The organism is Clostridium sp. HBUAS56010 (assembly GCF_007115105.1).
GTDB lineage: Bacteria > Bacillota > Clostridia > Lachnospirales > Lachnospiraceae > Lacrimispora.
This window is the reverse complement of sequence record NZ_SULJ01000005.1, coordinates 56,396-104,530: the sequence shown is the minus strand read 5'-3', so window position 1 is coordinate 104,530 and position 48,135 is coordinate 56,396. Positions and strand designations below refer to the sequence as shown.

The 48,135-nt window shown below is 41.6% G+C and carries 59 protein-coding genes (1 of these 59 running past the window's edge); 53 read left to right on the top strand and 6 right to left on the bottom strand.

The window, feature by feature from the left end; translation table 11 throughout:
* Positions 1–269 precede the first annotated feature (269 nt).
* The 19 genes from FAY33_RS09965 to FAY33_RS09880 all read left to right on the top strand — a co-directional run bounded on the left by FAY33_RS09965 (position 270) and on the right by FAY33_RS09880 (position 21,930).
* Positions 270–641 (top strand): recombinase family protein, encoded by a 372-nt coding sequence (locus FAY33_RS09965; protein WP_143321083.1) that lies wholly within the window; start codon positions 270–272, stop codon positions 639–641.
* 31 nt (positions 642–672) lie between these two features.
* A complete protein-coding gene (locus tag FAY33_RS09960) occupies positions 673–1,845 on the top strand; it encodes an antirestriction protein ArdA (protein WP_185967571.1) in 1,173 nt (390 codons plus the stop codon).
* Between the two features lie 35 nt (positions 1,846–1,880).
* The gene (locus FAY33_RS09955) at positions 1,881–2,243 is read left to right on the top strand and encodes a resolvase (RefSeq protein ID WP_143321081.1); all 363 of its coding nucleotides are present in this window, start codon (positions 1,881–1,883) and stop codon (positions 2,241–2,243) included.
* Between the two features lie 34 nt (positions 2,244–2,277).
* Entirely contained in the window at positions 2,278–3,084 is an 807-nt protein-coding gene (locus tag FAY33_RS09950; RefSeq protein ID WP_143321080.1) for an LPD28 domain-containing protein, read from the top strand.
* 70 nt (positions 3,085–3,154) lie between these two features.
* A complete protein-coding gene (locus tag FAY33_RS09945) occupies positions 3,155–3,808 on the top strand; it encodes a DUF4314 domain-containing protein (protein ID WP_243126678.1) in 654 nt (217 codons plus the stop codon).
* A 189-nt stretch (positions 3,809–3,997) separates the two neighbouring features.
* Complete coding sequence (locus tag FAY33_RS09940) at positions 3,998–4,270, top strand: resolvase (RefSeq protein ID WP_143321079.1); 273 nt, start codon at positions 3,998–4,000, stop codon at positions 4,268–4,270.
* Between the two features lie 145 nt (positions 4,271–4,415).
* Positions 4,416–4,577 carry an SHOCT domain-containing protein gene (locus tag FAY33_RS19415; protein ID WP_185967570.1) on the top strand — a complete coding sequence of 54 codons (162 nt, stop codon included), beginning with the start codon at positions 4,416–4,418 and terminating at the stop codon, positions 4,575–4,577.
* Between the two features lie 78 nt (positions 4,578–4,655).
* Positions 4,656–6,263 carry a recombinase family protein gene (locus tag FAY33_RS09935; RefSeq protein ID WP_143321078.1) on the top strand — a complete coding sequence of 536 codons (1,608 nt, stop codon included), beginning with the start codon at positions 4,656–4,658 and terminating at the stop codon, positions 6,261–6,263.
* Positions 6,264–6,267: 4 nt separating this feature from the next.
* Positions 6,268–7,173, top strand: coding sequence for a recombinase family protein (locus tag FAY33_RS09930; protein ID WP_143321077.1), 906 nt, complete (start codon positions 6,268–6,270; stop codon positions 7,171–7,173).
* A gap of 20 nt (positions 7,174–7,193) precedes the next feature.
* A complete protein-coding gene (locus FAY33_RS09925; RefSeq protein WP_143321076.1) occupies positions 7,194–8,837 on the top strand; it encodes a recombinase family protein in 1,644 nt (547 codons plus the stop codon).
* 166 nt (positions 8,838–9,003) lie between these two features.
* The gene (locus FAY33_RS09920) at positions 9,004–9,462 is read left to right on the top strand and encodes a helix-turn-helix transcriptional regulator (RefSeq protein ID WP_143321075.1); all 459 of its coding nucleotides are present in this window, start codon (positions 9,004–9,006) and stop codon (positions 9,460–9,462) included.
* An 86-nt stretch (positions 9,463–9,548) separates the two neighbouring features.
* Complete coding sequence (locus FAY33_RS09915; protein WP_143321074.1) at positions 9,549–10,445, top strand: hypothetical protein; 897 nt, start codon at positions 9,549–9,551, stop codon at positions 10,443–10,445.
* Positions 10,446–10,456: 11 nt separating this feature from the next.
* Positions 10,457–11,599: an ATP-binding protein gene (locus FAY33_RS09910; RefSeq protein ID WP_143321073.1), complete on the top strand. Its 1,143-nt coding sequence runs from the start codon at positions 10,457–10,459 to the stop codon at positions 11,597–11,599.
* Complete coding sequence (locus tag FAY33_RS09905) at positions 11,577–13,586, top strand: AAA family ATPase (protein WP_143321072.1); 2,010 nt, start codon at positions 11,577–11,579, stop codon at positions 13,584–13,586. Before FAY33_RS09910 ends, FAY33_RS09905 begins: the two co-directional genes overlap by 23 nt.
* Positions 13,587–13,589: 3 nt before the next feature.
* Positions 13,590–15,518: a UvrD-helicase domain-containing protein gene (locus tag FAY33_RS09900; protein WP_143321071.1), complete on the top strand. Its 1,929-nt coding sequence runs from the start codon at positions 13,590–13,592 to the stop codon at positions 15,516–15,518.
* A 91-nt stretch (positions 15,519–15,609) separates the two neighbouring features.
* Complete coding sequence (locus FAY33_RS09895) at positions 15,610–16,689, top strand: hypothetical protein (protein WP_243126676.1); 1,080 nt, start codon at positions 15,610–15,612, stop codon at positions 16,687–16,689.
* Positions 16,690–16,848: 159 nt separating this feature from the next.
* Positions 16,849–17,430 (top strand): SEC-C metal-binding domain-containing protein, encoded by a 582-nt coding sequence (locus FAY33_RS09890; RefSeq protein WP_143321070.1) that lies wholly within the window; start codon positions 16,849–16,851, stop codon positions 17,428–17,430.
* A 216-nt stretch (positions 17,431–17,646) separates the two neighbouring features.
* A complete protein-coding gene (locus FAY33_RS09885; protein WP_143321069.1) occupies positions 17,647–18,900 on the top strand; it encodes an AbiH family protein in 1,254 nt (417 codons plus the stop codon).
* 81 nt (positions 18,901–18,981) lie between these two features.
* On the top strand, positions 18,982–21,930 hold the full coding sequence (locus FAY33_RS09880) for an AAA domain-containing protein (RefSeq protein WP_143321068.1): 2,949 nt from the start codon (positions 18,982–18,984) through the stop codon (positions 21,928–21,930).
* A gap of 237 nt (positions 21,931–22,167) precedes the next feature.
* Here FAY33_RS09880 and FAY33_RS09875 read toward each other — a convergent pair whose 3' ends face one another.
* From FAY33_RS09875 to FAY33_RS09860, 4 genes are all read right to left on the bottom strand, one after another.
* The gene (locus FAY33_RS09875) at positions 22,168–23,439 is read right to left on the bottom strand and encodes a site-specific integrase (RefSeq protein WP_143321067.1); all 1,272 of its coding nucleotides are present in this window, start codon (positions 23,437–23,439) and stop codon (positions 22,168–22,170) included.
* Between the two features lie 169 nt (positions 23,440–23,608).
* A complete protein-coding gene (locus tag FAY33_RS09870) occupies positions 23,609–24,109 on the bottom strand; it encodes a hypothetical protein (RefSeq protein ID WP_143321066.1) in 501 nt (166 codons plus the stop codon).
* A 45-nt stretch (positions 24,110–24,154) separates the two neighbouring features.
* Positions 24,155–24,520 (bottom strand): ImmA/IrrE family metallo-endopeptidase, encoded by a 366-nt coding sequence (locus FAY33_RS09865; RefSeq protein WP_143321065.1) that lies wholly within the window; start codon positions 24,518–24,520, stop codon positions 24,155–24,157.
* A gap of 93 nt (positions 24,521–24,613) precedes the next feature.
* On the bottom strand, positions 24,614–25,042 hold the full coding sequence (locus tag FAY33_RS09860; protein WP_143321064.1) for a helix-turn-helix transcriptional regulator: 429 nt from the start codon (positions 25,040–25,042) through the stop codon (positions 24,614–24,616).
* Positions 25,043–25,246: 204 nt separating this feature from the next.
* On the opposite strand from FAY33_RS09860, the gene FAY33_RS09855 reads away from it, so the two are divergent.
* The 5 genes from FAY33_RS09855 to FAY33_RS19405 all read left to right on the top strand — a co-directional run bounded on the left by FAY33_RS09855 (position 25,247) and on the right by FAY33_RS19405 (position 26,356).
* Positions 25,247–25,456: a helix-turn-helix transcriptional regulator gene (locus tag FAY33_RS09855; RefSeq protein WP_143321063.1), complete on the top strand. Its 210-nt coding sequence runs from the start codon at positions 25,247–25,249 to the stop codon at positions 25,454–25,456.
* Positions 25,457–25,629: 173 nt separating this feature from the next.
* Entirely contained in the window at positions 25,630–25,854 is a 225-nt protein-coding gene (locus FAY33_RS09850; protein ID WP_143321062.1) for a helix-turn-helix domain-containing protein, read from the top strand.
* Positions 25,838–25,987 carry a hypothetical protein gene (locus tag FAY33_RS19410; protein ID WP_185967569.1) on the top strand — a complete coding sequence of 50 codons (150 nt, stop codon included), beginning with the start codon at positions 25,838–25,840 and terminating at the stop codon, positions 25,985–25,987. Before FAY33_RS09850 ends, FAY33_RS19410 begins: the two co-directional genes overlap by 17 nt.
* 17 nt (positions 25,988–26,004) lie before the next feature.
* Positions 26,005–26,220 (top strand): helix-turn-helix transcriptional regulator, encoded by a 216-nt coding sequence (locus tag FAY33_RS09845; protein ID WP_143321061.1) that lies wholly within the window; start codon positions 26,005–26,007, stop codon positions 26,218–26,220.
* Complete coding sequence (locus tag FAY33_RS19405) at positions 26,213–26,356, top strand: hypothetical protein (RefSeq protein WP_185967568.1); 144 nt, start codon at positions 26,213–26,215, stop codon at positions 26,354–26,356. The genes FAY33_RS09845 and FAY33_RS19405 overlap by 8 nt, the downstream gene beginning before the upstream one ends.
* Positions 26,357–26,384: 28 nt before the next feature.
* Here FAY33_RS19405 and FAY33_RS09840 read toward each other — a convergent pair whose 3' ends face one another.
* Positions 26,385–26,585, bottom strand: a complete 201-nt coding sequence (locus FAY33_RS09840) for a KTSC domain-containing protein (protein WP_143321060.1) — start codon at positions 26,583–26,585, stop codon at positions 26,385–26,387.
* Between the two features lie 154 nt (positions 26,586–26,739).
* On the opposite strand from FAY33_RS09840, the gene FAY33_RS19400 reads away from it, so the two are divergent.
* From FAY33_RS19400 to FAY33_RS09790, 14 genes are all read left to right on the top strand, one after another.
* A complete protein-coding gene (locus FAY33_RS19400; protein WP_185967567.1) occupies positions 26,740–26,913 on the top strand; it encodes a hypothetical protein in 174 nt (57 codons plus the stop codon).
* A gap of 53 nt (positions 26,914–26,966) precedes the next feature.
* Positions 26,967–27,242, top strand: coding sequence for a hypothetical protein (locus FAY33_RS09835; protein WP_143321059.1), 276 nt, complete (start codon positions 26,967–26,969; stop codon positions 27,240–27,242).
* Between the two features lie 12 nt (positions 27,243–27,254).
* Positions 27,255–27,398: a hypothetical protein gene (locus FAY33_RS19395; protein ID WP_185967585.1), complete on the top strand. Its 144-nt coding sequence runs from the start codon at positions 27,255–27,257 to the stop codon at positions 27,396–27,398.
* Complete coding sequence (locus FAY33_RS09830) at positions 27,388–28,041, top strand: YqaJ viral recombinase family protein (protein ID WP_143321058.1); 654 nt, start codon at positions 27,388–27,390, stop codon at positions 28,039–28,041. The genes FAY33_RS19395 and FAY33_RS09830 overlap by 11 nt, the downstream gene beginning before the upstream one ends.
* A gap of 9 nt (positions 28,042–28,050) precedes the next feature.
* A complete protein-coding gene (locus FAY33_RS09825) occupies positions 28,051–28,962 on the top strand; it encodes a DUF1351 domain-containing protein (protein ID WP_143321057.1) in 912 nt (303 codons plus the stop codon).
* Positions 28,963–28,967: 5 nt separating this feature from the next.
* On the top strand, positions 28,968–29,876 hold the full coding sequence (locus FAY33_RS09820; RefSeq protein ID WP_143321056.1) for a recombinase RecT: 909 nt from the start codon (positions 28,968–28,970) through the stop codon (positions 29,874–29,876).
* A gap of 27 nt (positions 29,877–29,903) precedes the next feature.
* Positions 29,904–30,335: a hypothetical protein gene (locus FAY33_RS09815; RefSeq protein WP_143321055.1), complete on the top strand. Its 432-nt coding sequence runs from the start codon at positions 29,904–29,906 to the stop codon at positions 30,333–30,335.
* Between the two features lie 17 nt (positions 30,336–30,352).
* The gene (locus FAY33_RS09810; RefSeq protein ID WP_143321054.1) at positions 30,353–31,096 is read left to right on the top strand and encodes a hypothetical protein; all 744 of its coding nucleotides are present in this window, start codon (positions 30,353–30,355) and stop codon (positions 31,094–31,096) included.
* A 109-nt stretch (positions 31,097–31,205) separates the two neighbouring features.
* Positions 31,206–32,099, top strand: coding sequence for a DUF4373 domain-containing protein (locus FAY33_RS09805; RefSeq protein ID WP_143321053.1), 894 nt, complete (start codon positions 31,206–31,208; stop codon positions 32,097–32,099).
* A gap of 14 nt (positions 32,100–32,113) precedes the next feature.
* Positions 32,114–33,643, top strand: a complete 1,530-nt coding sequence (locus FAY33_RS19910) for a hypothetical protein (protein ID WP_243126675.1) — start codon at positions 32,114–32,116, stop codon at positions 33,641–33,643.
* 1 nt (position 33,644) lies between these two features.
* Positions 33,645–33,800: a hypothetical protein gene (locus FAY33_RS19390; protein ID WP_185967566.1), complete on the top strand. Its 156-nt coding sequence runs from the start codon at positions 33,645–33,647 to the stop codon at positions 33,798–33,800.
* A gap of 150 nt (positions 33,801–33,950) precedes the next feature.
* Positions 33,951–34,211, top strand: a complete 261-nt coding sequence (locus tag FAY33_RS09795) for a hypothetical protein (RefSeq protein ID WP_143321052.1) — start codon at positions 33,951–33,953, stop codon at positions 34,209–34,211.
* 247 nt (positions 34,212–34,458) lie between these two features.
* On the top strand, positions 34,459–34,935 hold the full coding sequence (locus FAY33_RS19385) for a hypothetical protein (RefSeq protein WP_185967565.1): 477 nt from the start codon (positions 34,459–34,461) through the stop codon (positions 34,933–34,935).
* Positions 34,936–35,044: 109 nt separating this feature from the next.
* Positions 35,045–35,485 carry a DUF551 domain-containing protein gene (locus tag FAY33_RS09790; RefSeq protein WP_185967564.1) on the top strand — a complete coding sequence of 147 codons (441 nt, stop codon included), beginning with the start codon at positions 35,045–35,047 and terminating at the stop codon, positions 35,483–35,485.
* Positions 35,486–35,565: 80 nt separating this feature from the next.
* On the opposite strand, the gene FAY33_RS09785 is transcribed toward FAY33_RS09790, so the two are convergent.
* On the bottom strand, positions 35,566–36,063 hold the full coding sequence (locus FAY33_RS09785) for a hypothetical protein (RefSeq protein WP_143321050.1): 498 nt from the start codon (positions 36,061–36,063) through the stop codon (positions 35,566–35,568).
* Positions 36,064–36,305: 242 nt separating this feature from the next.
* Here FAY33_RS09785 and FAY33_RS09780 point away from each other — a divergent pair, with 242 nt between their 5' ends.
* The 15 genes from FAY33_RS09780 to FAY33_RS09705 all read left to right on the top strand — a co-directional run.
* Entirely contained in the window at positions 36,306–36,521 is a 216-nt protein-coding gene (locus FAY33_RS09780; protein WP_143321049.1) for a hypothetical protein, read from the top strand.
* A 24-nt stretch (positions 36,522–36,545) separates the two neighbouring features.
* A complete protein-coding gene (locus FAY33_RS09775) occupies positions 36,546–36,797 on the top strand; it encodes a hypothetical protein (RefSeq protein ID WP_143321048.1) in 252 nt (83 codons plus the stop codon).
* 326 nt (positions 36,798–37,123) lie between these two features.
* Positions 37,124–37,549, top strand: a complete 426-nt coding sequence (locus FAY33_RS09765) for a hypothetical protein (RefSeq protein ID WP_143321046.1) — start codon at positions 37,124–37,126, stop codon at positions 37,547–37,549.
* Between the two features lie 4 nt (positions 37,550–37,553).
* On the top strand, positions 37,554–38,051 hold the full coding sequence (locus FAY33_RS09760; RefSeq protein ID WP_143321045.1) for a helix-turn-helix domain-containing protein: 498 nt from the start codon (positions 37,554–37,556) through the stop codon (positions 38,049–38,051).
* A 209-nt stretch (positions 38,052–38,260) separates the two neighbouring features.
* The gene (locus FAY33_RS09755) at positions 38,261–39,127 is read left to right on the top strand and encodes a hypothetical protein (RefSeq protein WP_143321044.1); all 867 of its coding nucleotides are present in this window, start codon (positions 38,261–38,263) and stop codon (positions 39,125–39,127) included.
* 122 nt (positions 39,128–39,249) lie between these two features.
* Complete coding sequence (locus FAY33_RS09750; protein ID WP_143321043.1) at positions 39,250–39,543, top strand: hypothetical protein; 294 nt, start codon at positions 39,250–39,252, stop codon at positions 39,541–39,543.
* A gap of 86 nt (positions 39,544–39,629) precedes the next feature.
* Positions 39,630–40,340, top strand: coding sequence for a phage terminase small subunit (gene terS / locus FAY33_RS09745; RefSeq protein WP_143321042.1), 711 nt, complete (start codon positions 39,630–39,632; stop codon positions 40,338–40,340).
* 100 nt (positions 40,341–40,440) lie between these two features.
* Entirely contained in the window at positions 40,441–41,646 is a 1,206-nt protein-coding gene (locus tag FAY33_RS19905) for a PBSX family phage terminase large subunit (RefSeq protein WP_347562676.1), read from the top strand.
* Between the two features lie 143 nt (positions 41,647–41,789).
* Positions 41,790–43,223 carry a DUF1073 domain-containing protein gene (locus tag FAY33_RS09735; RefSeq protein ID WP_143321041.1) on the top strand — a complete coding sequence of 478 codons (1,434 nt, stop codon included), beginning with the start codon at positions 41,790–41,792 and terminating at the stop codon, positions 43,221–43,223.
* Positions 43,223–44,908 carry a phage minor capsid protein gene (locus FAY33_RS09730; RefSeq protein WP_143321040.1) on the top strand — a complete coding sequence of 562 codons (1,686 nt, stop codon included), beginning with the start codon at positions 43,223–43,225 and terminating at the stop codon, positions 44,906–44,908. The genes FAY33_RS09735 and FAY33_RS09730 overlap by 1 nt, the downstream gene beginning before the upstream one ends.
* Positions 44,905–45,153, top strand: a complete 249-nt coding sequence (locus FAY33_RS09725; RefSeq protein WP_143321039.1) for a hypothetical protein — start codon at positions 44,905–44,907, stop codon at positions 45,151–45,153. The genes FAY33_RS09730 and FAY33_RS09725 overlap by 4 nt, the downstream gene beginning before the upstream one ends.
* 79 nt (positions 45,154–45,232) lie before the next feature.
* Positions 45,233–46,420: a DUF2213 domain-containing protein gene (locus FAY33_RS09720; RefSeq protein WP_143321038.1), complete on the top strand. Its 1,188-nt coding sequence runs from the start codon at positions 45,233–45,235 to the stop codon at positions 46,418–46,420.
* Positions 46,420–46,929 carry a hypothetical protein gene (locus FAY33_RS09715; protein ID WP_143321037.1) on the top strand — a complete coding sequence of 170 codons (510 nt, stop codon included), beginning with the start codon at positions 46,420–46,422 and terminating at the stop codon, positions 46,927–46,929. Before FAY33_RS09720 ends, FAY33_RS09715 begins: the two co-directional genes overlap by 1 nt.
* A 15-nt stretch (positions 46,930–46,944) precedes the next feature.
* Entirely contained in the window at positions 46,945–47,985 is a 1,041-nt protein-coding gene (locus tag FAY33_RS09710) for a DUF2184 domain-containing protein (RefSeq protein WP_143321036.1), read from the top strand.
* Between the two features lie 11 nt (positions 47,986–47,996).
* On the top strand, positions 47,997–48,135 hold the 5' portion of the coding sequence (locus FAY33_RS09705; RefSeq protein ID WP_143321035.1) for a hypothetical protein. Its footprint extends 95 nt past the window's final position; only the first 139 of its 234 coding nucleotides appear in the window; the start codon lies at positions 47,997–47,999; its stop codon lies off the right edge, out of view.

Below are 48,135 nucleotides of genomic sequence, written 5' to 3'. Positions count from 1 at the left end.
TGCTAACGCTACTTCCGCCCAGCCACAGACATCGCAATGGGGGCGGCTCGCAGAGATCCTGGGAGAGGTGAAATTCCTATGAGGCTTGTGACCCACAGGCCGTTGCTGTTGCCGCCCTAGCTTCGGGAAGTCGTGTCGAATAGAAGCATCAAAACAAAATGAAGAACAAGTAAACATTTTATTTTAGAGACTATGCGGCGGGACATTTATGTTCCGCCGCATTCCTGTGAAATAAAACTCACACAAATTCAGAACAGGAGGTTTCAAGGATGGAGCAGAAAAAAAGAGCATGGCTCTATTGCCGCATTGATGCGCCGGAGGATATCCATGGTGCGTTAAAGGCGCAGCAAAAGGAGCTGTGGGATTATGCCGAACATTTAGGTTATGAGGTTGCAGGAGCCTCCGAAGATTTAGGCAGTGGGCTGGAAATGGAACGACCTGGACTCACCGCACTGCTTAGTGCCGCTTCCGAAGAACGTGTGGATACGGTGATGATAAAAGGTCTGTCCCGAATTGGGCGGAGCATGAAGCTGACATTGGATTTTTTACGGGAGCTTCATTCCATGGGAATTACCCTTTATTCCACACTAGAGGGAGAGCTGCGACCCTCACAGGATGATCAAAAGCAACAAGAACCGTAGCTTAGGTAGAATGGCAGAAGGGAGGAATTTCATGATACAAACCATGTTAACCAACCGTAAGCGGCCGGAGCTGCCGCCTGTGCCCGTCTGCTTCCCCATTGGGGACTATGCCGGCGTTTATGAAAGGCTCCAGTCTGCTGGCATCGGAGGTGTTGCTGTCCGTGACTGCTTGGTAATGGAGCTTGACGGCAGCTTTCCCCTTCTTAAGAAATTGATTGACAGCGAAATCAACGTGGAGGAGCTGGACTATCTTGCTAAAAGGCTGGAAAGCTTTGATCGGCGCGAGCTGGCTCAGTTTCAGGGACTGGCGGTCAGCCAGGAGCTATCGGACATGACCGATCTCATCAATCTGACTTTTTGCTGTCAGGAGGCAACGGTGGTACAGGACTTCACCGACCTGGCGGCCGTAGGGCGAATGTATTACATGGATCTTCACGGCGGAATCACGGAGGATGAGGTCCAAACGGTAGATTTTCACAAGCTGGCCCTTTCTCTTCTGGCGAATGAGGAAGGCAGCATCACCCCCTACGGTGTGGTTTATGAAAATAATATGAAGCTGGAGCAGTGCTATTACGGTCTGTATTTTCCCTATTATCAGTACAGCGGTGATATGCTGCTGGCCGTGGCACTCAAGGATCGCAGTCATTCACCGGATCATGCGGATATTACATGGCTGTATCTGCCAGCAGAGGACTGTCAGATTGAGAGGGCTTTGCTTCGGTCAGGCATTCCCGAAGAAAATCTGTTATTGGAATATGTCATTGCGGAGCTTCCGGAAAGACTGGTCGATCTGTTTGGGGCAGAAGAAAATATCTATGAAGTGAATAGACTGTGCAAAATCTTTCAAAAGCAGGATCAGGAAGGCCGACAGAAATGGGAGGCAGTGCTGGTATTATCTCAGCCCGCTAATATCCTACAGGCGGAGAAGCTTCTGAAGCAGATTGACCTGTTTGACTTTATTCCCGGTATTTCTACTCCGGAGGATTACGGAAAGTACATGATCATGGAGTCCGGGCGGTTTGAGTATGACAGCAATCTGGATGAATTCTATGATTTTAATAAATATGGCACACAGCGTATCGCAGAACAGCATGGTCAGTTCATCGCAAGCGGCTATATCAGCTACCATGGCTTTCTTTCTGTGGAGGAAGTGATGGCAGGCAGTGAATCCGAACGCATGGAGCTGCAGATGAGTGGATTGTAATATGGAGCAAGGCAAAAGCCGGAAAGGAGCGGTAAATGACACACGAAGAATTTGGAAATATGATGGAGGGAAATCTTGTCCGGGGGTATGTGTATCCCTATGACGGGTATCGAAGCGAATACTGGTTTGCACATTCTCCGGAGAATATCGCAAGCTTTATCATGCAGCACAGGGATGCAAGGGAGATCATTCTCACAGATGTGGCAGACAATAAAATTCTGAATACCATCGGAGAGTTTATTGATCAATGCCCGGATCAGAAGCTTTTGCAGAAGATCCTCCCCCACTTGATTCCCCAGCAGATGGGAGAAGCGGAGCCGCAGGAAATTTCCGTCGCCACAGACGCGGAGGTAGAGGAATACTACGAGATGTGTGACGAGATGAAGCTGGAGCTGTAAATCCTTTTTTAATTAGATGCTTGGAGGTGAAGCAATGGGCGTAAATGCCAAAAAGGAAGAATATGAACACGTAGAATTGTTCGGAAAGCCGGCACTTTATACGAACTCCCGGATTGACCGGGAAACGGTGCCGGAAGGCTTTCACTGTTACGATCTTCGGGGATCTGATTATGATCCTGAAAAGCCGATTGCAGTGGAGGCCCATGTTGTCGTAAATCATGCCGGTACGGTTCTGATACCTGAGCCGCTCACTATCCCTGCCAAGGGACGGCGCAGGCTGAACGGAAAGCTGAATTTTCTCGGAGAATGCCTGACACTGGAGGGCTTCTGTAAAGAGCATGGAATTTCCCTCACACCAGATACCTGTAAATTCACCCTGCGTCCTGCCATGCTGGAGCAAGCGGGGCTTTTTTATACACTTCCCAAGGAACAGGATACGATGCTGGGAACCGTTGGTCATCTGCGTATTGATTTTGGGGGCAACGGACATGAGTTTTGGCATACATGGTGGCCCCGTGACTATGAGAAATATCACGGCTCCGCCTTTGAAATGGAGCTAAAGGCAGTGGTGGATGAGCTTCGGGAAAAGGGACCTCTGGAAAGTCTTGGCGCAATGTCACAATATTGTGCGGCTCATGGCGGCAAGATTGCAGGCGGATTGCAGAAAAATTATGGATATGTGGTGGAAACAGAGCATTACCGCTACTGTCTTAGGTGCAATCCGGCGCCCGGAGATTATCAGGCGTACTTAACTGTTTTTGATCTGCGGGTACAGCAAATGAATATGACCGAAAAGGAAACGCCCGATCAGGGCATGGAGATGGGAGGAATAAAGCTATGAACAATAATCCGTCCCTTATAAAATTTATGAGGGAGAAATATCCGCCGGAACACGAATCCGGCTAGAAAGTATGAACGATCCCTTTGCGCCGGTTCCTCCGGGAACTGAGGGTATGGTTGAGCTTGTAGATGATGCCGGCAGTATACACATGAAATGGGACAACGGCCGTACCCTGGCTCTAATTCCTGGTGAGGACAGCTTCACGGTTATTTCACAGCCCATACACTTACTCAAACTATACATGCCGTTGGCAGTTAAGCTTTATAAACGCAATGAATACGGAAGCTTGGACGACGATCCCATAGAGCTTGGAGGCCGTGAGGTTCTGGAGTACGAGGATAGCATCTTTTCTGCTGTTCTTCGTGAGCGGATGCCAGACGAATCGGAGCGAGGGCTTATGCAGTACTATGGGGAAAATGACAGTCTGAACCAGAAGGTGCAGTCCTATGTGTTTACTGTGGAGAAGGTAAACGGCAGTCTCATGGGTGTGGCAGAATGCCGTATTCAAGGGGATCTGACTGATAACGAGCTTGGGATGCTAAAGGACACTGTCAGTGGGCAGGCATCGGATGGTTTTGGGGAAGGCTTTGAACAGCGCTTCATTAAGATTCCTGATGGTGAGATTTGTGTCAGCCTCTGGAGCAGTGAAAAAAGCTGGAGTATCCAGACGCAGGACGAGCTGGCAGATCAAGAACAGCAGATGGGAGGAATGACGCTTGGATAACAACAGAAAAAGCAGAATGCTGCCGCAATGATATGCAGTCCTGCCCGGCGAGGGCAGTCTGATTATAATCACCCAAGAGGAAAACGGTTTATCTTAGAAACTATGCGGCAGAATCAGATTCTCTTTTTTTCTGCTGCATCCTTGTAAGATAAAACATCAATCAAGCTGAAAAAGCAAAGGAGGTATAATATGAGGAAGAATTCTTTAGACGAATTGCTGGAGAAGGAGCTGATCGTAGGCTGTGTCTGCGGCTGCGATGGAGTAAACAAGACCTATTACTTCGAGAACACGTCTGAAAATATCGCGAGCTTTATCATGACGCATCAGGAAAACACGGATCGACTGGTTTTTACCAGTCAGTCTGACCGCCTTATTTTAAGCACTCATAGTGAATCTATCAGCCAATGCCCGAATCAGGAGCTCCGGCAGATGGTACAAAACGAACTGAATATGCTGCAGTAGGGAGAAAAAAAGCCTGTCTATATGCTGATAGCCAGCGAGAAAGAATTCAACCAGCTTTTATATGAAGAGGATCAGAGAGTAACCGCTGCGGAGCTGCGGATGCTGTAGCCGCATTTTTTTCATGCAGGAATAGGAGGAACATTCAATGGAAAAGAACAAGGAAACCAGAGAAATGCAATATAAGTTATCGGTAAAGCTACTGGAAATCATGGTGAACAGCGGCTTTTTACTGCCGGAGGAATACAAAAAAATTGATGCGCTGAACCGGGAAACATTTTCTCCGGAGCTTGCACAGGTATATGCGTAAAAACACTAGCTATCTGAGAAAAGGTGTGGTATTGTGTGTTGCTAACAGGAGAAGAAGCTTCTGGGAAAGGAGAGGCATATGGAAAAGAAGACAGTAAAAAAGGTAATAAAAATTGAGCCTGTTAGCACCATTTCAAACATGGAAAAGCCACTTTTGAAGCGAGTATGCGCCTATTGCCGAGTGAGTACCGGATCGGCAGAGCAAATCAGTTCCTTTGAGTCTCAGGTGGAATATTATGAGCGTCTCATTAAGGAAAAGGACGGCTGGGTATGTGTCGGTATTTATGCGGATCAGGCGCGAAGCGGTACGAAAACCAGTGGACGGGATCAATTCCGACAGATGATGCAGGACTGCAGATTAGGCAAAATCGATCTGATCCTTACGAAGTCCGTCACCCGCTTCGCCAGAAATACTGTAGACAGCATCAAGGCGATTCGGGAGCTGAAGCGTTTAGGTATCGAGATCTACTTCGAAAAGGAGAGGATCAGCACCCTGTCTGAGAAAAGCGAACAGCTGCTGACAATCCTAAGCTCTATAGCACAGGGTGAAGCCGAGAGTATCTCGACCAATTCCAGATGGTCCGTTCAATATCGTTTTCAGAATGGAACCTTTATCATCGGCTCCCCTGCTTATGGGTACATAAATGATGAGCATGGAGAGCTAATCATCCAGCCGGAAGAAGCGAAAATTGTCCGTGGAATTTTTGATCAGTACCTTGGTGGAAAAGGCTCCTACGCCATAGCAAGGGAACTGCGGAAGGCGGGTATTCCTACCATACGGGGATCGAAGGGCTGGCAGGACGGTGTGGTCAAGGAGATATTGCAGAACCCAGTGTATGCAGGTGACCTGCTCTTCCAAAAAACCTACACGACTGAGGGGGTACCCTTTACCAAGAAGCATAATCGCGGTGAGATGCCGCAGGTTATGATTACGGATAACCACGAACCCATTATCAGCAGAGAAGAAGAACAGGCGGTTCGAGAGCTATACGCATACCGCAGACAGAAGCAATGTGTGGAGAATGTCGAGGTCTACCAGAATCGATATGCATTCAGCAGTCGGATTATCTGCGGGGAATGCGGCTCCATATTTAGGAGGCAGAAGATATACATCGGAAAGCCTTACGAAAAAGTACAATGGTGCTGTCATCAGCATATTGAGGATATTTCGAAATGCAGTCAGAAATCAATTCGGGAAGATTGCATCCAGCAAACCTTCATAACCCTGTGGAACAAGCTGGCCAGTAACTATGAAGATATCCTTTGTCCCCTTCTGGCGATATTAAAAGCGGTGCCAGACGATCCAGAGCAGGTACAGGAATTGCTGGAGCTGGAGAATAAAATACGGGAATTAAAACAGCAGAGTCATATGTTGCAAAAAGTCCTTACGGGCGGCGACATTGGCTCTGTTGTTTTTATAGAGAAACGAGGTCTTATAGACATGGAGCTGGAAAAGGCATACCGCCGACAGCAGATTCTCAAGGAGCAAAAATTATTTGATGAGCAAATCAGCCAGACAGAGTATCTGATGGCGGTATTCAGGAACCGACCCTCTATACTAGACGATTATGACGAGGAGCTCTTCCGAATGATAATTGAAACGGTGACAGCTTACCCCGGAGGGCGGTTGGTCTTCAAACTGAAGAACGGGTTGGAGCTGGAAGAAACCTACGGAAAGGAACTGTAAGCAGATGCAACGACATACGCCTCTTGGATACCGGATCGTAGATGGTAAGGCTGATATCGTACCGGAAGCCGCTCAAATAGTAAAAGCTGTTTTTCAGGCATATTTGGGCGGAACCTCTACCTATCAGATTGCAAAAGACTTAACGAAACAAGGAGTTTTAAATGCCAGTCACAAGCCCTCTTGGAACCACGGTTCGGTAGGAAAAATATTGGAAAATAAAAAATACACTGGAGATGAGTTTTATCCCCCGCTGATTGAAAGCGAAATTTTCAAGCAGGTACAAAACCGCAGACAGGAAACAGTAAAAAGCCTTGGCAGACACGTACAACCAAACAGCTTCCGGAATCAAACACAATTCAGCGGAAAGCTGTACTGCGGTATCTGTGGACAACCTTACCGGAGATATGTGGAACACTGCAATCAACCCAGTGAGAATGTGAAATGGAAGTGCAAGCATTATATCAAGTCCAATCGGGTATCCTGCCAAAACATCTTTCTGATCGATGAACAAATCGAAAATGCTTTTATGAATGTCATCAACCAAATCATAGCGACACCAGCTATGCTGGAACAAAGGCGCCCGATAAAAACACCTGCTCCCTGCCCTGTCGGAGAAACGCTGACCCGACAAATAAAGGAGACTCTCAATGCCGGTCAGTATAAGGTAAACGAAATAAAAGAGCTTGCTTATACACGAGCTGCCGCACAATATCGGGTATCGGTTATTGATGACAGCACTTATCGGAAGGATCAGATAAAGGCCGCTTTTTTAGGCAAAGAAAAGCAGATGGATTTTGATGAAAGACTTTTTCAGCAGGTAATCCGGAAAATCACAGTAAACCCGGATGGAAGGCTCCAGTTTGAACTGCTTAACGGTCTGCTTTTCGATAAGAACATCGAAGAAAATTAGCGATTAGGAGGAAAACACAGATGCAAGCAGTAAAGAAGAACATCTCAATTATCCCTGCAACACGAGGATACGACAGAACAATTCGTCCACAAATGAAATCCCTGCGGGTTGCGGCTTACTGCCGCGTCAGCACCCTGCAGGAACAGCAGGAAACCAGCTACGAAGCACAGGTAAATTACTACACAGAAAAAATCGAGAACAATCCTAGCTGGAAGCTGGCGGGAATTTATGCGGATGACGGAAAAAGCGCAACCTCAACGAAGAACAGAAGTAATTTTCAAGCCATGATTGAGGACTGCATGGCAGGTAAAATCGATATGGTCATCACCAAATCCATCAGCCGATTCGCTCGAAACACCGTAGATTCACTGATGAATATTCGAAAGCTAAAGGAAAAGAACATCGCGGTCTTCTTTGAGAAAGAGGGCATCAATACGCTGGAGGGCAGCGGTGAACTTCTGGTTACCATCTTAAGTAGCCAGGCACAGGAGGAAAGCCGCAATATCAGCGAGAACTGCCATTGGGGAATCGTTCGAAAATTTGAAAGCGGTAAGGTGATTGTCAATCATAGCAAGTTTTTAGGCTACACAAAGAATAAAGACGGAAATCTTGTCATCATACCAGAGGAAGCAGATCTGGTGCGCAGGATTTTCCGCCTTTTTTTAGAGGGAAACAGCAGTTATAAAATTAAAAGGATACTGGAAGCCGATGGTATCCTCACAGTTACCGGAAAGACTGTATGGCAGGCAACAGTCATTGACAAAATGCTTAGCAACGAAAAATATATGGGTGATGCCCTGATGCAGAAAACCTATACCGTGGATTTTCTGACGAAGAAAAAAGTGATAAATAAAAGTATCGTACCGCAGTACTACATAGAGGATAACCATGAAGCGATTATCCCAAAGGAGTTGTACCACCGAGTACAAGAGGAAAAGGCACGCAGGGGTGCGATTTACCGACCTGCATCAAAAAAAGCAGATGCACCTTCTATCAAAGGCAAGTACAGCGCCAAATATGTGCTGTCCGACATCATGGTATGCGCAGAATGCGGTCAGCCCTACCGCAGGCAGGTATGGTCGAAGTATGGTGTGAAAAAAGCTGTGTGGCGCTGTGACAACCGCCTCAAGCACGGTTCTAAGAGATGTAAGCATTCCCCCACCCTGAAAGAAGACAGCCTCCATGAGGCGATTATGACCGCAATTAATAACGTGGTAGAGGATCAAGGAGAATTTGTGCAGGCATTTCGAGAAAATGTAATCCGCATCATCGGAAGCTACTCAGCACAGGCAGAGCTTACAGAGTACGATGAGCAAATCGAACAGCTTCAGCAGGAAATGATGAAACTCATTGAGGACAGCGCTAAAGCCGAGTGTGCAGATGATACATTTGATAAGCAATACCGCATCATCGCAGATGAAATCAAGGAGCTTAGAAAGAAAAAAGCAAAGGTGCTTCAAGAGCGACACCTGGCGAAATCGTATGAACAGCGTCTACAGGAGATGAGTAGCTACACCAAAAAAATTAACTACTTAAAACGGGAGTTTGACGATGACCTTGTCCGCAGACTGCTTCAAACAATCCGGGTTATCAGTGAGAGTAAAATAGAAATTCAATTTCAATCGGGCATCGTTATCCGGCAGGATGTCCTGTGTGATGATTAAATGACGGCAGGAGCCGAAAGACCAGCGGTTCCTGCCGGTAAAATATAAGTACTAGTAAGAATAAAATCCTCAGACAGTGGGCTGAGGGTTTTATTGTTGGCAGCACTATTCTATCGTACCTTGACAGCATATCGGAACACCGATATAATGGAAATAGGTGATGAAAATGACAATACAACAGCTTATGCAGGACATGAATATGTCCCGCTATCGTTTATCAAAAATCAGCGGGATTCCATGGGCGACTCTCGCAGACATATATTCGGGAAAAACACATCTCGACCGATGCGGAGCAGGAACGCTTTCCAAGTTATCTAAGGCTCTTGGTCTTTCCATTGAGGGACTGCTGGAACTGGAATCTGAATCTACAGAAACCGCACCGGATGGTAAGCCAAATAAAAAGACATATCTGGAAACCGGATTATCCAGTAGCATTCAAAAGGCAATCAAGGATTACCTGCAAGGTGAAAAAGAACAGGTTCTGCATCTTGATTGTCTGTCGGATGAATTATATGGAGCCATTAATGCTGACCTTTGGTCAGGTATAATTACAGAGGAACAGGCCGGCTATCTGCGTGAAAAATATCTTGGACTAGGTGGAAAGGAGGATAGAATACATGATTGATTTTACATCATGTGAAGTGAATAAATTCAGAATCCACACCAAGATAACCTTGAGCAACTGGTTTTGTTATATAGGAGGGGTGTCTTATGCCAATATTAAAGAATATGGAAATACCAAAACCACAAAATTGGCAGGACTTTGAGCGATTAGTCGAGAGCTATTTAAGGATGAAATGGCCTAATTGTATGATTGCTTTATTTGGGAGAGGCGGGCAAACTCAGCATGGAGTGGATGTTTATTTGCGGGATAAAAACGCCTCTTTTATTGGAGTTCAATGCAAAAAAGTGGAAAGATTAACTTATACCCAAATTCAACAGGAGATTGATAAAGCGAAGGAATTCACCCCCTCGTTGACACATTATATTATTGCTACATCTATGAAGAAAAGTGCACAACTACAGGAAAAAGTGAATGTTCTAAATTTACAGCATTATGACAAAGGGTTATTTTCAGTAGATATTCTTTTTTGGGAAGATATCATTGCATTGATTGTATCAGATGGAAAAATATTTGCACAGCATTATCCTCAGCTTGTACCAGGAAGTGGAAGGCCGGATAACTGCATTACCGTGCACGCTGCAAACATCAAGGATTCTGTCATAGGAAATAATATTACAATTAACACCTCTAAGAATCAAAATATAAAAAAAGCTCCGATTCAGGACACAATTGGCAGTAATACATATATGAAAAATTATGTGAAATATTTAATTGAAAGATATCATGAATTCAAGAAGGCCACTGAAAACATGGACAGGAGCCCAATGAATTATGCATTGCTTTACAAAGCGATAAAGAGAGAAATCGGTTTTAAGTGGGATGAAACTCCTAATGAACGTTTTGAAGATCTATGTGAGTTCCTACAAAAAAGGATTGATAATACCATAGTGGGAAAGAAACAGAAATCACAGGGGATCAAAAATTACAGTACATATGATGAATTCCAGGTTAAGACACGCGGAGCAGTGAGGAAGCAAACTTAAGGAGATGGTCTATGAATATACAAGATTTAACCGAGCAGGTTGCCACTTTGATTTCCTTAAAACAAGAAGGAGACCATTGGGATTTTAAACGGGAGTGGTATATCAACAAGGCGGATCTTCTGCATGATATTATTTGTATGGCAAATAATTTATCAAGCCAAGATGGCTTGATTATTATCGGTGTTGATGAAGAAAGAGATTATGAGATACAAGAAATGGTAGATGATTCTAACCGGAAGAAAACACAAGATTTAGTATCTTTTTTGCGTGACAAGAAATTCGCCGGTGGAATCAGACCCACTGTTACAGTCCAATCAATTCTCTTATCTGAAAAATCTATTGATGTAATAGTCATACATAATGATCGCAATACTCCGTATTATTTGACGGAACAATATCAGGGAGTTTATGCAAATAACATATATGTCCGCATTATGGATACCAATATGCCGAAAAACTCTTCGGCTGACATTAATATTATTGAAACTCTTTGGAAGAAGCGTTTTGGAATAGATGCGACAGCACTTGAACGTGTCATTCTATATTTGCAAAGTCCATCAGATTGGGTTGACTCGGCTGATGAATCCAGAAGGTATTATAAGTACGCACCGGAATTTGTAATAGAACAGGTCTCGGCTGCAGATGACAGGGACGGTTATGAGTTCTATCTGTTTGGGCAATATGATAGTCGTCCTCACTGGTATGATATCAATCTCTATTATCATCAAACATTATTAGATTCTTTGGGAGGAGCAGCATTAGATGGAGGCCGATATTTCACGGCTACTCCTAAAATGGCAGGGCTATCTTTAGATGGAAATAGAATGAATTGGGATATTAGTTATAAGTATCTCATTAAAGAATCAATAGAGTATATTGTTCATAAATTTTATATTACTGATGACATGGATGAGGAACAAACATCAAGGAGACGTTTCTTAGAGTGCATACTTATCTTTGAAACAGAGATTGAGAAGTCAAGATTCGATAAATTTGTGAAAGAAAATTATGCTGACTATAATGCTGATGATTTTGAAGGTATGCTTCCGCATTTTCCTAATATAGAGGGATATGTGATGAGTGTTTTTAAAAAGGATTATACAAATGCACTTATTTTGAAAAAGATGTTAGATGACTTTAGGTCTACTTTTTGATGGATTGATTCTTAATTATTTGCTTATATTACGGCTTGTATATGCAGGATATAGAAAACTGGGAGGTGCAACTATGTATTTGTCTTCATTACAAATAAAAAATTTTCGGTGTTTTAATGATGATGAGCACATCATTAATTTTAATCCAGGTTTAACTGTTTTGGTAGGAGAAAATGACTCAGGTAAATCGGCTATAATGGACGCCATCAGAATTGTACTTGGAACAACAGATTTCGGCTGGATTCGTATAGAAACAAATGACTTTTTTAATGAGGACATCTCTCGAGAAATTAGTGTTAGTTGTAAATTCACTAATTTGACTCCAGATGAGCAAGCCTACTTCTTGGAATGCTTAACATATGAAAAGAAAGCAGCAGCAAATACGCCTTGTTTGTATTTGCACTGGAAATGTAAATATTTATTATCGTTTAAACCACCCAGGCCAGTTTCTTCATTTTCTACAGGTAAGGATGGTAATGGTCCTGCCCCATCCTCGGAAGCTCGTGAGCTGCTTCGTATTACATATTTAAGAGCCCTGCGTGATGCTTATAGTGATATGCAAGCTGGAAGGCATTCACGTTTATCTCAGATTGTCCAAAACATACCGGGTTTAAATCAAGGAAAAAGTGAGTTTCAAGACGGAATGGATATACATGAGTTGTCCTTGGTAGGTATTACAAACTTATCAAACAGTTTGTTGGCAGCTCATCCCTCTCTTAAGTCGATAAATGATGACATGACAGAAATATTAGGTAAGCAAATGCTTCTAAAAAAAGATGTCATCAAAACAAGATTTGAGGTGGCAGGTTCCAATAGCAATGATCTTCAAAAGACATTGGCTCTTTTAGAAAAACTTGACTTGGCGGTCGATAAAAATGTAAGTGCTATGCAAGGTAAAGTTGGATTGGGCACGAGTAATATAATGAGCATGGCATGTGAACTACTTTTACATAAAGAAGCTGAAACGGAAAAGAAATCATCGTTCTTACTTATTGAGGAGCCGGAAGCTCATGTGCATGCCCAGCGGCAACTAAAGTTAATTCAGTCTCTTGAAAATGAAGCAGAAAACAAACAACACCAGATAATTATTACAACACATTCACCATTATTAGCTTCTGTGGTAAAAATAGATAATATTGTAATGGTAAAAGAAGGGCAAGTGCTTCCATTGGCAAAAGGTCATACAATGTTGGATGATGATGATTACAGATATTTGGAAAAGTATTTGGATGCTACAAAAGCCAACTTGTTTTTTGCGCGAAGTGTAATTATTGTAGAGGGGCCTGGAGAAGCTCTGTTACTTCCTACCATAGCCAAATTATTAGGATGTAGCTTTACGGACTTCGGAACTTCATTAGTTGATGTTAGAAGCACAGGCCTGCGTCGCTATGCAAGAATATTTCAACGTTCCAATATTGATGATACCTGGGGCATTAAAGTTGCCTGTGTTACTGATAGAGATGTTATGCCGAACTGTGCTCCTGGTATTTGCATTGACGAAAAATATACGCTAGATCCGTCAACATGGCCGAAAAAGGAAGACCGGAATTGGAGAGCAGAAGCGGATTTTACGTTGGAAGAAGCAACCTCTCACCTTAAGAATATAAAGCAAAAAGCAGATGGACAACAGGTTGTAACATACATTGCAGATCACTGGACTTTGGAGTATGACTTGGCTTTTGCAGGCTTAAGTCATAGTAAAATGCAAGAGGCTTTAATTAGGGCATTAGTTAAAGTAAGCTATGCTAAGCAAAACTGGGATAAAAAAACAGAAGACATTAAGACAGCAATCAAATCATTACCTACGCCAGAGGATAGGTCCTCTTATTTCTATAAATATTTTGCTAAGAAGACCGCATCTAAAGCAGATTTTGCACAACAGTTTGCATTTGAACTTGAAGATACTTTCACAGGAAATGCAAATGAGTTAAAATCTATGTTGCCAAATTATCTAGTGGATGCAATAGAATACGTTGCAGGGGAATAAATTATGGGAATTGAAAGGTTGGAGCAAATCAGAATTACTGATGACGATATTACTTGGGTTGAGTCCATTATGGGATTTCGCTTTAATGATGATAGAGTCAACATAATTAAAAACTTAGAATCAATAGATATCCAAGCGTTTCCGGGAAGCGGAAAAACGACCACACTCATTGCAAAATTAGCAATTTTAGCAAGAAAATGGCCATACAATAATTCAGGTATATGTGTTCTGTCACATACAAATGTTGCTCGTGAAGAAATTGAAGAACGATTAGGAAATACGGATATTGGAAGAAAGCTTTTGGCGTACCCGCACTTTATTGGGACGCTTCATTCCTTTTTTGATACATTTGTTGCATTGCCTTGGATTCGATCAAAAGGCTTTTTCATAAATATGATTGACTCAGATGTTGTAAGAAAATCTCGCTGGTATATGCTCCCTCGTGGCACAAGATTATATTTAGAGAAGAACTATAGGGACTCACAAATTTGTAGCTACAATGGGAATATCGGACGCATAGACTGGGACAAACAGGGTGAAACACGTCAGAAAATTTTAGAAGCAATACAGAAATCTCAAAGTGATGGAAACTTTACATTTGATGAGATGTTGCTATATGCAAAGCAAGCGTTTGATGAATGTGATTCTCTACCTGTTGGACTGCAGCAGCGATTTCCGATATTTTTTATTGACGAAGCACAAGATACTAATTCATTTCAATGGGAGCTAATTCATAAGGCATTTCCGGAAGCAAGCGGCATGACGATTCGACAGGGATTTGGTGATAGCAACCAAGCAATTTATAATTATGTTAATGAGATCGTTGAACAACCTGCGTTCCCACGCCCATCACCACTGTTGTTGAGTGAGAGTAAAAGATTTGATAATAGAATAGCACATTTAGCAAATACTGTAGCTATTTCTGCAGAACAAATGAAAGGTACAGAAAATGATTTTTCTGGAAAACAAAGTAGCCATACACTTTATTTATTTTCAAAAGATAAGGTTGGACAAGTCATTGAGGAGTTTGCACAACTTTTGTTAGATACTTTTTCTGATGAAGAATTGTTGAAAAATAAGAAACGTGGATGCCATGTTATTGGAATGGTTCATGTGAAGAAAGACGAAACTACAGAAAAACAATTTCCCAAAGGCATATATGACTATTGGTCGAATTATGAAGCTAGAAGAACAAGCAAAAGTATAAATCCTAATAGCCTTATAGAATATTTTAGAATGGGACGCTTTGAATTTGAAAAAAATAATGAATTATGCGCCCAAATAGAATGGATTGCAAAAGGTATCCGGAGACTTATCAACAAGGCAAAAGGTCAAAATTTAATTGCCGCAACCAATAATCCTTTTTTATCAATTATCAAACAATTTCCTGAAGAAAAACAGTTGGAGATACGAAAGGATTTTTATGTATTGTCTTCTGCTGATATTTCGAAAGAGGAAGAGTGGCAAAGCGTAGTTAGCATTTTGAAAGATATTTTAAAAGGACTTGATTTGACAATAAATGAAAAAGTTAAGGAATTTATAGCATGGACAAATGAAAACTATTTCAGTTGTAATACCCAAGAAGCAATACCACAAGTGATGCCAAATCATTATGTTTTTGAGGATAAAATAAGTGAACGTTGCGTTGATTTGGAGTTTGGCAGTATTCATTCAGTAAAAGGAAGAACACATTTGGCTACTTTGGTATTAGAAACCTATTCAAAAGCGCACAACATGAAAGCTATACTTAAATATCTGTGCAATAAACCACCTAAATCTGTGGGGTCTAATCATAGTCGCTTAAAGTGCCAGTATGTAGCTATGACACGTGCGAAAGCATTATTATGCCTTGCAATGCCAATAGAGTTTGTTGATGATAAGGCACAAAAATCATTGCAAGATACAGGTTGGACGATAAAAGTTGTAGACTAACACTATAAAAATAAAGCTCTTGAGGGTTTTATTAGAACAATTCAGATGAAGATGAAAATAATGTTGCATCAGGTGTTGGTGAGGTGAAAATATGGATTCAGAGAAGTGGTTATGGCCTTCAGAAAATATGGATTTTGAAAAAGTAGATAATGCTGAGTACCGGGTTGAAGTAAAATGGAGTAAGAAACCATTTATGGATTATAAAAATCTATCGTATCAATTCTATAATTGCGGTTTTCAGGTTTTTAATAATGTTATTGAGAGCGGTCACGATAATGTTAAGTCGGATATGTGGTTTCTAACTGGAATTTTTATGATCAGGCAAAGCATGGAGTTGGGACTTAAGGCGCTATTATGCAGAATTTGTACAAAGAAATCTGAAATACAATCTGTTTTTGAAAAATGTTGCCATAATTTATCTGCACTTTGGGCGGAGTATTATTCTTATGATAAAGAGAATTATTTAACACAAGAGGAAAAGCAATGGTTGGAAGAATACTTCATTTCTCTAGAATTAGTAGATGCACAATCAGATATGTTTCGTTTTCCATTTGAGGACGATTTTCTTTCTAAATACAGGAAAAAGTTTATTGATAATGTAGATGTAGCAAATAATTTACTCCAGGCATCTGCTCTCATTAAAAAGTGTATAGAATGTGGCATAGTAAGTCCAGATGATAGTTTTGATAATAATCTTAAGCCAGAGTTCTTTATTATGGCATCACATGGAATCGGTAATTGCTATTTGTGGCAGAGTTTGACCGATGAAGGATTTCATGTGAAGATAACAGGTTATATAGCGGTTGCAGATTTCATTTTTAAAAATAAAGAGCTACATAATGAAGAGAAACTATATCCATTAATGTTTACGTTAAGAAATGCATTAGAACTGTGTTTGAAGAGACTTTTTTACAGCAGGGTTGAAAAAGGTGTATCAAAGCATGCTTTTTTTTCAAAAAGAAAGAGTCACCTAATAAAAAAAGATCTCTGGAAGAATGTAAAACCGGTTATTTTATATTATGCTAGTGAACAGGGACAAGATACGGATTTAATCAATATTGTAGAAAAGCAGCTGGATGTAATTAATAGAATTGATAAAAATGGAGATAACTTCAGTACCCAACATCCTATAGCTTGGAATATAGAATTAATAATAGACTGTTTGACTTGAAGAATATATATGAATTTATGCGGGCATTGTTAAATTTTCTTGAGGGATGTGATTCAATGTTAGATGCTATAGCGGATTATGAATCGGAAATGAATTCTTATTACAGTGACTATTATTAAAAACATTTCGTCGGTTAAAATATTGATAGGAGATTATCGAATGGGTAAAATAGCTACTCCACAAATTATTACAGAGCAGATTATGGAGCTGTGTCAATCTATATCTGAATATCAACCTATATATGTTCCAGTAAAAGCAAGTTCCAAAAGTCGTTTTAATGAGTGCTTTCAAAACGTCGCTGAATATGTTAAAGAGTATGGTGGTCAAAGTGTGTTCGGTAGGTGCATTTGGCAAAGAGCGAATGTTTTAATCGAAGCAGAAGCACATGCTGTGTGGAAGTCTCCAAACGGTGATTTAAAAGATATTACTCCTCACATCAATGAAGAAAAATCGATTTTGTTTTTAATTGAACCCCAAATGGTATATGGGGGTAATATAATACCTAGTATCCGGAAAGAATTGACTTCATCCCCGTTAGTGGCAGAATTTATTTCTCTTTTTAATGAACGTGATCAAATAGCAGCAGAAGCCAACGGTAATACATATACATTAACAACCGCGATGCTTAAAAGAATATATGAAATAGAGAAGCTATTAAATCAGAAGGTTGGCCGTAATGATCCATGTCCGTGCCAGTCTGGAATTAAGTATAAAAGATGCTGTGGTCAGTATATGGCATAGAGTAGTAATTATTGATATGTGGGATGGCTGTACGAATACGATTGTTATGAAAAAGGTAATAGCTGAATTGGAGTTAATCATTAAGTTGATGAGTTGACACTTAGAGATGAAAAAATTATATTTAACCAAGTTGCAACGTTTATTGAGAATTTCGGTACAGATGAGTTCATTTATGTGGATTTTGTCTCTGCAGAAGGACGTTAGGGGGATGATAACTTGTTTAGAAATAAAACTAAAAAAGAAGCATCATTCGTGCCTAAAGATACACTGATCATTATAGGGAATGGTTTTGATATCTGGCAGGGACTAGATACAGGATACGATCAATTTCAGAAATATTATCTTTCACATTGTGATGAGATAATGAATAGGCTGAGGATTAAAAAAAGAGTTTTAGCTGATGAAAACGGGCAAAAAATATCTATTAGTGATGTAGAACTGATATACGGCAACCCATTTAAACCCAAGCAGCTTGATGACGAGTTTTGGAGTACATTTGAGACTTCTTTGGATAAACTTGATGCAGAAAGGTTGAATCTTTTCTTTGGTAAAGAGCGAAAATCTCTTCGTGAAATGGACAAAAGTATACGAAATGCTGATCGTATTTTGAAAGAAGCTTTTTGCAACTGGATTGCCACGATTAAGGTTGATAATAGAGATACGGATTACCAATTTGGTGACAATTGTCTGTTCATAAATTTCAATTATACCGATACCCTACTGAGGCGTTTCAAAGTGAAGATGGGAAACGAATGCCATATTCATGGTGAGGCTGCAGATAGAGATTCAATTATATATGGGCATTCTACACATCCTCAATTACCAGAGGAAGCTTTATATCAACTAGGTGGAAGGTTTCGAGGTTTATATTTTGTAGAAAAAATCCTATATGAGACTGATAAGCATGTACAGGATAACATTCAATTCCTTTGTATGTTTTTAGCTATGCATGGGGTTATGGCAGAAGAAATAAAGAATGTGTATGTTTTAGGTCATTCAATGGGACTACCGGATATAGAATATTTCGCATTTCTTGCAGATTCAACCAGGTTCCATAAGTTAATGCAACCCAATGAAAATAGTAAGGTAGATACTCAATCAATTAACGAGCTACATAACCGCTTACAATATGCTATCAGTCATATTGGATATAATTCAGCTGATCAAAATATTCAGTCAGAGCAGAAGGAATCTGTTGTTAGAAAATATTCGCAGGAGCAGTCATTAAGGAATCAAGAATTTCAAAGAATGTTTATTAAACTACTTGAGAAAATGAACGAGAAAGATGTTGATCAAAGCGAAACAAAGGTCGTCCACAGTAAAAATGATGCGGCTTGGCATATATCTTTCTATAGTGATAAGGATAAACAGTGGGCTGAAACACTAATGAAAGAACTTGGATGTGAAAGGGTTACATTGTATTCAACAATTGATGAATGTTTGGCACCTTTTAAGATACATCGACTTTAATATAGATATGTAATATTAAGTGAGTAACTCATATAATATTCATTTTCTCTGGAGAAAACGACAACGCAAAGAGGGATAAAGATGAACGATAAATCTAAAGAAATAACAAAATACTTTAGAAGTGCAGTAGCAGCTCAAGCTAATATTGGCATTGATTTTAAGGCTGACTACTTTTCCATACTCTCACTTAATGAAGTGATTCAGGGAAAAATCAACTTGGCAGCATGCAAAAGAATTTTTGTAGAAGCAAAGAAAAACACCTTGGATGATGAGAATGAAGCAAAGAAAAAGCCCCTGGTTAATGTCATTATCTGTGCGAAAACTATAAAAACAATTTTTGAAGCTAACGAAAAGGTACAGGATGAAATTGACGAGCTGACCGGAATATACTATATCCCGGCAATTCTCAATGAGCAAGGCCAGCTGCTGTTGGACGAGGGTGAGAAAAAGCTTCCGTGGTTTCCTAGAGAATACTTAATGCCGATGGTTGAGCCAAAATTAGCCATAGGGGATGCCGATGCAGTTGATGGTTTTATGAGCAACCACGTAGACCGGATTGAAAAGATCAAGTCATGGTCTGACTACGCTGTATTCTTTAAAGGCTTATATGAGGCCGTTGCAGAATCTCCCTTTGAACAAACCACAATCCGTAATATGGATGAAAGGGAACCCTGTTTTGAGCTGGAGAGCAATGTGTACCTTTTCCTAGACAAGACTGTATATTCCACTTTTCATATTATGAATTTGTACAACCACTTACAGGAAGATGACCAGCCCAAAGCGCTTTACGATAATTTCTTATCTACGCAGGTAGCAAATGCAAGGCCACTTATAGAAAATGGGTTAGCGCAAATGCAGGCACACTGTGGTCAGATGAATGGTGAATACCCGCTATCCCCTTCCCAAAGGGAAGCCATAAATCATTTTGATACTATAGATTGCGGCGAAATTCTGGCGGTCAATGGCCCTCCCGGTACCGGGAAAACTACCTTGTTGCAGACCATCGTTGCAGATATGTATGTTAAAAGGGCCGTGAAAAAGGAAAAGGCTCCGCTGATTGTAGTTTCTTCAACGAACAATCAGGCGGTTACAAATATCATTGCCTCTTTCGGAAATATCAAAAAGATGGGTATCTCTAATTTGGAAGAGAGATGGATTGAGGGAGTGCACAGCTTTGCCAGCTATTTTCCGTCTTCCTCAAAGGTAAAAGAAGCAAAAAGTAAAGGTTATCAGTACACCAATCAAAAAGGAGAATTTTTTGTCTTTGATATTGAAGATAAAGATAATATAGAAAAGTCCAAGTCCAAGCTGATCGCATGCTGCAATGAATATTTTGAGAGCAAGTACAAAAACATCACTGCCTGCCAGGAGAAACTGCATGAAGAACTGTTATTCATTGAAAAGAGTAAGACAGAATTGCTATCACTTGCTCAAGAAGCCTCCCAATGTGATTTGAACGGTGAAACCATTGACATATTCCTTGAGAAATTGCTTATGGAAATTGAACAAAAGCAAACAGCAATTTCCGAAATCCACCAAAGAGTCCTTGACTGGGAAAACTGTTATAAGAAGATTCCCTTTTGTGTAAAATGGCTGAAATTTATGAAAATCTTTGCAAGGAAAATACAAACCGATTTCAGACTGTTTATAAATGACAAAGAACAGGGTTTTCTCAATGAATATATGACCTTCGATGAAATTAAGGAAAAATACAGTCAGTTGTATGCCCAGTGCTATACAGCAATTTCTGCCCTTAAGCAGAAAAAATCCGTGGCTGAGAAAATAAAAAGCCGGTATGACAGCGAGTTGGAGCAGCTACAGAAACACAACATTAATTTGCATGGAGAGAACGATGCGAAGTATAACCTTGACCTTGACTACATAAACGGCCTGGTGGATAAGAAACACAGGTATATGGAGTTCTGGCTGGCGGTTCATTATTACGAATGCAGGTGGGCCGGCGGAGAGGACGAGCTGACGGAAAAGCAGAAGGGCAAAAACTTTGAAAATGTTTTGGATAAGTTTTATAATAGGCTCAGTATGATAACACCTTGCCTAGTCATGACATTCTATATGTTACCGAGGCAGTTCCTGGCATTCGGAGAACAAAAAAGTTTTTTTCTTTACAATTATATAGATTTGCTTATTGTAGACGAAGCTGGGCAGGTATCGCCGGAGATTGCCGCAGGGGCGTTTTCCCTTGCCAAGAAATCCGTAGTCGTTGGTGATGTTTATCAGATAGAGCCGGTATGGAGTGTGAACAGAGCGCTTGACAAAGCACTGGCAGTCTCCAATGGGGCAATACAGTCCACAGATGAATTTAAATTACTGGAGCAGACAGGATTAAACAGTTCTTGCTCCTGCGTAATGAAGGTCGCTGCCAAGTGCTGCAAATATGAAAAATTTGAAGAAAGAGGCCTGTTCCTCAGCGAGCACCGTCGCTGCTATAATGAAATTATTGACTACTGCAACCAGTTAGTGTATAAAGAAAATCTCCAGCCGATGAGAGGAAAAGGTAAGGATGACGATAAGCTTGCCATAAAGCACTGGCCGCAAATGGGCTTCAAGCAAATTGATACTGAGCATTCCAGTAGAAAGGGCAGTAGCAGAGCAAACCGTTTAGAAGCGGAACAGATTGTCGAGTGGCTGAAAAATAATTTTAAGTACATTGTGAATGCTTACCCAAGCGAGTCCAAAGAAAATTTAATTGGGATTATAACACCATTTAAAGCTCAGGTTCAATTTATAAAAGCAGAATTGAAAAAGCAGATGCCTGCTAATTATGCAAAAATAAGCGTTGGAACGGTTCATACTTTTCAAGGGGCAGAAAGAAAAATTATAATATTGTCTACAGTGTATGGAAAGCAAGATGGTTGTTTTTTCATTGATGCAAACAAGAGCTTGATGAATGTTGCCGTATCTCGCGCTAAGGACAATTTTTTTGTGTTCGGAGATATTAGCTGCTTTAAAGACACAAAAAACTGTGCTAGTGGGTTGCTTAAAAATTTCATTGCAGGATTTCAATTATAAAAGGCATTACCCTTTATAATGAAACTGTATTTAATTGTCTAGAAACTCGGAGTATATTGCTCAGAAAAAGCTTTTCCGCTAGGGCTAAACTATGCCCGTCAGGAATCCGATTCACAGCATCAACACATGTGGAGACAGTGGTGTTGCTATCCCGCATAAAATAAGACTTTAAGTGGTCTTTAATACCGACAACGGTGTGCGGTGACAACCATTTGACAACCCTTTTTTGGGATGTTGTCAAATGGAAGCCGCTTTTTCAAATATCTCCACACTTCTGGAAGCCATGGTATCAGTAGCGTGGGTGTAAGTCTGCAGGGTAGTGCTTATATTGGAGTGACCCAGGCGAGCCTGTACGTCTTTTATGTCAGCTCCGTTTTCTACCAGCATTGTTGCGTGGGTATGGCGTAGGGAATGGTAGTTAAAGGCTAGTTTTAATTCGCTGTGAATTACACGACTGCAGTATTTGAAGGAATCTGTACTTACATATTCTCCATTCTCCCTGACACAGACCATTTCAACTTTCTTCATTGCGCATTCTACGCTTCGCTCAACTGGAATGATCCGGTATATGGGATCTCCTTTTTCATCCTTCTCGGGTTTCAGGTAATGCTCCATATAGTACTCCCCATACAAAAGACGGTTCTTTTTCTGCGTAGCCTTTGCGTGCTTTAATGCCTTATAGAGAGTGGTACCAAACTTTATTGTGCGATTGGAGCTTTCTGTTTTGGGTGTGCCGAAATACCAGGCTGACTTTTCTTCTTTCTTTCCCTTCTGTTCCAGGACCTTTCGGACATCAACTCCGTAATTTCTTTTTAATATTGCTTTGTCTACAGTAAGAGCTTTATTTTCCAGATCAATATCATCCCACGTGAGTCCAAAAGCCTCGCTAATCCGCAACCCGGTATAATAACCTATCATGAGTGGGACATAAAAAATGTTGTCTTCTGGAAAACGTTTCAGAACGGCTTTAAAGTCATTCGGAGAAATTACGTATCGCTCCTTTGGTTTACGCTCAAATTTGGGAATTCTTGCACGTTCACAAGGATTCTCCCGGGCATAGGCCAGTGGCTCTATTGCGTATTCATAAGCGGCTGATAATACGGATAAGATTCCAACAACGGAAGAGCGGGCAAGACCCTGTGTTTTCAGCCGGTTTATATATTCCTGAACGGAAGCGGTGGTAAGGGCCTTTAGCTTGTATTGACCAAACTGGGGTTTTAGGTGATTCTCTATGATCTGAATATATCCAAGTTGGGTGTTGTATTTAAGATTCATTTTGCAGTAGTTGTCAAACCAGTAGTCAAGGTAATCAGCTACGCTTAATTCTGATGGAGCAAAAGACTGGCCGGAGTTATTGTATTCATTCATGGCTTGCGTCCCTGCTTTGATCGCCTCTCCCTTTGTGCGGAATCCGCTTTTCACAATGGACTTTCTTTGTCCATTTACTCTGGCCGCTTCAAAACTGTATTGCCAGGAAGAGCCCCTTTTTCGTGTTCGTAATTGTCCCATAATGTCTTTCCTTTCTGTTTTTGGGTATAAAAATACGCCCTCTTGCCAGGGCGTTCAGAAAATGATATAATCTGTTTGAGAGTGATTGTATCTTTTCGGTTTGTCCGGTAAGAGAAAATCTATGTAAAGCCGTTCCGATTGCAGTCGGGGCGGTTTTTAAATTAATTTTCTATTTATATTCCATAAAGACTTTAATTATTTCGTCTCGATTTTCTGCGTTATCACATAGAAGCATGTATTTATCATTAATTGCGCTTGGTTCGATTTTGGATCCCACGCCCTCTAAAGTTATATATCCATTTTCAATCAAACCCTTATAACTATCTGATTCTTTTTCGTATTCGTAAATCGCCACATCACCGTATTTTGCACCGCTTATTGCACCTAACATTTCAGCTGGCATACCTGTAGGTTCTCCTTGAATCAAATTGTTTTCTTTTAGGTAGCTGGCTAGATCTTCTAATGAATTTGTAGTAGCGGCTGTCGGTGCTGTTTCTAAATCTTTTACTTTACTTTCTATGCTTTCACTCAGATTCTCGACATTTTCTTCCAGTTCGTGTGTGGATTCAACCTGTGTTGGTGACTGGGTGGTTTCTACAGAGTTCGTAGAGCAAGCGGTTAATAGTATTGCACTAACAACAAAGACAGGTAAAGTTTTAATTACTTTCATACTCATTTTTCCTCATTTCTTTTGTATTTATCAAAAAGCCATTGGCTATTTTAATCTTAATTTCAGTAGCTCTTCTGGATATCCAGTGCAATCACAGAACTGCTCTCGAGTAAAATCCCTATATTCATCCAATAAGTTATCGGGAATTAAGAAATAGGCAGCAAAAATGTTCGCCTGTTTTTCAATTTTTGATGTTAATAGAAGAGTATAGCCATTCATAAAAGTACAGTTTTGTTTGCGGTGCATTATGGAATGTCCTAATTCATGAGCCAGTATGACTCTGCGATAAGTATCTTCTTTAATATTTGAATTTATGAATACGTACTTTTTTCTTTTTATGTATTTGTAATATCCGGCAATATTGTTCCCCATTGGCACATTCATGATTGTAACGTTTAAGTAATCAGCCATTTCTTCCGGATCGTTTGTTCCGTATTTTTCAACCAGCTTTACAACAAAGTCTGGTATATCTTTATTCTGCGTAAAATCACCCCCGGAGAAAGCTTACTTTTTAGTTTTATTCTTATTAGGATTATATGTTACCTTGTTTTTCTTTTTAGCATCCATAAGAGCAGCTTCGATGGCTTTTGATAGAAAAATCATATCTTCAGGATCCAATGGTTGCCCGTTATAAAACAATGGACCATCTTCTTCATTTCTGATTTCCCCCATAATCCGATCCAAGTCTTTTGTAATATCTCGCCTATCTCTAGCATTGAACTTTTCACTCTCTGCTAAGCCTTCTTTTCCGGTCATTAAATAATCAACCGTAACACCGAAATAGTCAGCAATTTTTTTCATTTTATCTTGTTTTGGCACATACCGTCCCGCTTTCCAGTTGCTTATAGTTGCAGTAGTTATCCCTGTTTCCTTGCAAACCCGATACGGAGTTACTTTATTTTGCTCGCATAACTTCTCAAAAATATCATACATATAGCACCTCTTAAAAATAAGTTTGGAAAATAAGCCAAACTCTATTGACACGCTTTGAAATCAATGCTATTATATGGACATAGCTTTGATATAGAAGCTAATAAAAAGAGATTAGCATAGTTTTCTTTTATAGCTTTGACCGACATCACAATTATATTAGAAAACTAAGCTAATGTCAATAGATTTTAGATAGGAGGTATAGATTTGTATCAAAAATACGCAGATTTAAGAGATAAGGCAAACGTAACAGATTATGAAGTTTCCAAGCAAACGGGAGTCTCAACGGCAACCTTGACGAACTGGAAGTACGGTAGGTACAACCCCAAGTTTGACAAGCTCATGGCTTTAGCGAAGTATTTTGAGGTTCCAGTGGAATATTTTGCAGAAGAGACAGAAAGGGAGGACAAGTCTTGAACAATTTAAGAAAAGCAACATTCGCCACTTCAGAAGTGGCGAAAATGATAGAAATTACGAAGCAGTTAGGTGTGTAGGAGTTATGGCTATATATTCGTGCAAGTCCTGCGGACGTAAATGCCCTGAGAGAAGTCGGAGATATCCATGTATGAAATATGAAAGGAGGAAGCCAGATGGTGAAGCCATACGAGCCGCTGTACACCGTAAAAGAAGCGGCCGCAGTGCTAAAGACAAATCCTAGAACCGTATATAACTACATCAGTGAGGGGTTACTTGTGTGCATAAGATTGGGAACACGAGGAGTATTTAAAATCCGTGGTGCTGATTTGGAAAGATTTATAAATAACTGTCCGGACGAACCAGCAGGAAAGGAGGACCCCCATGCGAAAATACTATGAAAACTTAGACGATTACACCGACACCCGCCCGTCACGCTTGATGGAGCTTACAAAGCGGCTTATTCCGGCGGTGATCTTTGGTAGCGGTATGATCTTGATGCTTGCGGTGTGTGGAGCATTGGAAGCGATGTGAGAGGAGGTGAAAGAGGTATGTATCAATTTGATTATGAAGCTCTGAAAGCCAAGATTGACTCCGCTGGTATGAAGCAGAAAGCTGTAGCAGATAAAGCTGGTTTGAAAGAAAATCACTTCTGCCAGATTCTTAACGGAAGGCGCAAGTGTGAAGCAGGGGAATATATTGGCCTGTGTAAGGCTTTGGAAGTTAATCCATGGGTGTATATGAAGGAGGTGAGAGAGAATGGATAAGTTAGAAATGTTATGTCAGCCATTGGTTGAGTACTTAAAAGAAAATCATAATCCGCACACCGAAATTGTGGTAACTATGGATTCTATTATGGTAAAGCAGTGCGCGGAGGGAATTCCAGTTAAAGAAAACAAGTGACTAACGCTAATTAGCCACTTGTAGAGAATTACACACGATTATATTTGTGTACCTTGTCTAATCGTGAAAGAGCAGATCCCAATGAAGATGAATTCATGAAGGAAACATACTCGTCGTGTGATACATTGTGGTACTGATAAACAGCACCATCTGGAAAACCTACTTCCAAAGTATTGTTTTCCCAGCCAACACTACTAATTCTTGATGATGAAACAGCTTGTCTTTGCATAAGGTTGCCCCTTTCCCAATACGGAATTTATCAGTAGTTACTTCTTTATTATATTTGGAAATATTAAGAAAGTCAATTTTATCACTAAGAAAATCGTAAGAAAATGTGGAAAAATCAAAAGTTATCCACAAAAGGAGAATAGAGGTGAAAAGTCATGATGGACAAGCGTAAAGCAGCAGAGATCATTTTACAGGCTATTGATGATTATGCCCCTGTCCAGGTCAACTGGACGCAGGAAGAATTATGGATCAATGCAATTTTGAGAGGACTTACAGAAGTTGAGAAAACAGAAACCCCAGGAGCAGCAACTCCCAGGGAATCCAAATAAGAAGAAATTTATTTAACATCTCTATTATAAATGGGGATTAGGAGGAAATCAAGATGGAAAAATTATTAGAAGCTATTTTGCTGGCTGCGATGCCAGATCAGGTAAAGGAAGCAGCAAATGAGCCTGTAACTCTTGTTTTTAACAAAGAAAAAGGATTGAAGGGTGAAGTTACCACTACAATCGCTGGACCGGTTTCTGGTGTGTATGCTGGGCTTTGCACTCTCCTTCCGGATGCATTGAGGGCCATGGCTCCGAATGATTGTGAGAAACAAAAAAAGAACTTGGATTCTATCTATAGAACAGTTAGCGCTGAATTGGGAATTGAATAGGAGGTTTGTGAGATGGCTTATTGTAATGAATGTCCTCATTGTGGAGCGAATCTGGATCCAGGAGAACATTGTAACTGCAAAGAAGAGATGGAAGAGGAACAATCTTCTTTTACAAAGATTGTGTACCAAGCTCCGGAGAAACAAAATGTCGGTTAAAAAACTGGTACTTGGCAGTCGGGAGGAGTGGCTGCAGGCTAGAAAAAATCATATTGGAGGATCCGATGCCAGTGCTTGCGTAGGCATGAATCCCTATAAAAGTAACGTGGAGCTTTGGGAAGAAAAATCGGGCTTACGTCTTTCAGAAGATATTTCTAAAAAGGAATATGTTATCTATGGCACCAAAGCCGAGGACTATTTAAGAGAATTGTTTATCTTGGATTTTCCGGCGTACCAGATTTTCTATGATGATAACAACATGTTCCTTAATTCTGATTTTCCGTGGATGCACGCTTCCCTTGATGGAGAACTTGTGGATCAGAATGGAAGAAAAGGAATTTTAGAGATTAAAACAACCAACCTCCTGCAGTCTATGCAGAAGGAAAAATGGAAGGATCGGATCCCGGACAACTATTTTTGTCAGGTGCTTCATTATCTGGCTGTAACCGGTTATGAGTTTGTAGTATTAAAAGCCCAGCTTAAAAGTGAATGGGGTGGGGAGCTTAGAATTGCGACCAAACACTATTTTATAGAAAGAAAGGACGTGGAGGAGGATATCAAGTATCTGGTTGATGCGGAAAAACGGTTCTGGAATTGTGTGGAATTAGGCAGACGACCGGATCTGATCCTTCCAGCGATATAGGGAATACATATGGAATTAAAAATTTATAATCCGCAGGACAACGGTTTCCTGCAAAAAATTGACTGGAACTTTGAGGAGTTAAAAGCAGAAATCACCGCATCTGCCCAGGAGTACGAAACGTCAGTCTATACCGATGATACCATCAAGGCTGCTAAGGCAGATCGAGCTAGACTTAATAAATTTGTAGATGCTTTAACTGGAAAACGAACAGAGATTCGTAAAGCCCTTTTAAAACCGGATGAGCAGTTTGGCAAGGAGATTAAAGAGTTAACCGGAATTGTTCAGAAGGCAATTGATAACATTGATTCTCAGGTGAAGGGATACGAACAGCGTCAGAGAAACGAAAAGACAGCAAAGGTTCAGGAGTTTTACGAAGAAAATATCAATGATCTTGCTTCTGTTCTTCCGTTCTCCAGAGTTTTTAAGGCAGAGTATGCCAATGCGTCAACCACAATGAAATCAATCAAGGAGGATATCCTTTCCCTGATCCAAAGAGTAGGAGAAGGGCTGGCTATTATTAATGAGGTTGACAGTAAGTACGCTGGAGATATGAAAGAGGTTTTCCTTCGTACCTATGATATCGGAACTGCTATGGCAGAAAGAAACCGGTTGGAAGCTGCAGAGGAGAAGCGGAAAGCTTATGAGGAAGAGCAGGTCCGCAAGAAAGCAGAGCGGGAAGCCAGGACGCTGGCAGAAGCAACCCGGGTAATCAATGCGGGGAAAGCCCCGGAACAGAGGTCGGTTCAAGAGGTTCCACGGTCACAGCCCCAGTTGCAGGAGCAGTCCGTAATAGAAACAGTAGAAGATCCCGTTCATGTCCTGGACTTTCGTGTTCATGCAACAAAAGGACAACTGGATAAGCTAAAGGATTTCTTAAAAGCAAATAGTATCCGGTTTGAGCCGGTACCGAAAGGAGAGTGATTTTAATGGCAGTAAACAACAGTCTTGCTAAACAGAATAAAAGAATGGACTTCGGAATGTATTTGACACAGGACGCAGCTAAGCAGCAGATCAATAAGCTGTTAGGTGGACAGGCAGGTACTCGCTTCATATCCAGTATTGTATCAGCGGTGCAGGCGAATCCGGCACTACAGGAATGTACGAACACTTCTATATTAAGTGCAGCACTACAGGGAGAAGCATTAAAGCTTTCCCCTTCCCCACAGCTGGGTCAGTTTTATATGGTTCCTTTTAATAATAAGAAAAAGGAGACTAAGGAGGCTCAGTTTCAACTCGGGTATAAAGGATATATTCAGCTTGCCAAAAGAAGCGGAGTGTATAAAAAGCTCCATGTTATTTCCATAAAGGAGGGAGAACTTATTTCTTACAACCCCCTGGAGGAAGAATTAGAAGTCTCTTTAATCGAAGATGATCTACTGAGAGAAGTAACGCCTACAATCGGATACTATGCTATGTTCCGGGAACACAATGGTTATGAACATAGCATCTACTGGTCTAAAAAGAAGATGATGGCTCATGCAGACCGATACTCTGCTGCATTTAGCGCCAAGAACTTGGAACGGTTGGAGAGAGGGGAAATCCCTGAAAATGAATTATGGAAGTATTCTTCTTTCTGGTATAAGGACTTTGACGCAATGGCTCATAAGACTATGCTGAGACAGCTGATTTCAAAATGGGGAACAATGAGCATTGAAATGGTACAGGCTGTTGATGCTGACATGGCGGTGATCCGGGAAGATGGTACCGCAGATTATGTAGAGATGGAAGAACCTGTAAAAGATAATGTGGTAGCAGAGCAAGAGGAAGAAACACCGGTTCAGGAATCAGCAGAAGCATCAGAAACAAGTGTGGAAAATGATTTCTTTAATCAATAAATAACAGAAGGAAAGGAGGTAGCGAAGATGGGAATCAGCCTTGATGGTATGGGAAGTGGGGCATTGTTGGAAAGATTCAATCTTGCCATGGCTCAAATTGCAAGAAATATCATGGACCCTAATACGGATCCAGAAAAAGCACGAAAGATTATAATCACTTTAACCTTTAAGCCAGATAAAAACCGGAAACATGTAAAGACCACTTTTGCAGTAAATATTTCTCAGGCGGGACCTGTAGCAGAAGAAACCATGATGCTTGTGGGACAGGATTTAAGAACAGGTCGTATTGAAATGAATGAGTATGGCAGCAATCAGCAGCCGGTACGAGTTGCGGGAGAATCATATCCGGTCACAACAGAAGTGATTCCTCCCCAGTCTAATCCATTTGATCCGGAAACAGGGGAAATCATTGAACCGGTTCAGAGTCAGAAGCCAATTAATTTAAGAGAAGTAAATTAGAAAAGGAGATCCAAACCATGGAAAATTTAAGAGAAGCATTACAGTACGTTGTGGGTTTAAGCATTGATGCAGAGAAGACAGAGGTTTTAGAGATCAACGGGAGGACGTATGCAGACAAGAACCTGACACGCTATGATAAGCAGCCCAAGGCAGCTAAGATCCAGGCGGTCACGCTCACCTCTTTAGTAGATTACATTCACCAGTGCAACAAAGAATTCCCAGGAAGCATGATCATACATATCATAAGCCCTACCCAGGTTCGTTTAATGTCAGCTCTTGACAAGGAACGTGAAAGAGAAGTGCTTTTTGAAATCAATGCCGAAACCTCGGAATACCGTTTTGATGAATGGTACGACCAGGAACGTATGATGATTGAATTGCAGGCAAATTTCCAGGCAAACGATGATCTTGGACTGATTTTAAAGGCAGTTGGCAATATCGAAAAGAAGAACGGGCAGGAGTATTCTGATGATGGTGTTTCCCAGGTTGCAACCATGAAGACTGGAATTGCCACAAAGTCAGATGTAATCGTACCGAATCCGGTGGAGCTGATTCCTTATCGCACCTTCCAGGAGGTGGAGCAGCCAGCAAGTAAGTTTGTCTTCCGTATTGGAGATAAAGAAGTTCCTGCCTTTAAAATTGTGGAGGCAGAGGGCGGTATATGGAAAAATGAAGCTATTTCCAATATTAAATCATTCCTGCTGGAGCGTCTGTCTGATATGATTCCGGCGATTAAAGATAATATTACAGTAATCGGTTAATATGTTTCCTTGGTGGTTTTATATGTCACGAATCTAAAACCAATTGTTTTACCTCCGCTGCCTGTCAGTGGGTGGCGGGGGATTTTATTGGAAGTAGGTGAATCACACCATGGCGAGACCTCAGAAAGAGGGGATCGACTACTTTCCATTTGATATCGACTTTTTTTCCGACCCTAAAATAAAGATCCTGAAGGCAAGGTATGGGGTAGATGGCATTGCAATTTATGTGTATCTGCTGTGTGAGATTTACCGCTCAGGATATTATATTCAATTTAATGATGATTCTCAGTATATCATATCGGACGATTTGAAAATGAGTCCAGATAAGGTGATGCAGGTCTTGAAATTCTTGCTGGAACGGTCACTGTTTGATAATAAACTTTTCCAGTCGGACGCTGTCTTGACCTCAACCGGAATACAGAAGCGATTCCAATTAGCCGTGAAAGAACGTGCGAAAAAGAATCCTATACAAATAGAGGGTTTCTGGATTCTTCCAGAAGAAAAAACGGAACCCTTTATTAAAGTGAAGTCATTTTTAAATAGATCCGGGAATAACGGAAATTATTCCGGGAAAAACTCTGATATTTCCCGGGAACAATCCCTAAAGGAAAGTAAAGTAAAGGAAAGTAAAGTAAATAAAAGTAAAGAGATAAGCCCGGAGCTTTCGGAAAGCACCAGGCAGGAGGCGGTGTATAAATTGATTCTGAATGACGGATCTTATTATTCTGTTTATTTGGAGGAGATTCAGAAATACCGGGAACTGTATCCTGCTGTTGATATAGATCAGGAGTTTCGTAAAATGATTGGCTGGCTTGATTCCAATCAGGAAAACAGGAAGACAAAGCGAGGGATTAATAAATTCATAAATGGCTGGATAAGCAGAGCCCAGGATTCTGCAAGACCTGTCAGAAAGGCAGAGCCCAGGAAAAACTCGTTTCAGAGTTTCCCCCAGAGAGATACGGATTACGATGCCATTATAAATGCACAACTTCAAGATATGTGAAAGGAGGATTGACCATGGAAGAAATGGATCCTGTTGTTAATGAGGCGGAAGTTGGAGCAGCAGCACTTGACCGGCCCCGTTGGTATGAGGGCTATATCAGCCTGGAAGATGCGAAGACCTTTATTAAAGCAAATATAACAACGGCTGCCCGTTCCTTTATTGCCATTGGTTTTTATTTAAAATGTGTCAGAGATCGGGAACTGTTTACCGAAGATGGCTTTCAGACTGTGTGGGATTTTGCCAAAGAGGAATACGGACTAAGCAAAAGCACAGCCAGTCGTTACATGTCCATGAATGACCGCTTTTCGGAGAATGGAAATAGTCCTAATATCCGCAAAGAATATCGGGCATTTGGAAAGAGCCAACTGCAGGAAATGCTGTATCTGGAAGAAGACCAGCTGGAACAGGTAAAACCAGGCGATCGGGTAGAAGATATCCGTAATTTGAGAAAGCCAAAGGAAATGCCATACATAGAACTGCCAGGGCAGATGGAGATAGAGATTGACTTTCCAGAGATGATTCCGGATCAGCCATCAGTTCCATTGTTTTCCGGAAAACAGACTTTTGAAATAAATGTGGAAGACATGTTGTCTGGTGAGGATCAGGAGGACGTTGCGATATCGCAACAGGAGATTGATCACTTTTTGGACCGGAATGAATCTATTGATGATGCCTATGGTTGGTTCCGTTCAGCAATAGTCAAAGAATACTTAAAATCTGGATATAAAGGTCAAAACCAAGAGTGTGAAATTTCGGTTCTTGGAAGTGTACACAGGGTCTTAAAAAGCAAAGAAGTTACATTGTTTTATGATGATTCCGGATTTGCTTCATTTGATGTTGAAAACACACGCTTAGAGCGAGAATATAATTACTTCTTCGGACATCGTGATGTAAATGAAACTGTTATCAAAGAGCCTGAAAACGTACCAGAACAGGAAGAAAGCGTACTGGAATTATCTGAAAACGTAATTGATGGAGAGTTTGTGGAAGTTCTGCCAGACATATCCACTCCTGTGAAAACAGTTCTTGAAGAAGCAAAGAAAACCCTCAAAGATTGGCTGAGCGCATTTGAAGGAGAAGTGCTGGAGAAGTGGCCACCGTTTATTGAGCGCCAGAAGATAATTGTTGCAGCATTGGAGGCTATGGCGGAAGAGCAGGATCAGCTGGAATCCATAAAGCCGGAACAGCCAGAGTTACCTATCCTGAAAAACAATGAACAACGTGCAGCTTTCATAGATGCCTATGATACATGGCCGATCTGGATTGAAACGAAAGAGACTGGGGAGCGATATTACCGGTACGATCTGACTGATAGGGTTGCCATCGTGGTAAAGGTATGCTGGAAGCACTCCTGGGACAGCTATAAGGAATCTGAAGACTATGAATATGGTGCAGAGCAGTATTACCTTCTTGGAGTAAAGTCGGAATGGCATAACGGTAAGAGTGCTCATATAGAAGACGATACCAGGACCTTTTATGAATGTAACACAAACAGATCCGCTCTGGTGGAGTACTTAAAGGAGTTTCAAAAGAAGGAGAGATAAAATGGACAGGTGTTGTTCCAGTTGTACTTACTGTCAGTGCGTAGATGGTGAGTGGATATGTATGAATGTAGAATCAGAGGGATATGGATGCGAAACCAGTTTTGATGATTATTGTGGAGAATGGGAGAAGAGAGACAATGAAGTGTCCTTACCGTAAGAATATTGTTCTAATTAAAACCGAGAAGACGGAAGAAACAAGAGAAACATACGAAGAGTGCTACAAGAATGAGTGTCCTCTTTACACTGAAAGCTGTAATGGTTGTTTGAGGGTGGAATCAATTAAGAAATAAGAAAAGAGAGGTGTATCATGACAGAATATTTAGCGGAAAGAACTCTTGCAAATATGAGATTTGGCTTGTCAGTATCAAAGCCGGGATTAGCAATCAGTGAGAAAATGGCCCTTGAAATGGCCGTAAAAGCGTTGGAGAAACAGATTCCAGCTCAGCCTGTAGATGATGGTGCATTCGGTAAATGCCCGGAATGCGGATATGAATTTAATTCGGAGCTTCTGGAAGAGTATAATTTGAAATTCTGTTTGAATTGTGGGAAGAAGATTCAATATAGCTGAATAGTTAGCGAGAAAAGGGAGGAGCCGACAAGATTGGGGAATCCTGCCGGCTGAGTATGAAAAAAAGTTTATATTAAAAGGTTGTTGGCCTCTTTGTGATTATTAATATACCGGGAAATTGTGACGGGAATTTGATGGGTCTGTGAAGAGTTTGTGAAAGAAAATGGTACATTGAGAACTTAATATTGATGGTTAGTAAGTTGGATAGTATACTATTTATAAAAAGATTATTTATATGAGGTGAGTTATGATTTTTAAGTTCGGACAGTATCAAGTAGATATTGATGTAGATAAAACGAGATCGTTTTATGAAAATGCTCCTCTTGTTACCGAAGGGTGTACTTGTAGTGGGTGCCGTAACTATGAAAAAGCTATTATAGCACTTCCGACAGAAGTGACAGGATTTTTTTCTGATCTGGGAGTCGATATGAGAAAAGTGAGTGAAGTTTATGTAAATTGCAATAATTCTGATGGGACCTTACTTTATGGTGGCTTTTATCATCTCTGTGGAACCTTATTGGAGGGCAAAAGTGCATGGGTATCTAACAGTCCTTCAACTTCTCATTGGGAAGAAGAACAAGCATTTCCAGTAACAAATAATTTTCATGTTTCTTTTCAAAGAGAATGCAGTTTACTGGAGGAGAATTTCCCTAGACCTGCTTTGCAGTTGGAAATATTCGGAAACGTTCCGTGGGTATTACCCGAAGATAATAAATATATGTAAGTTTATTGTTGTGAGCAAATCAAATAATGTATTGAATATGAAAAGAAAACTACTAACTATCAGTATTAAGCTGGTAGTTTTTTTATTGTCGGAAAGAGAGGGATTTAAGATGGCAGATCAGAGTGAAATGGAGAAGATTATTACTCCCATGATGGAGCATTTATGCGATCACCTGTGCCGGTTTCCCTGGGAGACCGAACGCAAGGAAGATCTGGAGGATATTTGTGCCGAGTGCCAGATGGATCAGTATACGAACGATATTTTGAATACATATAACCGGGAGAAACAGGAATGGATCCCGGTAACAGAACAATTACCGGAGCCACACACAGATGTGTTGGTTGCAGTATATGATTTCGGAGAAGATACTTCCACGTTTTTGGATTGTTTGGTAGAGAGTGATAGTACAGGGAAACTAATGTGGAGTACATTTAACGGAGCGAAAGAACAGGTACTTGCTTGGATGCCGCTTCCAGAGCCATATCGACGGGAGCAGTTGCATGAGGCGGGATCTGAAGCAGGGAAGGAAGCACTCCGCGCCACTACGTAACGCCGAATCTGATAAAGCTAAAGGGTAAAGCCCGAAAGAAGACTTTACCCTTAACATACCACAACAGTTTTAGTGAACTTTTAATTTTTCTCGATTCGGTAATAAACAGTACCTTGATTTGATGTTCCTACCGCATATACTGATATATTAATTCTATATCTAGTTGTTCCTGGGAGTGTTGACAAATCAATGGTTGATAAAGAATCATAAAAGTTCGTAAATGAATAAGTTTGTTGCATTCCGCTACCTAAAAAAGGAGTTGCCTTTACTGTTCCCTGAACTAAATCTGTTCTGTCGTTATTTGGACAATAAAATTTTAATTGATAATTATCACTGCCTGAATAGGTTGAATTGAGAAAGGCTGTAAGAGCATTTCCACGTGTTACAGTTCCTAACAATGTATAAGTTTTGCCATCTGGAGCAGTAATTGTAGAAGCTGCTAGTGTAGAGGTTACCTCTTGGTTTTTTGTTGTAAAATTAGGTTTTACTTCTAAAGGTTTCTCTGATGCAAAAACTGTGCTGGAAGAGAGTGTAGAGATCAGTGCAAAAAGAGTTAAAATGCTTAAAAACTTTTTCATGGATTAAAATCCCCTTTCAAAAATAATTTAAATATATAAAAAGTATACGCATAGATGTGCTGTTTTTCAATGATTGTTCAAAGCAAATATCGGGTAGAGAAAAAATATTTTGATAGTATTTGTCGATGTATAAAGAATCGGCAACAATTAGAATATTTTGTTGTAGCCCATTTAGGAGAGGAATATAGGATTAGGTGAATTAGAATTTCCCGGAGAGTCGGGAGAAAGGATTTATTTGAATTATGGAGTATGAAAAACATGATTGCGGTGGTGAGATAGTAGACTGTGAACCTAGCTATATTCCACTTGGAAAAGACTCAGTTTTGCAGATTATTGATCAGAAGTGTAAGAAGTGTGGAACTTTAATTGTAGGGAAGTATCAAAAAACTAAGATGATTAAAAATCAGGAAGCGCATGATAAATTATATGATTTGATGACAAAGTCATTGCACGGCTAAACTGATATTTATCGGAGGAAAGGCATGACAATAAAGCAATGTATTCGCAAAAATGGCTGGCAATTAGATGCTGATACCAGTCAGTCTTATCGTTCCATGGATGTCGATGTTGATTTTGATAATGGTGGTACGTTAGACGAAACGCAGTTTCACATAAATGCTTACAACGCTGATGAATTGACGGAATTATTTTCGGGATTTTGTAAAGAAAACAACCTCCGCCGAAATACCGTGGTCAGCGTAAATGTAGTTCAGGTTTATGAAGGTAAAGCATAGAAAGGGGGAGATAGGTTGAGTAAAGAAGATATTATAAGAGCAGCAAAGCAGGACAGCATACTAAAGGCACCACCTGTTATGAGCTTCAGTGCTACAAATCCAGCTTATACATATACAAGCCTGTGTCCGGATCGGAGTCTGAGGGAGCCGCCAAAACGGAAAATCCAACACCCGGAAGGGATACGTCCAGTCGCACCAGGAAAGATTTGTTTGATATGTCGTAAACATTGGCCTATAGATTGTGGGCGTAAAAATTGTGACTGTGATGGAAAAGGGCATTTATTCAGTACCGGGATTTATTATCAACGGAAAGTGAAAGGTGGGTCATGAAGCTAAAATATCCTTATGCAATGTATGACAACGGGGTGTATCAAGGAGAGCACACTTCTAAGGAATGGGCAGAAATGCTTCAAGTATCCGTACACCTTGTCCGGGATTATGCCCGTGAAGGGAGATCCTATAAGGGGCGGTACACTTTTAAGGCTATGCGTGAAGAGAAGCCGGAGGAATTGACTCAGCCAGAGGATGCCAAAATTACGGTACAGGATCTACAAGAGTTTAGGCGGACCTTAAAGGTTGGATCTAAATTTGTTTATGAGGATTCCAGTAAAGTTGTTGTTGTGAGAAAGTACCGTAATCTTGTAGAGCTGGTCAGACCTGAAGATCCAAAAAGGACAGTGACTATGACATATATGGAACTGTATAAGCAGAAAAAGAATAGATCAAAGAAGAGATTGACAGCGGGGAGGTGATTACTTGGAAAAAGAAGCAGCGGAGTTAATGGTTAGAACAGCAGCCCTGGAGGCTGTGAAAATATTTGAGAAGTCTCAGAAAAAGAATAACCGGGCGAAGGTATTCCAGAACGCCAAGAAGCTGATGGAGAACTATAACCGGATATGTCAGAGCGTCCGGGAGGGTGTGTCAGAGCTATCGGATGTGGACGACGGCGAAGATCTGGAGGAATTGTCAGCAGAGGATATCTACATAAATAGCATTATAAAAAGCAAACTGCGGAGTATTGTCATGATTGCACATATTGATAAGTGCCTGGGACTTCTGGAAGAGGAAATGATCCGGAAGGAGTGGCCGGAGAGATACGATGCATTTAAACATTTCTATCTTGATGAAATGACCTATGAGCAGATGGCCGAAGAATATGGATATGCAGAACGAACGGCGAGGCGTTGGATTGGGGACTGTACAATCATTTTAAGTGTATATTTGTTTGGAGCGGATGCGATTGTGCTTGAATAGGCTTGGCGAAGGTTTGGCAAAATCGTGGCCTTGCGTTGGCCGTATGGCCGATTTATAATAGTATTATCCAAAATTAGATAAATTTGGAAGCCCCCTTAAATTAATGATTTTCTCCTTTTTGAAAACACCTGTTGATTTTATGTTGATGGGTGTTTTCTTTTGGTAAAATATGGTGTATGATGGAAGAAAAATAGGGGGAGGGCTTGTACATGAGTAATGAAAATATGAATGGCGAAAATATGAATGATGAAAATATACCTAAATGTTTTGTGATTATGCCTATAAGTGATCAATTAGGATATTCTACAGGACATTTTACTAAAATCTATGAACAAATATTTATACCTGCAATTGAAGACGCGGGCTATAAGCCTGATAGAGTGGATGAGGATAATATTTGTGATTCAATTATCTTTAAGATTTTTGAGCGTATACAAAATTGCGATATGGCGTTATGTGATTTAAGTAGCCGAAACCCAAATGTACTTTATGAATTAGGATTGAGGCAGGCGTATGATAAGCCAGTGGTATTAGTTCAGGATGAGAAAACGGAAAGAATATTTGATGTTAGCGGCATTAGTACGATTCCTTACAACAGTGATAGATTGTACGAAAGCGTGCTTGCGGCAAGAGAAAATATAACCCGAGCACTAATAGAAACAAGAGATGGGAAAACGCACTCATTGGTTAAGATTGTAAAAGCTAGTGAAGCTAGTTTTCCAGAAGAAAACCTTTCGGGGAATGAGAAGACTGAAATAATGTTGGAAAGAATAATGGCAGAATTAACTCAACTCAAACAAGTTAGAAGACTAAAGAATGATGAATTGGTATACCCAGATAATAAAATTGACAATATTGTCCTAAGTGTTTTAAGATTGGACTCAGAAGTGGAGGAAGCTTTAAAAAATAAAAGCTCACAGGCAGTATTTAAAAGGTTAACCTTAATAATTTTGAAATATAGGCGCAAAGTAGAAGAACTTGATATGAACCCAGATGTTAGACTAAAGCTAATTAATACACTTGATAGTTATTTAGACCAGATTAAAGTGTACAAAGAAAAGCATTTTGATATTTAAGAGGCACCCACCCGGCGTCCCTATTCCTTAAAGTAATACCTGTCGAACTTTGTCGAGCAATAGACGTTTCTTTTTGTTTTTGCCAATGGTATGATGAAAGAAAATACCAAGGAGGACTGTATATGTTAGATTTAAAGGTGCTATTAAGAAGAATTACAAGCCAACGCGAAGATGAGTCAGATACATTAAAAGAGGCAATAGATGAGCTTGATTTAGAAAAGGCAAGAAGAGCAATGTTATATGATTTAAGAAACGATGCGTTTGATGTTAGCATGGGGAATAATAAATATATAGTTTCAGGAATCGAAGAAGCCGAGCAAAACATTATAAATCTTGAAGGTAAAATTAAGGAAACCAGAGAAAAAATAGCAGCGCTAACGTATCAATTAGATTACATGAAAGCCAGAAATGTATAAACATCGCAATAGCAGTTTATTAAGAGGCACCCACCCAGGTGTCTCTTTTTTAATACCCAAAACAAACATAAGCGAGGTGAAGAAGCATGGCCAGAGCGCCAGATGAAAGAATAGAGCAGGCAAAGGCCATGTACCTGAAAGGTTTGAAATTGGTTGAAATTGCAAGTCAACTAAATCTCCCGGAGGGGACGGTCCGCCGTTGGAAATCAACTCACAAGTGGGAAAGCGAACGTTCGGATAAGAAAAGCGAACGTTCGCATAAGAAAGGGCCCCCAAGGGGCAATAAAAATGCTGTTGGAAATAAGGGAGGGGCAGCACCGGAAAACAACAGGAATGCGGAAAAGCACGGTTTGTTTTCTAAGTACCTCCCTCCTGAAACTCTAGAGATCGTAAACAACATGACTATCAATCCCTTGGATATCCTCTGGGATCAGATCCAGATTGCCTATGCTGCCATTATCCGGGCTCAGCAGATTATGTATGTGAAAGATCAAGAGGATAAGACCATTGAACGTATCGAAAGAAAAGACGGCAATGTGTTCGGGGAGAAATGGGAAGTGCAGCAAGCCTGGGATAAGCAGGCAAGTTTCATGCAAGCACAGGCCCGAGCGCAGTCAGAGCTTCGGTCTATGATCAAACAGTATGATGAGATGTTACATAAGGATTGGGAGATCGCAAGCGAGGAGCAGAAAGCCCGGATAGCTCAGATTAAGGCTCAGACGGATAAGCTGACGGGTAACAACAGTGAAATAGAGGATATCGAAGAGATAGAGGGTGATATCTATGGCAGTGAATAGATATGTCCGAAAGAAAACGATCCCTTTCAACTTTTCTGAAAAACATAAGGATTATATACGTAGATGTGCTAAGTCTGCCTATAACGTAGCTGAGGGGGCCGTGCGTGCGGGTAAAACGGTTGACAACGTATTTGCCTTTGCTCACGAACTTAAGACCACACCGGACCGTATTCATTTGGCTACTGGTTCCACGGTAGGTAATGCTAAGTTAAATATCGGTGATGCGAACGGCTTCGGGCTTGAATGGATCTTTCGTGGACAATGCCACTGGGGGAAGTATAAGGATAACGAAGCATTGTTTGTCAAGGGGCCGGATACTAAAGGAAAGCAGAAGATCATCATTTTTTCAGGAGCAGCCAAGGAAGACAGTTTTAAAAAGATTCGAGGTAACTCTTATGGGATGTGGATTGCTACTGAGGTAAACCTCCACCATGACAATACAATCAAGGAGGCATTTAACCGGCAGCTTGCGGCCAAACGTTTAAAGGTATTCTGGGATTTAAACCCTGACAATCCAAACGCGCCTATCTACAAAGAATATATTGACAAATATCAGGCGCAAGAAGAGTCTGGAAAGTTTCCAGGTGGATACAATTACATGCATTGTACCATTTACGATAATATCAATATCACCGAAGAACGCCTACGAGCGATTGAAAGTCGGTACGATGAAAAGAGTATATGGTACCAGCGAGATATCAAGGGAATGAGACTTGTAGTAGAGGGTCTTATTTACACTGTTTTCAATTCAGTCCGGAATGTTTACAACGATGAGACACGTCCCAAAGGGCTTGAATATCTGTCCACCCGTACCATTGCGCTGGATTACGGTACAACAAACCCCTGCGTATATCTGGACATCTACGACGATGGGGATACTATCTGGGTGGATCGGGAATACCGGTGGGACAGTCGAGTGGAGCAGATACAGAAAACAGACAGTCAGTACGGCAATGATATGGTTTCCTTCATGGGGGATAACCCTGATCTGCAGTGCGACATTGTGGCGGATCCCTCGGCAGCCAGTTTCATTACAGAACTGAGAGGACGAGGATACATTGTAAAACCTGCTGATAACGAAGTGCTTGACGGAATCCGTGTAGTTGCTTCTTTATTTCAATCAGGAAAATTGAGAATACATGAACGGTGCTTAGGATTAATTGCAGAACTGCAATCTTATATTTGGGACGCAAAAGCGGCGCTGAATGGAGAAGAAAAACCGATTAAACAGAGAGATCACGGTCCTGATGCCCTGCGATACTATTGCATGACAAAATTACCGAAATGGAGGAGGAATGTTCAATGAGATTATTTGCACCTATTTGGTTTATTCTTTGTGCATTTTTTGCTTTATGCGAATTCAATCAAGGTGACGCTGTGTATGGATTGTACTTCACCATATTAACAATGATAGCAGCGGTATCTATTACAAGATCGTAGGAGGAACTTATGGCAAGACCGAAACGAAACCGCCCGCAGATACGGGCGGATAATAAAGCACCTGTAAACGATGCCTTTTCAAACCCGATCGCAAGGCTGGGCTACGGGACGCAGGATCTTTTACAGGCGACGCAGTACCCGCTTACCCGCATGACTCAGAACTACCAACTACTTACAAGCCTTTACCGGGATAACTGGATCGTACAGAATATCATATCGACGATTCCGGAGGATATGGTCCGCAAGTGGTACACAGTAAAGAGTAACGTAGCACCGGAGCGAATCGACGCCCTACAACGCCTGGAAAGGAAGACGCACTTAAGAAAGTCAATCCTTGAAGGAATGTACTGGGGCAGGCTTTATGGTGGAGCTGCCGCAATCATCATGGTAAAGGGCCAGGACGATCTATCAAAGCCTCTGGACTATGACTTGATTCTCCCTGGGACATTCCTGGGATTACAGATACTTGATCGGTGGAGCGGTATCTATCCGGAGATGGGGATCGTTACAGATCCGTCCGATCCTGACTTTGGATTCCCTGCTTATTACACGATCAGGGACGAAGAAAGTGGAGCTTTAGTGTCTCAGGTTCATCATAGCTGGGTGATACGATTTTCAGGAAGAGAGCTGCCTTATAACGAGAGGATAGCAGAGCAGTATTGGGGCGAGTCAGAAATTGAAGCCATATACAGTGAAGTAGTAAAAAGGGATAATGTTTCTTCCAATATAGCGGCGTTGACGTTTCGGGCAAATGTAAACACCATGGAGACGGATTCCATGGATCAGATGCTTGCTGTTAATAATGCAGAGGCCCAGCGCCGTTTCTGGCAGACCTTACAGGCTCAGAGTGTGCTGGAAAGTAATTTCGGTATGCGTCTCATCAATAAAGGTGATGTCATGCACAATACACAGTACACTTTCACCGGATTGGCTGATGTTTACGACCGGGTCATGATGGACGTTGCCGGAGCCGCCAGAACGCCAGTGACCAAGCTGTTCGGACGTTCGCCCGCAGGTATGAATTCTACAGGTGAAAGCGACATGAACAACTATTATGACTACATCGACGGGCTAAGAGAAAACCAGTTCCGGCCATTGCTTGAAAAGATTCTTCCAGTTATGTTGCTGTCAGCTTGGGGCGCTGTCCCTGATGATCTGGACATTGACTTTCCACCATTGCAGACGCCGGATTCCAGTGAGATTGCAGATATCGTGGAGAAGAAGTCCCAGGCGGTTGTGACGGTATATCAAAGCGATCTGATTGACGCTGCCACCGCTCAGAAGGAGCTTAAGGCCCTGGCCGATGAAACCGGTATGTACAGTACCATTTCCGATGAAGCCATTAAGGCTGCCAAAGGTAAGACCTATTCCGATTACAAGGTTATGGGGGATTCGTTGGCCGGGCTTACGCTTCCCCAGACATTTGAGGAGGAGGAAGAGTAATGCCACAAATGATCAGGCCGCCTGATAGCAAAGATGAAACCACTTACCTCCGGATGCTTTTCCTGAAAACAGAACAGCAATTGATCGCAGAAATCAACCGGAAGCGCAGTCAAGAATATGTTGATTATGCAGAAGTTGCGGCTTTGAACCGTACTCAGAAGATCCTGCAGGAGATGGTGGACGAAAGCTGGAACTATGTTCCGGTTATGATTGAGAAGATATTTTATAAGTCCGAAGCGGCAGCCAATGGATACAAGAATGCTGCCGGGCTTAGTGCTTCTCAGCTTGGAATCGTCCAGCAACTTTCAAACAATCTTCTGGGCGATATTGTGGAGGCTTCCGTCACTTCTCAGAAGAACATCGAAGAAGCGTTTCAAGTTGGCAGGCGAGAGGCTGACAAGATAAGAGAAGCAGCTTTAACGTCAGTGGCCGAGGCAAGGGCCGCGGGGTATGGATCAGGCAAAGCTGCAGTCAGTATGGCGAAGGAGTTACGTTCCGCAGAAATAACAGCCTTTACAGATAAGGCCGGGCGTAATTGGGGCTTACAGGATTACTGTAACATGGCTACCAGGGCAACGGCCAGACAGGCCGAAGTATCTGCCATATTAACAGCAGATCCAGACCACGATCTATACCGTATTGTTAAGATCGGCAGTACCTGTCCAATATGCGCACCGTTGGAAGGGCGGGTTTATAGCAGATCAGGAACAAACCCGGATTATCCTCCGTTGGCGTCTGCTTTCGGCAAGATTGATCCTAACGGTAGCAATGACTTGAGCAATACATACTTGAATATCCACCCGAACTGTCTTCATGCTCTGGTCAAGTATACTACCATCGGTAAGAGCGAGGCCCAGATCCAGAGAGATAAGGACTTTTCAAACTTCAGTAAAAACCCTGTTACAGTGGATCCCAGAAGCAAGAAGCAGATCGCTGCCTATAAAGAGAAGATCCGCAACCGGCAGAAGCTCCTTAGTGATTACAAGCAGCATGAACGATACCGGGCGTTACTTGGAAATGATGTACCGAAAAACTTTGAAAAATTCCGCGAACTGAAGTATAATGATGGTGAGGGCTGGAAGAGTGCGCAGGTGCTTTACCGTAAGACCAATGCATACAACAAGATTATTGTTAAAGAGCCGGCCATCACTGCTGATCTGACACAGATATCCAAGAATACCGGAGTACCTATGTCGGGCTTGGAATACCGGTTAAAAGCAAAAGATTCTTTCCTGCGAAAAGTAGGGACGGAAAGCGAACACAGCCTTGATCCTCAAAGGATAAAGGATACAATTACCTCCACCAATGATGTGATACGTTATACTTACCAGGACAATCCCTTAACCCTTGTAAATTCATATAAGAATATTACGGGAGCATTGCAGGGAAAAGGATATGAACTTGTAAAGGTAAAGAATTTCTGGCACAATAAAGGGAATCCTTATAACGGCATTAATTGTACGTTTAGGCTGCAAGATCCGAAAGGTAAGGGGTATCAAGACTTTGAGGTGCAATTCCACACTCCTGAAAGCTACGGCGTAAAGGATCGAATGCACAAGGATTATGAAGCGTGGAGGCTGTTAAGTGCTTCTTCTCCGGAAGCTATTGCACTTAGAAGAAAGATGATGGAGCAGTCACGAGGCATGGAGATACCAGCAAATATCGAAGAGGTGAAAAATAAATGAGTGTGACATATTATCGCATCAATGATTTGGATCTGTTGGGGAAGGAAGAAGATTATGTCCCCTATTTGTATAAGCCGGGCAAAGGCTGGGTCGTGGATAATGATAATGTCTTAATGGATAGAATCATGGGATTTGATGAATCAGAGCCAGCGAAATCACCATATAAGACTGGAAATACAAGCATCATGGAACTTGTGGAGGAAATCAGCCAGAAGGAAGCAGAAAAGATTATAGCAAAATTATAGATACCATCGGTCAGAAAAATGGCTGGTGGTATTTTTGTACCCTAAATCGTTGCGACGGTCGCAACAGAAAGGAAACCGAATGCTTGCATATTACGGATATACCATAAGCCCGAACCAGATAGAAACTGGCGAGGGCTTTTTAATTTGTAGGAATGTGCCTATCGCCCGTACTGGTAGCATGGACTACCTGGAAAGTGAAATAAACCCGGCTGGCAGCTCCGCCAAGATGGTTAAGGTGCTGCGCTCTCCGGAAGAAGTATTTTCCGAAGCGGCGTTGTCCAGCTTTGAAGGAAAGCCTGTGACCAACGAACACCCCCCAGAGCTACTGACGCCAGAAACATACAGTCTTTATGCAAAGGGGCACGCTCAGAATGTAAGAAAGGGCGTGGGAGAGTGGGAAGGGCACATGGTGGCCGACTTGCACATCCAAGATGAAACTTTGATCCGGGAGGTGCAGGAAGGGAAACGGGAGATCAGCTGTGGTTATGACTGCGTCTGGTCAGACAATGGAGATGGAACCTATTCGCAACACGATATCCGGGGAAATCATGTGGCCGTGGTGACACGGGGCCGGGCCGGAAAAAATGTTGCAATTTTAGATTCAAAAAAGAATGTAGAGTCGGCTAAACGCCCGGAAAGGAAAGGTAATATGAAAAAGAATAGTTTGTTTTTTAAGTTATTTGCGCAGGCAGCAAAAGATGCGTCACCAGAAGAACTTGAAACTATGGCAGATGATGCAGCGGAGGCATTGGGAGAGGATCCAAAGAAAACAGAACCTGCAGTGCCTCCTGCAAAAGAAGATACGAAAGATTCTTCCAGTATAGATGCGAAATTGGATAAACTTATTGAATTGCTGTCTGCAAAGAAAGAACCAGAAGCAGATCAGGACCCGCTGGACGGTCTGATTAAATCCCTGACGGGAGAAAAAGAGGAACCGGCGGCCTCCAGCGCAGAAGCAAAGGTTGTCCCTGCCGAGGAACTTGACAAGGCTACCGGCACAGCGGATAAAGCTATCATGGCAGAGGTGATTAAGCAGCTTCGCCCGGTGATTGCAGGAATCAAAGATTCAGCGGACAAAAAGGCTGTTACGGATTCCCTAATCGCCTGCTTGTCAGATGGCAGCGCCGTGAGCGATATCGCAAAGATCGCAGCGGCTACCCAGAAGAATGCAGCCAGACTGACGGATAAACAGACAGGCATTGATCTGGACGCTTGCCAGTCTGCTTATGATGCTATGAACCCACACAAAAATGGAGGTAAGAAATAATGAGAGGACAGGTTATTGGAAAAAACATGACACACGGATATGCGGGAGATTATTCCAGGCAGCCGGATATGATTATCGACACTCACCCGCTTGGCGGTGATGTTGCCGTAAAGTTTGGCACCCCCCTGGTCTATGACAATGATAGCAATGTGGTAGCTTTTGGGGCCAGCAATACTGCCGTAGACTTTGTAGGCGTGGCTTCCAGAGAGTTTAAGTCTGCAACGTCTTATTTATCCCAGTCAGCGGGACAGTATGAGCCAGCAGAGGCAACCAGTACTTTTAAGCGCGGATGCATTAATGTGCTTTGCAACGTAGGTAGCCCGAAACTGGGCGGAAAAGTATATGTCCGAACAGAAAAAAATGCAAGTTTTCCTACTGGTGTAGTTGGTGGATTTGAAGCCGCCGAGGATACTGGAAAAACAGTGGCGCTGACTAATTGCGAGTGGCACGGGGAAAAAGATGCCAATGGCGTAGCAGAAATCAGGATTTTATCCTGCAACAGAGCATAAGGAGGAAAGTTAAACATGAAATATAAGAATATGGGAACATTTGATGCGGGCGTGGTGAATGCTCCATCAACCGGGGCTGCGGCTCCCCAAAGGTACCAGGTTATGGACGATGCAGCAATCGCAAATGGTGGGGCTTTCCTGCAGTCCGAACTTGAAAAAAGAGATAATACCATTCGTCAGCCTCTTACCAGTTTTACATATGGCCGTGATCTTCCTGTCCGTGTAGGCGGTGGCTGGGCTGAATATGTTTCCGCCATGAATGTAGAATACGGAGTTGCCGGTGGCAGTGAGGACGGTCCGGTGCACGCAGGCGGAGCCAACGGCGTCCCAATGGTTCAGGCTAATTTTGATAAGGAGCTTTTTAAGACCCATATCTTTTCTGTTGGTATGAGAATTGGTTTCGTGGATATGCAGCGTGGAAACATGACCGGGCGAAGCTATGAGAGTATTTTAAGGGACGGTATTCGAATGACTTATGATAAGCACATGGATGCCAATGCTTACGTGGGTATTAAAAAATATGGATCGACCGGACTTATTAATAATCCCAACGTAACTACCGCAAACGCAGCGTCTACCGGAACCGGCAGTGCAACATCATTTAAAAGTAAAACTCCGGATCAGATCTTGCAGGATATCAATAGCGCCATTTTGGCAGTATGGGCAACAGCAGAATATGACAGAAGCGCTATTCCAAATCATATTCTAATGCCTTATGAGCAATTTAACTACCTTGCAACAACCAAGGTTTCTGAGTTGGCAGAAAAGACGATTCTTACCTTCCTGCTGGAAAACAATGTTTCCAAGCAGAACGGGACAGATCTTTTTATCGGCGGCGCCTCCTGGTGCAAGGGAGCCGGAGCTGGCGGCACTGACCGAATGGTTGTTTACATCAATGCGGAACGCTTTATTGCTATGGATGAACTGGCACCGCTCAACCGGGCCATGACTCAGCCAAATGCAACCAACCTTTGCTATGATACCGCATATCTGGCGAACCTGTCCGAAGTACAGATGTTCTATGAAAATATTATGCGCTACGTTGATGGAATTTAAGGAGGGCGATTATGTTTATAAACAGTAAAAAGAACTTTGAGATCTGCGAGGGAGAGAAGAAATTTCTTATCCCTCGTGATTATATTGGAGAGGTTCCGGCATGGGTAGCGAAGCACTGGTTAGTGCTTTCCGCCATCAAAGATGGATCCA

Bases quoted from the DNA above. Each gene is read 5' to 3' on its own strand.
- FAY33_RS19400 (WP_185967567.1), top strand. From the start codon at position 26,740: ATGATGGACAAGCGTAAAGCAGCAGAGATCATTTTACAGGCTATTGAT.
- FAY33_RS09815 (WP_143321055.1), top strand. From the start codon at position 29,904: ATGGGAATCAGCCTTGATGGTATGGGAAGTGGGGCATTGTTGGAAAGA.
- FAY33_RS09890 (WP_143321070.1), top strand. From the start codon at position 16,849: ATGGGTAAAATAGCTACTCCACAAATTATTACAGAGCAGATTATGGAG.
- FAY33_RS19405 (WP_185967568.1), top strand. From the start codon at position 26,213: ATGGATAAGTTAGAAATGTTATGTCAGCCATTGGTTGAGTACTTAAAA.
- FAY33_RS09835 (WP_143321059.1), top strand. From the start codon at position 26,967: ATGGAAAAATTATTAGAAGCTATTTTGCTGGCTGCGATGCCAGATCAG.
- FAY33_RS09935 (WP_143321078.1), top strand. From the start codon at position 4,656: ATGGAAAAGAAGACAGTAAAAAAGGTAATAAAAATTGAGCCTGTTAGC.
- FAY33_RS09830 (WP_143321058.1), top strand. From the start codon at position 27,388: ATGTCGGTTAAAAAACTGGTACTTGGCAGTCGGGAGGAGTGGCTGCAG.
- FAY33_RS09905 (WP_143321072.1), top strand. From the start codon at position 11,577: ATGACTTTAGGTCTACTTTTTGATGGATTGATTCTTAATTATTTGCTT.
- FAY33_RS19415 (WP_185967570.1), top strand. From the start codon at position 4,416: ATGGAAAAGAACAAGGAAACCAGAGAAATGCAATATAAGTTATCGGTA.
- FAY33_RS09875 (WP_143321067.1), bottom strand. From the start codon at position 23,439: ATGGGACAATTACGAACACGAAAAAGGGGCTCTTCCTGGCAATACAGT.
- FAY33_RS09780 (WP_143321049.1), top strand. From the start codon at position 36,306: ATGGAGTATGAAAAACATGATTGCGGTGGTGAGATAGTAGACTGTGAA.
- FAY33_RS09895 (WP_243126676.1), top strand. From the start codon at position 15,610: ATGGATTCAGAGAAGTGGTTATGGCCTTCAGAAAATATGGATTTTGAA.
- FAY33_RS09940 (WP_143321079.1), top strand. From the start codon at position 3,998: ATGAGGAAGAATTCTTTAGACGAATTGCTGGAGAAGGAGCTGATCGTA.
- FAY33_RS09845 (WP_143321061.1), top strand. From the start codon at position 26,005: ATGTATCAATTTGATTATGAAGCTCTGAAAGCCAAGATTGACTCCGCT.
- FAY33_RS09790 (WP_185967564.1), top strand. From the start codon at position 35,045: ATGGCAGATCAGAGTGAAATGGAGAAGATTATTACTCCCATGATGGAG.
- FAY33_RS19910 (WP_243126675.1), top strand. From the start codon at position 32,114: ATGGAAGAAATGGATCCTGTTGTTAATGAGGCGGAAGTTGGAGCAGCA.
- FAY33_RS09880 (WP_143321068.1), top strand. From the start codon at position 18,982: ATGAACGATAAATCTAAAGAAATAACAAAATACTTTAGAAGTGCAGTA.
- FAY33_RS09720 (WP_143321038.1), top strand. From the start codon at position 45,233: ATGCTTGCATATTACGGATATACCATAAGCCCGAACCAGATAGAAACT.
- FAY33_RS09870 (WP_143321066.1), bottom strand. From the start codon at position 24,109: ATGAAAGTAATTAAAACTTTACCTGTCTTTGTTGTTAGTGCAATACTA.
- FAY33_RS09775 (WP_143321048.1), top strand. From the start codon at position 36,546: ATGACAATAAAGCAATGTATTCGCAAAAATGGCTGGCAATTAGATGCT.
- FAY33_RS09730 (WP_143321040.1), top strand. From the start codon at position 43,223: ATGCCACAAATGATCAGGCCGCCTGATAGCAAAGATGAAACCACTTAC.
- FAY33_RS09805 (WP_143321053.1), top strand. From the start codon at position 31,206: ATGGCGAGACCTCAGAAAGAGGGGATCGACTACTTTCCATTTGATATC.
- FAY33_RS09795 (WP_143321052.1), top strand. From the start codon at position 33,951: ATGACAGAATATTTAGCGGAAAGAACTCTTGCAAATATGAGATTTGGC.
- FAY33_RS09925 (WP_143321076.1), top strand. From the start codon at position 7,194: ATGCAAGCAGTAAAGAAGAACATCTCAATTATCCCTGCAACACGAGGA.
- FAY33_RS09725 (WP_143321039.1), top strand. From the start codon at position 44,905: ATGAGTGTGACATATTATCGCATCAATGATTTGGATCTGTTGGGGAAG.
- FAY33_RS09955 (WP_143321081.1), top strand. From the start codon at position 1,881: ATGACACACGAAGAATTTGGAAATATGATGGAGGGAAATCTTGTCCGG.
- FAY33_RS09785 (WP_143321050.1), bottom strand. From the start codon at position 36,063: ATGAAAAAGTTTTTAAGCATTTTAACTCTTTTTGCACTGATCTCTACA.
- FAY33_RS09750 (WP_143321043.1), top strand. From the start codon at position 39,250: ATGTTAGATTTAAAGGTGCTATTAAGAAGAATTACAAGCCAACGCGAA.
- FAY33_RS09910 (WP_143321073.1), top strand. From the start codon at position 10,457: ATGAATATACAAGATTTAACCGAGCAGGTTGCCACTTTGATTTCCTTA.
- FAY33_RS09945 (WP_243126678.1), top strand. From the start codon at position 3,155: ATGAACGATCCCTTTGCGCCGGTTCCTCCGGGAACTGAGGGTATGGTT.
- FAY33_RS09900 (WP_143321071.1), top strand. From the start codon at position 13,590: ATGGGAATTGAAAGGTTGGAGCAAATCAGAATTACTGATGACGATATT.
- FAY33_RS09810 (WP_143321054.1), top strand. From the start codon at position 30,353: ATGGAAAATTTAAGAGAAGCATTACAGTACGTTGTGGGTTTAAGCATT.
- FAY33_RS09920 (WP_143321075.1), top strand. From the start codon at position 9,004: ATGACAATACAACAGCTTATGCAGGACATGAATATGTCCCGCTATCGT.
- terS (WP_143321042.1), top strand. From the start codon at position 39,630: ATGGCCAGAGCGCCAGATGAAAGAATAGAGCAGGCAAAGGCCATGTAC.
- FAY33_RS19395 (WP_185967585.1), top strand. From the start codon at position 27,255: ATGGCTTATTGTAATGAATGTCCTCATTGTGGAGCGAATCTGGATCCA.
- FAY33_RS09825 (WP_143321057.1), top strand. From the start codon at position 28,051: ATGGAATTAAAAATTTATAATCCGCAGGACAACGGTTTCCTGCAAAAA.
- FAY33_RS09755 (WP_143321044.1), top strand. From the start codon at position 38,261: ATGAGTAATGAAAATATGAATGGCGAAAATATGAATGATGAAAATATA.
- FAY33_RS09960 (WP_185967571.1), top strand. From the start codon at position 673: ATGATACAAACCATGTTAACCAACCGTAAGCGGCCGGAGCTGCCGCCT.
- FAY33_RS09860 (WP_143321064.1), bottom strand. From the start codon at position 25,042: ATGTATGATATTTTTGAGAAGTTATGCGAGCAAAATAAAGTAACTCCG.
- FAY33_RS09765 (WP_143321046.1), top strand. From the start codon at position 37,124: ATGAAGCTAAAATATCCTTATGCAATGTATGACAACGGGGTGTATCAA.
- FAY33_RS09840 (WP_143321060.1), bottom strand. From the start codon at position 26,585: ATGCAAAGACAAGCTGTTTCATCATCAAGAATTAGTAGTGTTGGCTGG.
- FAY33_RS09915 (WP_143321074.1), top strand. From the start codon at position 9,549: ATGCCAATATTAAAGAATATGGAAATACCAAAACCACAAAATTGGCAG.
- FAY33_RS09850 (WP_143321062.1), top strand. From the start codon at position 25,630: ATGGTGAAGCCATACGAGCCGCTGTACACCGTAAAAGAAGCGGCCGCA.
- FAY33_RS09715 (WP_143321037.1), top strand. From the start codon at position 46,420: ATGAGAGGACAGGTTATTGGAAAAAACATGACACACGGATATGCGGGA.
- FAY33_RS09735 (WP_143321041.1), top strand. From the start codon at position 41,790: ATGGCAAGACCGAAACGAAACCGCCCGCAGATACGGGCGGATAATAAA.
- FAY33_RS09710 (WP_143321036.1), top strand. From the start codon at position 46,945: ATGAAATATAAGAATATGGGAACATTTGATGCGGGCGTGGTGAATGCT.
- FAY33_RS09965 (WP_143321083.1), top strand. From the start codon at position 270: ATGGAGCAGAAAAAAAGAGCATGGCTCTATTGCCGCATTGATGCGCCG.
- FAY33_RS19410 (WP_185967569.1), top strand. From the start codon at position 25,838: ATGCGAAAATACTATGAAAACTTAGACGATTACACCGACACCCGCCCG.
- FAY33_RS09950 (WP_143321080.1), top strand. From the start codon at position 2,278: ATGGGCGTAAATGCCAAAAAGGAAGAATATGAACACGTAGAATTGTTC.
- FAY33_RS19385 (WP_185967565.1), top strand. From the start codon at position 34,459: ATGATTTTTAAGTTCGGACAGTATCAAGTAGATATTGATGTAGATAAA.
- FAY33_RS09820 (WP_143321056.1), top strand. From the start codon at position 28,968: ATGGCAGTAAACAACAGTCTTGCTAAACAGAATAAAAGAATGGACTTC.
- FAY33_RS09865 (WP_143321065.1), bottom strand. From the start codon at position 24,520: ATGGCTGATTACTTAAACGTTACAATCATGAATGTGCCAATGGGGAAC.
- FAY33_RS09930 (WP_143321077.1), top strand. From the start codon at position 6,268: ATGCAACGACATACGCCTCTTGGATACCGGATCGTAGATGGTAAGGCT.
- FAY33_RS19390 (WP_185967566.1), top strand. From the start codon at position 33,645: ATGGACAGGTGTTGTTCCAGTTGTACTTACTGTCAGTGCGTAGATGGT.